Source organism: Nitrobacter sp. 62-23 (assembly GCF_001897285.1).
GTDB lineage: Bacteria > Pseudomonadota > Alphaproteobacteria > Rhizobiales > Xanthobacteraceae > Nitrobacter.
Genome location: NZ_MKSM01000098.1, coordinates 1 through 57,671, shown reverse-complemented (window position 1 = coordinate 57,671; position 57,671 = coordinate 1). Strand labels below are relative to the sequence as shown.

Annotated in this window: 49 protein-coding genes and 1 pseudogene (1 of these 50 running past the window's edge); 24 read left to right on the top strand and 26 right to left on the bottom strand. The window is 63.7% G+C overall.

Annotated elements, in window-relative coordinates; translation table 11 throughout:
• The 4 genes in view from BGO16_RS09515 to fliL are tightly spaced (at most 24 nt apart) and all read right to left on the bottom strand, a layout consistent with a single transcriptional unit that may run on beyond the window.
• Window positions 1–825 carry the 5' portion of a flagellar protein FlbB gene (locus BGO16_RS09515; protein ID WP_292618439.1) on the bottom strand. 6 nt of this gene lie to the left of the window's left edge, so the window shows 825 of its 831 coding nt (coding positions 1–825); it begins with the start codon at window positions 823–825; the stop codon falls past the left edge of the window.
• On the bottom strand, window positions 822–1,256 hold the full coding sequence (locus tag BGO16_RS09510) for a DUF6468 domain-containing protein (protein ID WP_292618438.1): 435 nt from the start codon (window positions 1,254–1,256) through the stop codon (window positions 822–824). Before BGO16_RS09510 ends, BGO16_RS09515 begins: the two co-directional genes overlap by 4 nt.
• Window positions 1,253–2,458 (bottom strand): flagellar motor switch protein FliM, encoded by a 1,206-nt coding sequence (gene fliM / locus BGO16_RS09505; protein WP_292618436.1) that lies wholly within the window; start codon window positions 2,456–2,458, stop codon window positions 1,253–1,255. The genes BGO16_RS09510 and fliM overlap by 4 nt, the downstream gene beginning before the upstream one ends.
• 24 nt (window positions 2,459–2,482) lie before the next feature.
• Window positions 2,483–2,980, bottom strand: a complete 498-nt coding sequence (gene fliL, locus BGO16_RS09500; RefSeq protein ID WP_292618435.1) for a flagellar basal body-associated protein FliL — start codon at window positions 2,978–2,980, stop codon at window positions 2,483–2,485.
• 371 nt (window positions 2,981–3,351) lie between these two features.
• Here fliL and flgF point away from each other — a divergent pair, with 371 nt between their 5' ends.
• From flgF to BGO16_RS09460, 8 genes and pseudogenes are all read left to right on the top strand, one after another.
• Entirely contained in the window at window positions 3,352–4,119 is a 768-nt protein-coding gene (gene flgF, locus BGO16_RS09495; protein WP_292618434.1) for a flagellar basal-body rod protein FlgF, read from the top strand.
• Between the two features lie 12 nt (window positions 4,120–4,131).
• The gene (gene flgG / locus BGO16_RS09490) at window positions 4,132–4,920 is read left to right on the top strand and encodes a flagellar basal-body rod protein FlgG (protein ID WP_292618433.1); all 789 of its coding nucleotides are present in this window, start codon (window positions 4,132–4,134) and stop codon (window positions 4,918–4,920) included.
• 11 nt (window positions 4,921–4,931) lie between these two features.
• Complete coding sequence (flgA, locus tag BGO16_RS09485) at window positions 4,932–6,038, top strand: flagellar basal body P-ring formation chaperone FlgA (protein WP_292618432.1); 1,107 nt, start codon at window positions 4,932–4,934, stop codon at window positions 6,036–6,038.
• Between the two features lie 5 nt (window positions 6,039–6,043).
• Window positions 6,044–6,802: a flagellar basal body L-ring protein FlgH gene (gene flgH / locus BGO16_RS09480; RefSeq protein ID WP_292618431.1), complete on the top strand. Its 759-nt coding sequence runs from the start codon at window positions 6,044–6,046 to the stop codon at window positions 6,800–6,802.
• A 224-nt stretch (window positions 6,803–7,026) separates the two neighbouring features.
• Window positions 7,027–7,317, top strand: coding sequence for a hypothetical protein (locus BGO16_RS09475; protein WP_292618430.1), 291 nt, complete (start codon window positions 7,027–7,029; stop codon window positions 7,315–7,317).
• Window positions 7,318–7,651: 334 nt separating this feature from the next.
• Window positions 7,652–9,526 carry a patatin-like phospholipase family protein gene (locus BGO16_RS09470; RefSeq protein ID WP_292618429.1) on the top strand — a complete coding sequence of 625 codons (1,875 nt, stop codon included), beginning with the start codon at window positions 7,652–7,654 and terminating at the stop codon, window positions 9,524–9,526.
• A 195-nt stretch (window positions 9,527–9,721) separates the two neighbouring features.
• Window positions 9,722–9,910: pseudogene (locus BGO16_RS09465) on the top strand (heat-shock protein); the annotation flags it as partial.
• Window positions 9,911–9,989: 79 nt separating this feature from the next.
• Window positions 9,990–10,487, top strand: coding sequence for an Hsp20/alpha crystallin family protein (locus BGO16_RS09460; protein WP_292618428.1), 498 nt, complete (start codon window positions 9,990–9,992; stop codon window positions 10,485–10,487).
• Window positions 10,488–10,722: 235 nt separating this feature from the next.
• Here the strand turns inward: BGO16_RS09460 and dksA are convergent, their stop codons facing one another.
• Window positions 10,723–11,088 carry an RNA polymerase-binding protein DksA gene (gene dksA, locus BGO16_RS09455; RefSeq protein WP_292618427.1) on the bottom strand — a complete coding sequence of 122 codons (366 nt, stop codon included), beginning with the start codon at window positions 11,086–11,088 and terminating at the stop codon, window positions 10,723–10,725.
• Between the two features lie 287 nt (window positions 11,089–11,375).
• Window positions 11,376–11,789, bottom strand: coding sequence for a flagellar assembly protein FliX (locus tag BGO16_RS09450; protein WP_292618426.1), 414 nt, complete (start codon window positions 11,787–11,789; stop codon window positions 11,376–11,378).
• Between the two features lie 337 nt (window positions 11,790–12,126).
• On the opposite strand from BGO16_RS09450, the gene BGO16_RS09445 reads away from it, so the two are divergent.
• The 4 genes from BGO16_RS09445 to BGO16_RS09430 all read left to right on the top strand — a co-directional run bounded on the left by BGO16_RS09445 (window position 12,127) and on the right by BGO16_RS09430 (window position 14,971).
• Window positions 12,127–13,251, top strand: coding sequence for a flagellar basal body P-ring protein FlgI (locus tag BGO16_RS09445; RefSeq protein WP_292618425.1), 1,125 nt, complete (start codon window positions 12,127–12,129; stop codon window positions 13,249–13,251).
• Window positions 13,251–13,646, top strand: coding sequence for a flagellar assembly peptidoglycan hydrolase FlgJ (gene flgJ / locus BGO16_RS09440; RefSeq protein WP_292618424.1), 396 nt, complete (start codon window positions 13,251–13,253; stop codon window positions 13,644–13,646). Before BGO16_RS09445 ends, flgJ begins: the two co-directional genes overlap by 1 nt.
• Window positions 13,643–14,134, top strand: coding sequence for a hypothetical protein (locus tag BGO16_RS09435; RefSeq protein WP_292618423.1), 492 nt, complete (start codon window positions 13,643–13,645; stop codon window positions 14,132–14,134). The genes flgJ and BGO16_RS09435 overlap by 4 nt, the downstream gene beginning before the upstream one ends.
• Window positions 14,135–14,605: 471 nt before the next feature.
• Window positions 14,606–14,971: a hypothetical protein gene (locus BGO16_RS09430; RefSeq protein WP_292618422.1), complete on the top strand. Its 366-nt coding sequence runs from the start codon at window positions 14,606–14,608 to the stop codon at window positions 14,969–14,971.
• Window positions 14,972–14,980: 9 nt separating this feature from the next.
• Here BGO16_RS09430 and BGO16_RS09425 read toward each other — a convergent pair whose 3' ends face one another.
• From BGO16_RS09425 to BGO16_RS09410, 4 genes are all read right to left on the bottom strand, one after another.
• Window positions 14,981–15,346, bottom strand: a complete 366-nt coding sequence (locus BGO16_RS09425) for a hypothetical protein (protein WP_292618421.1) — start codon at window positions 15,344–15,346, stop codon at window positions 14,981–14,983.
• A gap of 28 nt (window positions 15,347–15,374) precedes the next feature.
• Window positions 15,375–15,740 (bottom strand): flagellar biosynthesis regulator FlaF, encoded by a 366-nt coding sequence (flaF, locus tag BGO16_RS09420; RefSeq protein ID WP_292618420.1) that lies wholly within the window; start codon window positions 15,738–15,740, stop codon window positions 15,375–15,377.
• A 197-nt stretch (window positions 15,741–15,937) separates the two neighbouring features.
• Window positions 15,938–17,548 (bottom strand): flagellin, encoded by a 1,611-nt coding sequence (locus BGO16_RS09415; protein WP_292618419.1) that lies wholly within the window; start codon window positions 17,546–17,548, stop codon window positions 15,938–15,940.
• A 383-nt stretch (window positions 17,549–17,931) separates the two neighbouring features.
• Complete coding sequence (locus BGO16_RS09410) at window positions 17,932–19,182, bottom strand: flagellin (RefSeq protein WP_292618418.1); 1,251 nt, start codon at window positions 19,180–19,182, stop codon at window positions 17,932–17,934.
• Window positions 19,183–19,524: 342 nt separating this feature from the next.
• On the opposite strand from BGO16_RS09410, the gene flbT reads away from it, so the two are divergent.
• Complete coding sequence (gene flbT, locus BGO16_RS09405) at window positions 19,525–19,956, top strand: flagellar biosynthesis repressor FlbT (protein ID WP_292618417.1); 432 nt, start codon at window positions 19,525–19,527, stop codon at window positions 19,954–19,956.
• Between the two features lie 289 nt (window positions 19,957–20,245).
• Here flbT and BGO16_RS09400 read toward each other — a convergent pair whose 3' ends face one another.
• From BGO16_RS09400 to BGO16_RS09375, 6 genes are all read right to left on the bottom strand, one after another.
• The gene (locus BGO16_RS09400) at window positions 20,246–21,724 is read right to left on the bottom strand and encodes a pyridoxal-dependent decarboxylase (protein ID WP_292618416.1); all 1,479 of its coding nucleotides are present in this window, start codon (window positions 21,722–21,724) and stop codon (window positions 20,246–20,248) included.
• A 354-nt stretch (window positions 21,725–22,078) separates the two neighbouring features.
• Complete coding sequence (locus tag BGO16_RS09395; RefSeq protein ID WP_292618415.1) at window positions 22,079–23,584, bottom strand: flagellar biosynthesis protein FlgL; 1,506 nt, start codon at window positions 23,582–23,584, stop codon at window positions 22,079–22,081.
• Between the two features lie 21 nt (window positions 23,585–23,605).
• Entirely contained in the window at window positions 23,606–25,465 is a 1,860-nt protein-coding gene (gene flgK, locus BGO16_RS09390; protein WP_292618414.1) for a flagellar hook-associated protein FlgK, read from the bottom strand.
• Between the two features lie 45 nt (window positions 25,466–25,510).
• Window positions 25,511–27,352, bottom strand: coding sequence for a flagellar hook-basal body complex protein (locus BGO16_RS09385; protein WP_292618413.1), 1,842 nt, complete (start codon window positions 27,350–27,352; stop codon window positions 25,511–25,513).
• A gap of 381 nt (window positions 27,353–27,733) precedes the next feature.
• On the bottom strand, window positions 27,734–28,246 hold the full coding sequence (gene msrB, locus BGO16_RS09380; protein WP_292618412.1) for a peptide-methionine (R)-S-oxide reductase MsrB: 513 nt from the start codon (window positions 28,244–28,246) through the stop codon (window positions 27,734–27,736).
• A gap of 285 nt (window positions 28,247–28,531) precedes the next feature.
• Window positions 28,532–29,950 carry an FAD-binding oxidoreductase gene (locus BGO16_RS09375; protein WP_292618411.1) on the bottom strand — a complete coding sequence of 473 codons (1,419 nt, stop codon included), beginning with the start codon at window positions 29,948–29,950 and terminating at the stop codon, window positions 28,532–28,534.
• Window positions 29,951–30,303: 353 nt separating this feature from the next.
• Between BGO16_RS09375 and BGO16_RS09370 the strand changes: the two genes are divergently transcribed.
• The gene (locus tag BGO16_RS09370) at window positions 30,304–30,840 is read left to right on the top strand and encodes a histidine phosphatase family protein (RefSeq protein WP_292618410.1); all 537 of its coding nucleotides are present in this window, start codon (window positions 30,304–30,306) and stop codon (window positions 30,838–30,840) included.
• Between the two features lie 9 nt (window positions 30,841–30,849).
• Here the strand turns inward: BGO16_RS09370 and BGO16_RS09365 are convergent, their stop codons facing one another.
• A complete protein-coding gene (locus BGO16_RS09365; RefSeq protein ID WP_292618443.1) occupies window positions 30,850–31,443 on the bottom strand; it encodes a hypothetical protein in 594 nt (197 codons plus the stop codon).
• Window positions 31,444–31,551: 108 nt separating this feature from the next.
• Here BGO16_RS09365 and BGO16_RS09360 point away from each other — a divergent pair, with 108 nt between their 5' ends.
• The 5 genes from BGO16_RS09360 to BGO16_RS09340 all read left to right on the top strand — a co-directional run bounded on the left by BGO16_RS09360 (window position 31,552) and on the right by BGO16_RS09340 (window position 38,900).
• Window positions 31,552–31,992, top strand: a complete 441-nt coding sequence (locus tag BGO16_RS09360; protein WP_292618409.1) for a hypothetical protein — start codon at window positions 31,552–31,554, stop codon at window positions 31,990–31,992.
• Window positions 31,993–32,395: 403 nt separating this feature from the next.
• Window positions 32,396–33,520, top strand: coding sequence for a YbhN family protein (locus BGO16_RS09355; protein WP_292618408.1), 1,125 nt, complete (start codon window positions 32,396–32,398; stop codon window positions 33,518–33,520).
• A 218-nt stretch (window positions 33,521–33,738) separates the two neighbouring features.
• A complete protein-coding gene (locus BGO16_RS09350; RefSeq protein WP_292618407.1) occupies window positions 33,739–34,668 on the top strand; it encodes a GH25 family lysozyme in 930 nt (309 codons plus the stop codon).
• Window positions 34,669–34,764: 96 nt separating this feature from the next.
• The gene (locus tag BGO16_RS09345) at window positions 34,765–36,705 is read left to right on the top strand and encodes a GH25 family lysozyme (RefSeq protein WP_292618442.1); all 1,941 of its coding nucleotides are present in this window, start codon (window positions 34,765–34,767) and stop codon (window positions 36,703–36,705) included.
• Between the two features lie 167 nt (window positions 36,706–36,872).
• Window positions 36,873–38,900, top strand: coding sequence for a hypothetical protein (locus tag BGO16_RS09340; protein WP_292618406.1), 2,028 nt, complete (start codon window positions 36,873–36,875; stop codon window positions 38,898–38,900).
• A 138-nt stretch (window positions 38,901–39,038) separates the two neighbouring features.
• Here the strand turns inward: BGO16_RS09340 and BGO16_RS09335 are convergent, their stop codons facing one another.
• From BGO16_RS09335 to BGO16_RS09325, 3 genes are all read right to left on the bottom strand, one after another.
• Window positions 39,039–40,067 carry an NAD(P)/FAD-dependent oxidoreductase gene (locus BGO16_RS09335; RefSeq protein ID WP_292618405.1) on the bottom strand — a complete coding sequence of 343 codons (1,029 nt, stop codon included), beginning with the start codon at window positions 40,065–40,067 and terminating at the stop codon, window positions 39,039–39,041.
• A 78-nt stretch (window positions 40,068–40,145) separates the two neighbouring features.
• Window positions 40,146–40,466, bottom strand: coding sequence for a 2Fe-2S iron-sulfur cluster-binding protein (locus BGO16_RS09330; RefSeq protein ID WP_292618404.1), 321 nt, complete (start codon window positions 40,464–40,466; stop codon window positions 40,146–40,148).
• Window positions 40,467–40,591: 125 nt separating this feature from the next.
• Window positions 40,592–40,969, bottom strand: a complete 378-nt coding sequence (locus BGO16_RS09325; RefSeq protein WP_292618403.1) for an Hpt domain-containing protein — start codon at window positions 40,967–40,969, stop codon at window positions 40,592–40,594.
• 384 nt (window positions 40,970–41,353) lie between these two features.
• Between BGO16_RS09325 and BGO16_RS09320 the strand changes: the two genes are divergently transcribed.
• Complete coding sequence (locus BGO16_RS09320; protein WP_292618402.1) at window positions 41,354–46,606, top strand: methyl-accepting chemotaxis protein; 5,253 nt, start codon at window positions 41,354–41,356, stop codon at window positions 46,604–46,606.
• Between the two features lie 118 nt (window positions 46,607–46,724).
• On the opposite strand, the gene BGO16_RS09315 is transcribed toward BGO16_RS09320, so the two are convergent.
• Genes BGO16_RS09315 through BGO16_RS09305 form a run of 3 tightly spaced genes read right to left on the bottom strand, consistent with a single transcriptional unit; the run spans window position 46,725 to window position 49,550 of the window.
• A complete protein-coding gene (locus BGO16_RS09315) occupies window positions 46,725–47,621 on the bottom strand; it encodes an MlaD family protein (protein ID WP_292618401.1) in 897 nt (298 codons plus the stop codon).
• Window positions 47,622–47,640: 19 nt separating this feature from the next.
• Entirely contained in the window at window positions 47,641–48,411 is a 771-nt protein-coding gene (locus tag BGO16_RS09310) for an ABC transporter ATP-binding protein (RefSeq protein WP_292618400.1), read from the bottom strand.
• 2 nt (window positions 48,412–48,413) lie between these two features.
• Complete coding sequence (locus tag BGO16_RS09305; protein ID WP_292618399.1) at window positions 48,414–49,550, bottom strand: ABC transporter permease; 1,137 nt, start codon at window positions 49,548–49,550, stop codon at window positions 48,414–48,416.
• Window positions 49,551–49,772: 222 nt separating this feature from the next.
• Between BGO16_RS09305 and dgcA the strand changes: the two genes are divergently transcribed.
• Complete coding sequence (dgcA, locus tag BGO16_RS09300) at window positions 49,773–50,774, top strand: N-acetyl-D-Glu racemase DgcA (protein WP_292618398.1); 1,002 nt, start codon at window positions 49,773–49,775, stop codon at window positions 50,772–50,774.
• Between the two features lie 195 nt (window positions 50,775–50,969).
• Window positions 50,970–52,160: a hypothetical protein gene (locus BGO16_RS09295; protein WP_292618397.1), complete on the top strand. Its 1,191-nt coding sequence runs from the start codon at window positions 50,970–50,972 to the stop codon at window positions 52,158–52,160.
• Window positions 52,161–52,176: 16 nt separating this feature from the next.
• Here the strand turns inward: BGO16_RS09295 and thiD are convergent, their stop codons facing one another.
• Window positions 52,177–52,983, bottom strand: coding sequence for a bifunctional hydroxymethylpyrimidine kinase/phosphomethylpyrimidine kinase (gene thiD, locus BGO16_RS09290; protein ID WP_292618396.1), 807 nt, complete (start codon window positions 52,981–52,983; stop codon window positions 52,177–52,179).
• Window positions 52,984–53,167: 184 nt separating this feature from the next.
• Here thiD and BGO16_RS09285 point away from each other — a divergent pair, with 184 nt between their 5' ends.
• Together BGO16_RS09285 and BGO16_RS09280 are read left to right on the top strand one after the other, a co-directional pair.
• Window positions 53,168–53,413 carry an Lrp/AsnC ligand binding domain-containing protein gene (locus BGO16_RS09285; protein WP_292618395.1) on the top strand — a complete coding sequence of 82 codons (246 nt, stop codon included), beginning with the start codon at window positions 53,168–53,170 and terminating at the stop codon, window positions 53,411–53,413.
• 240 nt (window positions 53,414–53,653) lie between these two features.
• A complete protein-coding gene (locus BGO16_RS09280; protein ID WP_292618394.1) occupies window positions 53,654–54,079 on the top strand; it encodes a CHRD domain-containing protein in 426 nt (141 codons plus the stop codon).
• Between the two features lie 85 nt (window positions 54,080–54,164).
• Here the strand turns inward: BGO16_RS09280 and BGO16_RS09275 are convergent, their stop codons facing one another.
• Both BGO16_RS09275 and murJ read right to left on the bottom strand, forming a co-directional pair.
• Window positions 54,165–56,462, bottom strand: a complete 2,298-nt coding sequence (locus BGO16_RS09275; protein ID WP_292618392.1) for a xanthine dehydrogenase family protein molybdopterin-binding subunit — start codon at window positions 56,460–56,462, stop codon at window positions 54,165–54,167.
• Window positions 56,463–56,512: 50 nt separating this feature from the next.
• Window positions 56,513–57,671: murein biosynthesis integral membrane protein MurJ (gene murJ, locus BGO16_RS09270; protein ID WP_292618391.1), on the bottom strand; the 1,159-nt coding region annotated here is incomplete at its 5' end.

Here is a 57,671-nt window from a genome sequence, read left to right as displayed (position 1 = left end):
GCGGCTCGGCGGTGTCGGCTTGCCCTCGATCTTCGGAAGATCGGCAGTTGCGGTGATGGCGTCGCCGCCGGAGGCGCGACGCGCCAGCTCGACCGTCAACCGTTCGGCCGCCTCGGGCGACATCTGGCCGAGAATGTCCGACATCTTGCGCGGCGCGATCTTCGAGGCGAGATCGAACAGCACCGACATCTCCAGCCGGTCGAACACCTTGGCGGCGTCCTTGGGCTTCATGTTCTCGTACATCGTCACGAGTCCCTTGAAGCGGGCCGCCTCGGCCTCGTTCTTCTGATCGGTCGCGGTCGCGATCCGCGACTCGATGCCCTTCATCTCCTCGACGCGGCCCTCGATGCGCTTTTCAGCGGATTTCAAAAGGCTCTCGCGAATGTCGATTTCCCGAGCGCGCGCTTCGAGTTCCTGGCGCCGGCTCTGAAGCCGCTCGAGGATCGCGCGCTCGGAGGGCGACACCGATTGCTCGGACTCCGGTATTGTGACAGCGCCCGCCCTCGCCGTTCCCGGCGCGCCGACCGCCGGCTTGGAGTCCTCGTTCTTCGGCTCATTCTTTCCGGCCTCGTCCTTCTTTCCGGCCTCGTCCTTGCCGGCGTCCTCTTTTTTCTTCGCCTCGACCGACCCGGTGACGTCACCGTCATAGGACGTCGCGCCGGGAAAGGTCAGGGTCCCTCGCGCCCAGGACGATCGGGTCGAATCCGGCTGGTCATCGAAGACGTAACCGCCGTCGATCACCAGACCCGCGACCTTAAGCACCGCGAGGCCAAAGATCGCGACCACGACGACGGGGATGACCCGGATGTCCCTGAAAGCGCTCATGCCGCGAGGCCGCTTGCCCTTCTGCGTTCGGAAAATGCCCGCGCCGCGGCTGCGACCGAGCGGGCGTCACTGACCGCAACCTCCGGTTCGGGGGCCGTCGCTGGGCGTGCCGCGAGCGCGATCCTGCTCAGCCGCCGCATGAGCGCATCACCCTCCGCCAGTTGCTTCGCCAATTGTCGCGACAATTCGGTGGCCGAGACAATCTGGTTGCCGAGATTGTCGTTGACATCGCGCACGGTGTGCTTGAGCCCGCCGATGGCGCGCTCCGCGATTTCCGTCGCCGTGATCAGTTCGCCGATGGTCGCCTTCAGCGACTGTTCGTCGGCCCTCAGCCGCTTCAGCCGCTTGTTCAGCAGCATACAATAAGCGATTGTCAGGACGAGAAGAACCGCGACAAGGCTCTCGATCGCTAATCCGAAAGAGTGGTTCATTGGGCCTCCATCATCCTGGTCTGTTCGTCCGCTCTCTCGAACATGGCGAAGGTCGTGTTCGGTTTGCGCAAATGCCTCGATACGCGAATGGCCACGCGGTCGCCGACGCGTCCCATGCGGCCTTCGGTCAGCGTGACGCTGCCGCACCGTACCGCCACCGACGCATCGGGGCGCAGGTCCAGCGGCAGCGTGTCGCCGACCTTCAGCGTCATGAGTTGCTTGAGCGGGATCTCGGCCTCATACAGCACCGCGTCGACGGCGATCTGCGCCTGCGCGATCTCGGTGGCGAGGTGGCTCTCCCAGATCGGATCGCGGCCAAACTTTTCACCCATGAACATCTGCAACAGCACGTTGCGGATCGGCTCGATGGTGGCATAGGGCAGCAGCAGTTCGATGTAGCCGCCGCGGTCTTCCATATCGATGCGCAGGCGGACCAGGATCGCGGCGTTGGCCGGACGGGTAATCGTCGCGAAACGCGGATTGGTTTCGAGCCGGTCGATCGTGAATGACACCGGGGACAGCGGCCGGAACGCCTGTTCGGCATCAGCCAGAACGACCTCGACCAGCCGCTTCACCAGATTGGTCTCGATCGTCGTATAGGGCCGGCCTTCGATCCGGAGCGAAGTCTGGCCGCGACGGCCTCCCAGCAGCACGTCGATCATGGAGTAGATCAGGCTGGAATCGACCATCGCCAGCCCGAAGTTCTCCCACTCCTCCGCCTTGAACACGCTGAGCACCGCCGGCAGGGGAATCGAGTTCATGTAGTCGCCGAAGCGGACCGAGGTGATGCGGTCGAGCGAGACCTCCACGTTGTCGGAGGTGAAATTGCGCAGGGATGTCGTCATCAGCCGCACCAGGCGGTCGAACACGATCTCCAGCATCGGCAGGCGCTCATAAGACACCATCGCCGAGTCGATGATGGCCCGGATGCCGGAATTGTCATCGACGTTGATCTCGCCGACGCTGAAGCCGAGCAGGCTGTCGATTTCCTCCTGCGACAGAACCCGTTCGCCGCCGTTCTTGGCGGTGCCGAAATCGCGGCTGCCGTCGTCGACCATGGCGGCCCACTGCTCCGCCATCGCTTCCGTAAGCTCATTGGCGGCGGCCGACTTCGCGGCCTCCTCGGGATCCTCCGAGCCGAGCGAAGCCTCCCACTGCGCCGCGATCGCATCCTGGTCCAACTGATCGTTATCGCCCGCCATGACCCCGTCCCCGTCCCCGTCCCGTCACTGGATGACGACTTCCTTGAACAGCACCGCATTGACATGACCGGGCGAGATCGCCGTGTTGACCCGCCTGGTCAGTTCTTCCTTCAGGCGAAACAGTCCGGCCGAACCGTTGAGATCGCTGGGGCGCAGCTCCCTCATGTAGGTCTGAAAAAGATCGGTGACCCGCGGCAGCGCCGGCTTGATCTTCTCGACCTGCGGCTCGTCCTTGACTTCAAGAACAACCTTCACCTTGAGGTATTGCACGCGCTCGCCCGGCGCCCCGACCAGGTTGACCAGCATATCGGGGACTTCGACGAAGGCCGGCGGCTTCGGCGGCGGCGCCTCCGCGTGCTGTTCGTCGCCATGACCGTGAAAGAGGAAGAACCAGGCGCCGGCGCCGCCCCCAACGCAAAGCAGCAGGACGGCCGCGACGATCAGGATCAGTTTCTTCTTCCCCGAAGCGGGCGGTGCGTCGCCTTCGGCTGCCGCTTTCTCGGCCTGATCTTTCTCTGCCATCGTCAGTCCGCCCGTTGGAGGGGTTCAGTCCGATGCCGCCGAGCAGGCTAGCGACGCGACACAGACGTCCCCGGCGCATGGCGCGCCCCACAGGCGTTAACACTAGGTTCGCAATGGTTAATGGATCCTTTCTTTTAACCATGCGGTAGGAAGATTTTGCCGGGCCATTATGGTCAACAAGACCTTATTGCCGCCCTGCCCGCGCCCGCTCATTTCCACAACGAATTGAAAAAGCATAATTTTCAGACCTGGCACGGCTTTCGCTACATCCTTCGGCGAACCGCAAGGCTTGGGAGAGCCTGAAGGTTCGACAACGATCCGCCGACGACCTGGGAGGGTCTGGCGCGGATCCCTCGAGGGGAGAACCACTGATGGAGAACACACTCCTCATCGGACTGTCGCGACAGATGATGCTCGAACGGCAGATGGATGTCGTTGCGAACAACGTCGCGAACATCAACACCAACGGATACAAGGCCGACCGCTCGCTGTTCGAGGAATACCTGATGCCGGTCGCCCACGAAGACAATTTCGTCGGCCGCGACCGTCGCCTCAGCTTCGTGGAGGATCGCGCCACCTTCCACGACTTCGCCGGCGGACCGACCGAGCAGACCAAGAGCCCGCTCGATGTCGCCATCGACGGCAAGGCGTTCCTGGTCGTGCAGACGCCGGGCGGCGAACGCTATACCCGCGACGGCGGGTTACAGGTCAATCCACAGGGGCAACTGGTGACGGCCTCCGGCAGTCCGGTGCTCGGCACCAACGGGCCGATCACGTTCCAGCAGACCGACCACGACATCACAATATCCGACGACGGCACCGTGACCGTGATCGAGGGCACCAACAACGCGGCCGACTCGATCCGCGGCAAGCTGCGGCTGGTCTCCTTCGCGCAGGCGCAGAAGCTGCTCAAGGAAGGCTCCAACCTCTACGCCGCGGGCGAAGGCAACATCGCCCAGCCCGACACTACGGCGCGGGTCCGCCAGGGCTTCATCGAACGCTCCAACGTCAGCGCGGTGAGCGAGATGAGCCGCATGGTCGAGGTGTCGCGCGCCTACACGCAGATGGCGACGCTGCTGCAGCAGCAAAGCGATCTGCAGCGATCGGCGATCGAAAAGCTCGCCGACGTTCCGGCATAGGGAAACTGAATCATGCGCGCGCTCTATACCGCAGCGACCGGAATGGCGGCTCAGGAGCTGAACGTTCAGGTCATCTCCAACAACATCGCGAACCTTCGCACCACCGGCTACAAGAAACAGCGGGCCGCGTTTCAGGACCTGATCTACGACCATGTCCGCCGCGTCGGCGCGCAGGCCTCCGATCAAGGCACCATCCTGCCGGTGGGCATCGATCTCGGCGGCGGCGTCAAGACCGTCGGTACGCCACGGCTGATGAGCCAGGGCACGCTGTCCATGACCGGCAACGATCTCGACATCGCCATCCGCGGCGAAGGTTTCTTCAAGATCCAGATGCCGGACGGCACCTATCAATACACCCGTGACGGCACGTTCCAGATGGACAACCAGGGCCGCGTCGTCAACGCGCAGGGCAATCCGGTGCAGCCGACGATCACAATCCCGCAGAACTCGTCGGGCATCACCATCAACGCGCAAGGCCAGGTCTCGGTGACGCTGCCGGGCTCGACGACGCCAACGGTGCTCGGCCAGATCGGCCTGACCCGCTTCGTCAACAAGGCCGGGCTGCAACCGGTCGGCGACAACAACTTCACCGAAACGCCCGCCTCCGGTCCGCCGCAGGACGGCGTCGCCAACATCGACGGCTACGGCGACATGCAGCAGAGCAACCTCGAACAGGCCAACGTCGAGGTGGTCTCCGAAATCTCCGACCTGATCGCCGCGCAGCGCGCCTACGAGATGAACGCCAAGGTCATCAGCGCCGCCGATCAGATGCTGCAGTCCGCAGCCGCGCTGTTCCGCTAGGGAGGCTGACCGTGGCCATCCGCTCGTCTCTCCTCGCCGCCGCTCTAATGGCGGCAGCCGCTCCGGCACTCGCCGCGAACGACGCTCCGCCGCGCATCGCGCTGGCGAGCGCGGCCGCCGTTCCCCTGCCCTTGCTGCGCGCCGACGTCAGGGTCGCGGCGGAGGTGGTGCGCATCGGCGACGTCGTCGACAACGCCGGCGATGCCGCGCAAATCGCGATCTACCGCGCGCCCGATCCCGGCACCACCGGCACCCTGCCGGCAACGCAGGTCCTCGACGTTCTCCGCGCGCATCGGGTGATCGGCGTCGATGCTCACGGCATCCGCAACGTCTCGGTGACGCGGCTGGCGCGCACCCTCGATGCCGACGACATCGAACTGCAAATCGCTGTCGCGCTCGAACACCGCAATGGACTCGGCGACGCAAAAAACCTGTCGCTGACTTTTGATAGGGACCTTCGGACAATCCATCTTGATGCCGCGAACGACGGTGACATCACCCCAGTCGTGACGCGGTTCGACCCGCACAACGGTCGTTTCGACGTCACCCTCGAAGTGGGCAACCGCTCCGGCGTCGCGCCGGCCCGCCTCCGCTTCACCGGCAACGCCGTCGAGACCGTCGAGGCCGCCGTGCTGGCCCGCAACGTCGATCGCAACACGCTGCTGAAATCCTCCGATATTGTGGTGGAGCGCCGTCCCAAGGCCGAGGTCGGCAACGATGCCGCGAACCGCGACCACATCGTCGGGATGCAGATACGTAAGCAGATGCGCGCGGGTCAGGCGCTGCACGGCGCCGACCTGACCAAGCCCGACCTGGTGCAGCGCGACGAGGCGGTGACGCTGATCTACCAGGCCGCGGGCATCTACCTCACCGTGCGCGGCAAGGCGACCGAGGCCGGCACCGAAGGCGACGTCGTCAGCGTCCTCAACCTGCAATCGAAACGCACCGTATCCGGCGTCGTGGTCGGACGCGGCCAGGTGTCGGTTTCTCCCGCCGCGCCGGTCATCCCGCGCAGGCTCGCAAGCGCCGCGCCGGTCGCCGAAGAAGCACCGGCGATGGCCGCCGCCTCTCCCGACTCCACCCGCGACAGCGCGTCTGTATCTCCAGGATCCGAGTAACGTTCATGTTGAAGTCCGCGAACATCAACCGCCTCGCCCTCGCCGGCACGCTGCTGGCCGCCGCCGGCCTTGCCAGCGGGTGTTCGTCAATTGACCGGCTTTCGCAGATCGGCGAGTCACCCAAACTGACCGCGATCGACAATCCGACGACGCAGCCCGGCTACAAGCCGGTGCAGATGCCGATGCCGAAGCCCGAGACCGCGTCCTACAACGCCAACTCGCTGTGGCGGAACGGCTCGCGCGCATTCTTCAGGGATCAGCGCGCCGCTCGCGTCGGCGACCTCCTGACCGTCACCGTGAATTTCACCGACAAGGCGAACATCGCCAACGAGACCCAGCGCAGCCGCAGCAGCAAGGAGGATTCCGGCATCACCGACTTCATCGGCAGCAAGACCATCGGCAATCCGGCAACCGCGATACTGCCGGGCCGCATTTTGACCACGGATTCCACCGCGTCCAGCGACGGCAAGGGCTCGGTGCAGCGCCAGGAGAATTTGCAGACCAGCGTCGCCGCCGTCGTGACGCAGGTGCTGCCGAACGGCAATCTCGTGGTCGAGGGCAAGCAGGAGATTCGCGTCAACTTTGAGATCCGCGAACTGATCGTGGCCGGCATTGTCCGCCCCGAGGATATCCAGAGCGACAACACCATCGACTCCAGCAAGATCGCGCAGGCCCGCATCTCCTATGGCGGACGCGGCCAGATCAGCGACGTGCAACAGCCGCGCTACGGCCAGCAGGTGATGGACGTGCTGCTGCCGTTCTAAACCCGCAGAACTCCCCGCCGTCTCGCAGCATCAGACGCGCGACGGTGACTACGCGGCCTCCGGTGGCTCCCCTGCCGGAGGCCGCGATCGTTCTGGGCGCGGACGCCCACCGGAGTTTTTGCTGGAATCAAAAAATTCATGAAACCGGCCTGCCCGGAGGCATTGGCAATACCTATGTCGATGACATCACGTGCCCATGACGTCGCGCGACGCCGGAGCCTTCCATGTCACTGCTCGTTCGTATCCTCATCATCCTTGCCGTTTCCCTGAGCGCGGTTTCGGACGCGGCGCAGGCGCGCCACCGCAAAGGCCATATCCATATGTATGGACAGATGCCGTCGGCGCCGGGCATAACGCCGGCGCCCTCACCGCGCCTCAACACCAGCGTGGTCAATCAGCCGGGCGTGCCGAACACGTCGCGCCCCGGAACCATCGGCACCGGCGCCGTGCCGAGCGGCCTGAGCGGCGACAGCCCCACCGCGCCGGGATTTCCCGGCAGGGTCGGACGTGACTAGAGCCTTTCCGCTTCTGATGGTATCAGAAGCGAGGCTATGATTTTGATTTGACGCGTTTGCTTCACGCAAACCGGTCCCCCACTTCGCTCGAAAACCCTTCAGGGAATGTAGCTGAAGTTCCATCCGTTCGGCTCCCTCTCGAGCGTCTTCGCTGCGCGCCGTCTGTCGATCACTCTTTGGCGGGGAGAAGAGATAAGCATCATCGTTCGATTACGACAATCAAACCCTATTACGTCACCACGCGCTGTACCCTGCTGCGACAAGAATCCGGTTCAACTGCCGGCATTCTGAATTATGCTCGATCGCATGGAACTCGCGTCAAGGAGTTTGCGGTTTGACGCCGAAACCCGATCCCGATCTTCAGCAACGCGAGACGCTGCTCCAGACCGTGCTTCGCAACTACTTCGGGTCTGGTAACGCCGGGATCCTGCGAACCATTCAGTCCGAGGCCATCTATGTCGATCTCGCCTCCGGCGCGACGCTGCTGCGCCAGGGCGACGTCAGCGACGACGTCTACTTCGTCCTGTCGGGACGGCTGCACGCCTTTTCCGAAACCGAATCCGGCGCGCGGAGAATCCTGGGCGAGATCGGGCGCGGTGAAACCATCGGCGAACTCGCATTGTTCACCCGCGAGCCGCGTTCGGCGACCATCGTGGCGGTGCGCGATACCCTGCTTGTGAAGGTGACGCGCGCGATGATCGAACACGCGATCACGCAGGCCCCCGATATCGAAATGTCGATGATGCGGATCGTGATCCGGCGATTCCGCCGCCAAGAGCGCGAGCGCCAGCCGCCCCTGGTTCCGGTGAACGTCTGCATCCTGCCGATCACGCCGGGGCTGGATGCCGCCGATTTCGCGCGACGTCTGCGCGACGTGCAAACCGCACAAGCGAAGCCGGTGACGGTGGTCAGCGCCAATGAGGTCGCCGAACGCTTCGGCGCTGCCCCCGATCACCCGGTCGGACGGCGTCACGATGCGCTGGCCGATTATATCGACGAGATCGAGGCGCGAAGCCGTGCAGTCTATCTTGCGGCCGACGGTGGGGACACTGCATGGACCCGGTTCTGCCTGCGCCATGCCGACGAGATCCTGCTGCTTGCAGCTGCCGAGCGCGATCCTGGCCTGTCCGAAGTCGAGCGGACCTGCCTGTCGCCCGTTGCCCCGATCTCGATCGCGCGACAGACGCTGATCCTGCTGCACGAAGCGGATGCCAGAATTCCGACCGGCACGGCGCGATGGCTGGATGCGCGGCCGGCTGCGCGGCACTTCCATCTCCGCCCGCAGTCACCCCGCGACATGGCGCGCATCGCCCGCATCATCTCGGGGCGCGGCATCGGACTGGTGCTGTCGGGCGGCGGCGCGCGCGGCTTTGCCCATGTCGGCGTCATCAAGGCACTCGAAGAGGCCGGCATTCCCGTCGACATGCTCGGCGGCAGTTCGATCGGCGCGGTCATGGGTCTGGTGCTCGCGCTCGGCCGCAGCGCGGACGAGGTCGCAGCCGCCGTCCGCAAGGCGTTCCTCGAACATCCAAGGGGCAACGTAACGGGCGACTACAACTTCATCCCCCTCGTCTCGCTGATCAAGGGCGCGCGGACGCGCAGCGCGATGACGCAAGCCGTGAGCGACGCCACCGGCCGTGACGCGATCGACAACGAGGATAGCTGGATCACCTTCTTCACGATGGCGTCGGATTTTTCCATCGGCCGCGAAGCGGTGCTGTCGCGCGGCGACCTCACCCGCAATGTCGGCGCGAGCTATGCGATTCCGGGCGCGTTGCCGCCGGTCTTCGTCGGCGGACACATGATGTATGACGGCAGCACGTTCAACAATTTCCCGGTGGATGTGATGGCCCGGTTCGGCGCCGGCCGCATCATCGGCGTCGACCTCTCGGTCGACCGCGAGCAGGTGTTTGACATCGACTGCATGCCGGGAACGCTCGCGCTGCTGCGCGACAGGCTGAGGCCGCGCGCGAAGCGGCGCTACCGCCTGCCGAGCGTGCCGGAGACGATGCTGCGATCGTCCTTCATCACCTCGGTTTCGAAGCAGAAGGAAATGGGAAAGTTCACCGACCTGCTGTTCCGGCCACGTGTGCCTGACGGCCGCCTGCTGGACTGGAGCCGCTTCGAGGAGATGGTCGCGGCGGGCTACAGCCACGCCAGCGAGGTGCTGGCGGGGTTGACCGACGCACAGCGCAGGATGTTCCGATAGATCCGATTCAGATCGGGCGCCGCGACACTGGAGAACATCCCGCCTCCGGCTGGGGGATTCCAGTTTCTTGGCGCCGGGCGAACCGCGACGCCGCAGAAAATTTTTTATCCGTCGCCCTCTTGAAACAGGTTTTGGTTTTTCTAAGTCGTTTTCACCGCTGTGGCGGTGTGCCGGACGCCTTGACGCACGGGCCCGGCCGCGCGTCCGTTCCGGCGCGTCTTCAACCTGGCCGATTACGTGCAGGTGAAGGAGGCTTCGTTCCGCGACGGCTTGCTGGTCATCGATCTCCTTCGCGAGGTGACCGAAGCAATGAAGCCGCGCAGGATCAACATCGCCACCGGAGCGTTTCCCTTATCGCAGATCGAGCAGAAGAAAGCGGCCTGACGCCCGATCGAGGTTCAGCGGAACGTGGCCACGCAGAAGCGGTCCGCGTTCCCATTCCACATGAGGAAGGAGAAAAACCATGGCAATCCGTGACATTATTCCCTGGTCGAGAAGTCAGGAGCTTGCCTCGCCACGCGGCAGCTTCGACCCGTTCCTGACATTGCATCGCGAGATGAACCGCCTGTTCGACGACGTCTTTCACGGCTTCGAGTCCGGTCAGACCCCGCTCTTGGAAGGGCGTTTCGGCTGGCCCAAGATCGAGTTCAGCGACACGGACAAAACGCTGACGGTCTCGGCCGAACTGCCGGGCATGACGGAGAAGGACGTGCAGATCGAAATCGCCAACGGCGTGCTGACCATTCGCGGCGAGAAGAAGAGCGAGCACAAAGAGGATAAAGACGGAGGCAAGTACTTCACGGAGCGATACTACGGTTCCTTCGAGCGGCAGGTCCCGCTCGATAATGTCGATGAGGACAAGGCCGAGGCTTCTTTCAAGAACGGGGTCCTGACCGTCTCGCTGCCGAAGTCCGAAAACGCGCGCGCAGGCGTCAAGCGCATTGCGATCAACAATCAATGACGATTACGGGCGGCGGTCCGCTCCGCCGCCTGAACATCCTGGAAAAGTTCGACTGATATTTAAGCTGGTATTTAAGCTGGCCATTCTGACGGTGGTGCCGACAGGAATGCAGCCGTGACCCGAGCCATTCCCTTGTCGTGCCGTTCCTGAAGCTATTCCAGCTTTGATCGCATCAAAACCGGGCTTCAGCCTGTTTTCAGGCTTCCGGGATCAAGTCCGACGCACCCCCTGGGCCCTACTCGTCCCGATAAATCTTTTCGCGCTTCTCATGGCGCTCTTGCGCCTCGACCGAGAGCGTCGCGATCGGTCGCGCCTCGAGCCGTTTCAGCGAAATCGGCTCGCCGGTTTCCTCGCAATAGCCGTAGGTGTTGTCCTCGATCCGCTGCAAGGCGGCGTCGATCTTGGAAATCAGCTTGCGCTGCCGGTCACGGGCCCGCAGTTCGATGGCCCGGTCGGTTTCCGACGACGCGCGATCGGCAAGGTCGGGATGATTGACGTTCTCTTCCTGAAGCGTCTGCAGCGTAACCTTCGATTCACGGAGAATCTCGTCCTTCCATGCCAGCAGCTTGGCGCGGAAATACTCGCGCTGGCGCTCGTTCATGAACGGCTCTTTGTCGGATGGCCTGTAATTTTTCAGCTTTTCCAAATGCATTCCATAGTCGTGCAATGTGCCGGACGACTCGGCGGCGGCCAGACGACCCGGCTGCGGCCGAGCTTATATAGCGGCCCTTTGTGACAGACAATATCGCCACGTCGAAAGACAGTCGCTCCTGAAAAGGAATCCCGGCCTTTTATAACCATCCTACATCTGAAGCCGGCGCAGGTCTGGAACCGGAACCTGCGGGGAACCAACTGCGGTATTGCTGTTACCTCCAAACATTGCCGCTCTCAGCTCTGGCCGGCCTTTGCGAGTTCGACCTCGACGCGCAGTTCGATCTCCGACAATACCGCGTCGAGACCCGCGTCGCCCGAGGATGATTTCAGATCGACGGCGGCAGCGCGCAGCCGCGTCACTGTCGAAGGATCAAAATTACCGGATAAAAGCGCGATCTTGAGATCGTCGAGGATGTCGAGCGCGCTCCTGCCCCGCTGAACCGAACGCTTGCGCCGCTCCGCCGGATCCTCCTCGACGCCCTGCAAGGCCAGCAGCGCGTCAATGGTTGTGGCAGGTTTGGGCGCCGTGGCGGGCCGGTTTTCCGTGGTCGCGGTCGAGTCCGGCAAGGAAAATTCGCTGCCGCCGCTCCGCCGCGCGGTCGTGCCTTGTGTCGATGGCGTCGTTCCGTTCGGTCCATAAATTCGCATGGCGCGCTCACAGAGTTGTGATGGTAACGAATGGCTTTGAGCCGGCGCGCGAAAGCCTGACTGCCGCCGGACGCAGTGTCACGCCACAAATCACGCCGACGGCGGAACCGTGGACCGTTATGGTTAACGAAGCATGAACACCCGGCAGAAACTGCCGATGACGGCAACTTCGCCACCGCCTTCCCTTTGCGCACTCCCGTCCCGCGGCGCCGATCACCTAACGATATCAGTATTATAGAGACCAGCGGCGCGGTGGCACGGACTTCGCATGGTTAACTGCGGATGGTGGCCATGGGAGTGGCGGCCAGCCGCACCGAACCCTCAGCGGGAGCAGAGGATGCCTGGCGTCAGTATTTCGGGGATTGTCCGGGTCGTCATCGCGGCGTTTGTCGCGCTGGCGCCGCTGGGGGCGCCTGCACATGCGACCTCGCGGGTGAAGGATCTCGCGAACATCGAAGGCGTGCGACAGAACCAGTTGATCGGCTACGGCCTCGTGGTCGGCCTCAACGGTACCGGCGACACCCTCAACAATATTCCCTTCACCAAGCAGTCGCTGCAGGCGATGCTGGAGCGCATGGGCGTCAATATCCGCGGCGCCACCATCCGCACCGGCAACGTCGCCGCCGTGATGGTGACCGGCAACCTGCCGGCCTTCGCCACCCAGGGCACGCGGATGGACGTCACCGTCTCCGCGCTCGGCGACGCCAAGAGCCTGCAAGGTGGCACGCTCCTGGTGACCCCGCTGTTGGGCGCCGACGGCAATGTCTATGCGGTAGCACAGGGCTCGCTCGCCATCGGCGGCTTTCAGGCCGAAGGCGCAGCCGCAAGCGTCACGCGCGGCGTGCCGACCAACGGCCGCATCGTCAACGGCGCCATCATCGAGCGCGAGATCGAATTTGCATTGAACCGCCTGCCCAACGTTCGCCTCGCGCTGCGCAATGCCGACTTCACTACCGCCAAACGCATCGCCGCCGCGGTCAACGATTTTCTCGGCACCAAGACCGCGGAGCCGATCGATCCTTCCACCGTGCAATTGTCGCTTCCGAAAGAGTTCAAGGGCAACGTGGTGGCGCTGTTGACCGAGATCGAGCAGTTGCAGGTCGAGCCCGACGTCGTGGCCAAGATCGTCATCGACGAGCGCTCCGGCATCATCGTGATGGGACGCGACGTCCGCGTCGCCACCGTTGCCGTTGCACAAGGCAACCTCACCGTGTCGATCTCCGAAACTCCGCAGGTCAGCCAGCCGAATCCGCTGGCGCGCGGACGCACGGTGGTGACGCCGCGCAGCTCCGTCAGCGTTAGCGAGGACGGCAAGAAACTCGCCCTGGTCAAGAACGGCGTTTCGCTTCAGGAACTGGTCGACGGCCTCAACGGACTCGGCATCGGTCCGCGCGACCTGATCGGCATTTTGCAGGCTATCAAGGCCGCCGGCGCGATCGAAGCCGATATCGAGGTGATGTGATGGACACCCACACTGCCGGCAGCCTGATCGCAAGCGCCTATCACAGCATGCCGCGCAAGGCGATGATGCCGATGCTGAACGGCCGCCCTGACCCGCAGCTCCAGCAAGCGCTGGAAAAAGTTTCCCCGCAGGCCATTCAAAAGGCGACGGCGACCTCGCAGGATTTCGAGGCGATGTTCCTCAATTCGATGTTCTCGCAGATGACCGCCGGCCTGAAGGGCGAAGGTCCGTTCGGCGACACGCCGGGCACCGGAGTGTGGCGCTCGATGCTGACCGAGCAGTACTCCAGATCATTCGCCAAGGCCGGCGGCGTCGGCGTGTCCGACGCCGTCTTCCGCACGCTCATCATGCAACAGGCGAGCCAGACCATGCCGGCGCCGAAGGAGGTTCCATGACGCCGAGATCCCGGGAACCGCAGGCGTCGCCTGCTCCGCCGCCCGTCACGACCCCGGCCGACGCCCGTAGGCTTGCCGACAGCATGCTCGACACCATGAATGCGCTGCTCGCCGTCATCGAGCGCGAAACGGAACTGGTGCGCGCCGGCAAGATTCGCGAGGGCATGTCGCTCGAAAAGCAGAAGAGCGAGTTGTCGCGCCGCTATGCCGGCGCCATCAATCATTTCAAGAACAGCAAAACCTATATGACGCAATCGACACCGGAACTGCTCGCTGCCCTGCAACGCCATCACGATGTGTTCCGCGCGATGCTGCAGGTGAACCTGACAGTGCTGGCGACCGCGCATGCGGTGTCCGAAGGCATCGTGCGTGGCGTCAACGCCGAGGCGCAGCGCCGCTCCGTGCCGCAGACCTATACAGCCAGCGGACAGCGCAGCGCGCCGCCGCGCCAGCACACCAGTCCGATCGCGGTCAGCCGCTCGCTGTAGAGAGATTCAAGCTCGCATTGAGTAGCGGCGACCGACTCGTCCCCCTCTCACGCTTGCGGAAGAGGTCGACCGACGAAGTCGGTTTGGCGTAGAGACCTGAAGTGCCCTTGCCTCAAGCGGCAGAGGAAAGCGCGCGCCAGAGTCTGCTGCAACTGCGATCAATCAGACTAGTTGCTTTTTTTTGTTCGAGCATGATCTTTTCCGAAGACCGGTTTCCACTTCTCGGGATCACGCTCTATTGCGCAGCCAACGTCTTCACCAAAATTGAAAATGCTCTGTACGCGGCTTCGGGAATGACGACGCGTGCTGCGCCCTGCCCGCGCGCTATCGAATTCGGTTTGATTCAAATTGCCGGATTTGCATCAGCAAACCATCGACCATGTTCTCTAACGCGGCGTTGAGACATGGACGCTAGCCTTGCTATCAAAGGGGGACGGGATTTGACTCGAGGGGAGCCCTGAGGAGGCGACCATGGGTACGGATTTTAGTATCAAGCCGATCGGCGCGCCTGTCGCCGCGGCTGCTGTTCAGCCGGCGTCCAGCGCATCTGTCGATGCGGTGGCGACTCAGCTTCCGCCGAGCCAGAGCGTCACGGCGGTAGAGGTGAGCGCGCGCGTGCGTAACGAGCCGCATGCCTCAAGCGATACGCTGTCGCGTCAGGTGATCGTCGATCGCGATGCCGCCTCGATGGTCTATCAGGTCGTCGACAACCGGACGAGTCTGGTCGTGAAGCAATTCCCCGACGAGGCGATGCTGCGGCGGCGCGCCTATTTCCGCGCGCTCGATATGGTGAATGCAGAGCGCGGACAGCCCATCGTAACCGACCGGCGAGCGTAGCCTCGAAGATCAGTTCTGGTGAACATAAGCCTTCTCCAGCGTGCTCGCGCCTGTCGCCGGATCGCTCATGACCGTGCTGACCTGCGCTGTGCCAGCTTTTGTGAGCACGAATTTTGAATCGCCGACCCGGAACGAGTTGTTCTTGATCAGAACGTCCTGATACTTGATCGTGGTGCCATACTGATACTTGGCCTTGGCGCGGAAACCGTTGACGTTCGAAATCGTCACCGAGAACGGCTTCTGGTTGGCGTATTTACCGCTCCAGGTGCCCTCGAAAGCCTCAGGATCGACGTCCACATACTTGCCGGTGGTCAGATTGACGTTCTGTCCTACCGTCGTGTAGTTCGCAGCCAGGATGCTCAAGACATCAGCCATGATCCGGCTCTTTCGATAACGCCCGGCGTCACGCCCGCCCGGACAGACCGGCTGCGAGATTGCAGTTGATGTCGATCAGCGGCTTCAACTTCGCGGGGTCCGGATTGACCTGCATGTCCACCGTCTGCTTCATCACGAAGACGCCGATATTGGCGATGTTCTGACGAACCTCCAGCGGTTGCTGGTTGTTGTCGCTGTCCGCCGCGCTCATGAAGATCGACCACAGGCGGCGGTTGAACAGCAGCGCGTTGTGCATGTTCTTGTCCGGCCCATTCCAGTTGTCGTGGATCTCCTGGAGCTGTCGCGCCGCTTTGAGTAGTGCCTGAGCTTCGATTTCGCGGGGAGAAGACGAGGCCTGAGCCGTCCGGGCGTAGGCTTGAGCAGCATTCGACATTCAAAACCTCGGGGAAAACAGCGGGCGCGCGGACTTCGGCGCTGCTGATATCTCTACCAGAGCCGCCTTTAAAATAAGTTACCCGGTGTTTTCACATGCGTCTAAAAAATGGCAGGTGGATGCTTCCTCCCTTTGTTACCTTCGCGACGGGCGCCACGCCGTCTTGTCGTCCCTTGCGGCTGCCGCGCTCTCCGCGGTCAGCGCAGCAATTGCAATACGCTCTGCTGCGACTGGTTCGCCAGCGCCAGCGCGGACACCGCGATCGACTGCCGGGTCGCCAGCGCCTGACTGTTCGCCGCTTCCTCGTTAGTGTCGGCGAGCGTCAGGTTCGACGATCCGGTCTGCAGCACGTTGATCAGGTTCTTCGAGAAGTCCTGGCGGATCTGCACGATCGACAGGTTGGAGCCGAGCGTCGAGGCCTGCGTGCGCAGCATGTTCGAAGCCTTGTCGAGGCTCGCGATCACGTTGTTGGCCGAGCCGTTGTCCAGGAAATCGGCGCCTACCATCAGGGGCGACAGTCCGAGACCGGCTGCATTGGAGTTGGTGCCGTTGATGGTAAGCACAGACTTTCCGGTTTCGTTGAAGATCAGCTTGAGCTGGTCGCCGTTGAGAAGGTTGATGCCGTTGAACGATGAGTCCGCCGCCGTCGTGTTGATCTGCTCAATAATGTTATTGTACTGATTGACGAGACCCGCGCGCGACGCCTGGACCCCGGGGTCCAGAACAGGCGCGGTGGCGACGAGGCCGTTGAAGGCATAGCCGGCGGCGGCCGCGGTCCCGCCGATCGCGCCGATGGTCGCGGCGGCGGCCTCGTTGCTGGTCGAGATCGTGATGACGCCCGCCGCATTCATCGTGGCCTGAAGATGGTTGGTCGCGAGCTGCGCGTTCAGGTCGTTCAGCGTCTTGACCGTCCCGTTGGTGCCGTCGCCGAACGTAATGCTGGTCGCCACGCCGCCACCGGTTGAACCAATCGTCAACGTCTTGCCGTCGAGGTTCCCCGCACCGCCGCCGCGCGCCGTCGTCCCCGCGGCCAGGCCGAGCTTTGCGAGCACGCCTGCCGGCGTGGAGTCCGTCAGCGTCAGATCCTGCGCGGTGCCGGTGTTGAGCGCTATGCCGCCGCTGCCGTCGACCGACGATGCCGTCACGGTATTGCCGTGCAGCGTATCGATCACGCCCAACAGCGCGCTCAGCGTCTGGTCGATGCCGATGGTGACGTTGCCGGAAGCGTCCGTGGTCGCCGCGCCGGAGGCGGCAAACGTGATGGTCTTGCCATTGACGGAAAAGCTGTCGCCCGCCACCGGGCCGGTCGGCGTCGCGACCGCGCCGTCGGTCAATGCGCTGATCAGCGTCGCGCCGGTTGCGAGAGCGCCCGAGGTGCCGGTCTTCAGGGCGGCACCGGGCGTCGCCGCGGCATTCGAAAATGCCGCCGTGCCTCGCAGGTCCAGCGCGGTGGCACCCGTCACGGGAAGGCTCTCGACCGACGATTTCTGCGAATAGCCGATCTGGGATTGCAGAACCTGATTGGCAACCGACTTCGCCGCATCCACCAGCTTCTGCAGTGAGGTCAGGCCGGTATTGGCGGCCTGCAGCACCTGCACCCCGTTGCCGATGCCGTCAAGCAGGTTGTTGATGTCGTTGGCGCGGTTATCGAGCGCTGCGGCGGTGAAAAAATTGGTCGGGTTGTCGAGCGCCGTGTTCACCTTCCTGCCGGTGGAGAGACGGTTCTGCGTTCTCGCCAGCAGGTCGGCGGTTGACTGCAGCGAGAGCAGATTCTGGCGAACGGATGCCGAAAGGACGATGTCGGTCATGTCTGGCCTTTCCATACCGTGGACGGTCGCCGACAGGCGGCGAAAGCCGGTTCTGGCCGGAAAGGTGAACGAGACGTTTTAATTTATGGTTAACCGGAGATTAATCCGCAGGTTGCCGCGTCCCTCGCCTCGGCTCGCGGCATCCTGATAGAGCATCTGAATCCAAGCGATAAAACGGCAAGGATCCAAAGGGTTTAGCGTAGTGAGCCAAACCGCGGAGCACGGACATGCAAATCGCATCTCGCAAAGCTTCCAGCCCGCTTTCTCAATGGGTTGCCGGACGCTGCTGACACTCCGGCTCAGGATGATGTTTGGCTCGCCCGCACAAAAAAAAAACGGGGGGGTTTCCCCCGCCGTTTCCGTCGTCTGATGAGGTTGCTGGATCAGCGGAGCAGCTGCAGCACGCTCTGCTGCGACTGGTTCGCCAGCGCCAGCGCGGACACCGCGATCGACTGGCGGGTGGCCAGCGCCTGGCTGTTCGCCGCTTCCTCGTTGGTATCGGCAAGCGTCAGATTAGCCGAGCCGGTCTGCAGCACGTTGATCAGGTTCTTCGAGAAGTCCTGACGGATCTGCACCACCGACAGGTTGGAGCCGAACGCCGACGCCTGCGAGCGCAGTGTGCTGGAGGCGTTGTTCAGCTTGTCGAGGATGGTGTTGGCGTTGGCGTTGTCGAGGAAGTCGGTGCCGGCGGTGAGCGACGCTAGCCCGAGCCCCGCGGGGTCGAACACCACGCCTTCGATGGTCAAGGTGGACTTGCCGGTCTCGTTGAACACCAGCTTGAGCTGATCGCCGTTGAGCAGGTTGACGCCGTTGAACGAAGCGTCCTGCGCCGTCGTCTTGATCTGCTCGACCACCTTGTTGTACTGCGCGATCAGGCCTGCGCGGGTGTTCTGCGAGTTGACGTCAGCGACGGGCGTTCCCTTGGTGACATCGACCGTGCCGCCGGTCGCAGTAAAGCCGATCGTATTGTCGGCGCTGGCGGCCGCGACCGACTGCGAAGCATGGTCGTTGGTAGACGTAAAGGTGAGAGTCTTACCGTCGGTCAGCGACGCAACGACACTGACTCCCGCGTCCGACAATGCCTTGTTCAGATCGGCTAGGCTCTTGACCGTGGCTGTGCCGGCAGCCGGATCATACGCAACGGCGGTCCCGCCGATCGTGATTGCGGCCGTGCTGCCATCGGTCTTGGTGAAGGTCATGACGGCGCCGTCAAGCAGGCTCGGCGTTGTGGCCCCACCGGTCAGATCATCGATGGTCGAAGTTGCCGCGGCTCCAGTGGCAGCCGAAGTCCCGACGATCGTCGCAGTGGCCTTGGTGGTGTAGCCCGACGGCGTCTGCAACGCCTGGTTGGCGATCGACTTCGCGGTATCGACCAGCTTTTGCAGCGAGGTGATGCCGGTGTTAGCGGCCTGCAGCACCTGCACGCCGTTGCCGATCGAGTCGAGCAGGTTGTTGATATCGTTGGCGCGGGAGTCGAGGCCCGCGGCGGTGAAGAAATTGGTCGGATTGTCGAGCGCCGAGTTGACCTTCTTGCCGGTGGCAAGGCGGGTCTGGGTCGTCGAGAGCAGATCGGCGGTGGACTGGAGGGAGAGCAGATTCTGGCGAACCGATGCGGAGAGAACGATATCGGACATCTTTCATACCTTTCTGGTGTGAATACACTGACGCTCATAACGCCGAAGTTATTCCTTCGGACGAGGCGCAACAGTGATGTGAAGACTCTAAGAAAGCATGAAACGGATCGTGGACTCGCACGCATGGGCCCGGCCCGAATTACGACGTTGCGGCCGTGGCTTAGAAGGATTTGACGGCAAAGATCGCGGGTGCCGTTTACCAATCGTTAACCTCGATGGGAAAGGATCGCGGCAAGAGCGTACCGCGACGCTCGCAGCGGGCCGCGTCCGCCCGCCACATTTTGCGCGGCGAACGACGCTACCATCCGTTCCGAGCACGCCCCATTTCGCAGGACAACCACCATGGCGCTGAAAGTCGAACTGAAGCCGCATGAACGCATCATCATCGGCGCCTGCGTCGTCACCAACACCGATCAGCGCGCGCGGCTGCTGATCGAGGGCGAAAAGATTCCGATCCTTCGCGAGAAGGACATCCTGACGCCCGAGACGGCGGATACGCCGGCCAAGCTGATCTACCTCGCGGTTCAGCTGATGTACCTGTCGCCGGAGCCGCAGATCAACCACGGCACCTATTTCAGCCTGTTGCGTGATGTCATCACGACGATGCCGGGCGCGTGGCCGATCATCGAAGGCATCAACAACGACATCCTCAACGGCGACCTCTACAAGGCGCTGAAGGAAGTCAAAAAGCTGATCGCCTACGAAAAGAAGCTGATGGAGATGAGTGAGGCCACGGCGGTCCGCACGGAGGCGAGGCAGAAGCGCTCGGCCTGATATCGCGCGCTGCAAAATATTCAGCCGTCATGTCCGCGATCGTCGCGGGCACCCACGCCTTAAAACTCCTGCGAGTTCGGACGTGGATGGCCGGTCCCATAGGCGAGCGAAGCGACGCCGTTCTTCGAACGGCTATAGGCGAGCGAAGCGACGCCGTTCTTCGAACGGCTATGGGCGAGCGAAGCGACGCCGTTCTTCGAACGGCTATAGGCGAGCGAAGCGACGCCGTTCTTCGAACGGCTATGGGCGAGCGAAGCGACGCCGTTCTTCGAACGGCTATGGGCGAGCCTCAGCTTCCGGATACGCGAGCTTCGGTTTCGCGCGCGCCGAATTCAAGCACCGCCGTCACCAGGGCGTCGATATCGCGCATTCCCGTGCGATGGTTGACGATCGCCGCACGGATCGCCAGCCGGCCGTCGAGCGTGGTGGTGGACGGCGCCGCTAAACCTGACTCGTGCAGCGATGCGACGATCTCCGCGTTGACCCGGTCGGCGTCATTGGCGCGATAGCGGAAACACACGATGTTGAGTTGCACCGGCGCGAGCAATTCGAGCTTCGGCTCGGCGGCGATCTTCGTTTCCAGATAGCGCGCCAGCGCGCAGGTGCGGGCGATCATCTCGCCAAGCTTTTCAGTGCCGTAGGCCTTCAATGTGAACCAAGTCTTCAGCGCGCGGAAGCCGCGCGACATGTCGGGTCCGTAATCGCAGGGCCAGGGCGAACCGGCCGCAAGGCCCCGCGTCTCCCGGCGCAGATAGGCCGCCGGCGCCGCAAACGTCCGGCGGTGCTGCTCGCCGTCGCGAACGAGGAGAAAGCCAGCGTCATAAGGTACTTGTCCCCATTTGTGAAAGTCGAAAGCGATGGAGTCGGCGCTTTCGAGCCCGGCCAGCCGCGGCGCAATCTCCGGCGACAGCACGCCAAGCGCGCCGTATGCGCCGTCGACATGCAGCCACAGACTCTCCGCGCGACACAGCGCATGCAGCGCCGCCAGATCATCGATCGCGCCGACGTCGACCGTCCCGGCCGAGCCAATCACCAGAAACGGCGCAAGGCCTGCCGCGCGATCGGCCCTGACCTGCGCGCGCAGCGCATCGATCCCGATGCGATGGCGCCGATCGACAGGAATTCGCCGCAGCGCGTCGGTGCCGAATCCGGCGAGGTCCATGGCCTGCGCGACGCAGCCATGCGTCACAACCGACGTATAAGCGGTGAGACCGCCACCGCGGTCAGGCAGTCCCCGCTCGCGCACCGAGGGTCCGAGCCGTGCCGAGCGCGCCACCAGGATCCCCATCAGGTTCGCCATCGACGTTCCCGTGACGAAGATGCCGCTCGCCGTGTCGGGAAATCCGAACAGCTGCCGCATCCACAGAACGATCTGGCGCTCGACCTCGACCGGAATGTGATCGCGGCCGCCGAGATTGGCGTTCAGGCCCGCAGCCAGCATTTCGGCAAGCATTCCAACAGCGGTGCCTCCCCCGTTCACCCATCCCATGAAGCCGGGGTGAATATTGCCGGGGGCGTAGGGCGCGATGTAGTCGGAAAATTCCCGATAGATTTCGTCGAGATCGCCGCGTGCCCGCGGCAACTCCTCGCGAAAACGCGCGCGCACGTCCGCGGGAATCGGCCGCCACACCGGGCGCTCGCGAACGCCGGCGATGTAATCGAACATATCGTCGAGCATCCGGTGCCCCTGCGCACGCAGTGCGTCCCAGTCGTCCGGATCGAGCGTCTCGCCGGCGTCCGGTGTCGTGTCGGGCCGCGTCTTGGTCATGTCGAGAACGTCCGACGGCTGCACGCGCGCGGCTGCGGCACGCCTTCGAGCGCGCCGCGCCTCACCCACGACGCAGCGCGGCGACGGGGCGCGCACGAAATTTCGAAACTGAGCATGAAATGGTCTTCCTCGCCGCACGCGGCGATCGCCGGCGTCCCGCATCCCGGCCGGCTGATGGATATGGTTGGCGGTATCCTGCCCCGCCAGCCCGAGAGCCAGGCGCGAGAACGCAGCCGAATTCCCCGCTCATCGCGGGCGAACCCTGATTAGCGTAACGCAGCCGGTTTTGGAACGATTATTGGCGGCCCGTCGCGACCGGGCATCGCCGCTTGGGGCTAGCAGAGACTGACGCTGTCAGAGGAATTTCACCAGGCTGAGTTGCGACAGCATCGCGGTGGTCTGGTAGGAGGCTTGCAGATCGGTTTGCAGCGCCAGCAATTGGCTCGCGACCTCGTCGGTGGAAACATTCTCGGCCTGATCGACGAGGTTCTGCATCGTCGCCTGAGTCAGTTTCTGCCGCGCGGTGGCGTCCTTCATCACCGTCTGGGCGTTGGCGAGATCGGACTGGATGTCCTGGATGTTCTGCTGGCCGGGCGTGACCGTCAAATTCTGCGCCACGCGCGAATTGAGCGCCGAGATCTGCCCCGCGCCGTTCGGATCGGTCGGTGACGTCGTCACCGCCGCGAAAAGAGCTACCGATTCCATCACCGAGCGGATGGCATCCTCGTTGGCGCGGATGCCGTATTGAACCGTCACCGACGGATCGACCCGCACCGTCGAGGTCGCGCGCGCCGAGCCGGTGCCCGCATCGCCGGTGTACCACTGCACGGTGTCCGCAGCCGTGCCGTTCACCGCGGCAGTGGCTGTGGCGAGCGTCGCGGGCGGCGTGACATCGACGCGCTGCGGCGGCTTGTCGAAGAAATCGTGCGTCGCGCGGATGGCGGAGGCCGCAACCAGCGACGTCTTTGCCAGCGTTCCGATCGAGCTTGTCAGCGCGGCATTGAGATTGGCTGCGGTCGCCGTCGGCGTGGCCCCGATCGCGAAGCTGCCGGCAGGCGTCGGCACCGCGCTTGACGCCGTCAGTTGCACGGTTTCGCTGGTGCCGTCCGGAAGATCGAAGGTGAAGCTGATCGTGTCGCCGTCAGCCGGATTGCTCGCGCCGAGATCGACCGAAATGGCGGGCGGTGTTCCGGCCGGACCTGTGACGGTAGCTCCCGTCAATGACGATGCCACCGATTGCAGCTTCATGCCGTAGACCGAAGGCGATGCATCCTCCGCAACCGATACCGACGTCGCGGTCGGCGAGGAAATCGCGACGCGGCCGAGGCCGTCGGCGCCGAGATCGGCCTGGTTGCGTTCGGAGATGACCTGCTTCAACCCCGCCTGCCCTGCTCCGTTGCCGTTCAGGATCAGATCGGACGAAGCGACCGGCTGGGTGTAGATCGTGCTGCCGGAAAAGATATAGCGGTCGCCGGCTTGCGTATTGAGAATGCCGACCACCGACGAGAATTCGGCGACCGCGGTCTGCTGGCCCGCGGTCTGACCGGCGCTGTTCAGCGCCTGCGATCCGCTGTTTGCCGCGTTCTGCAATTGCTTTCCGATATCGGACAAAGCCTGCAACGCGGTGTTGGCGACCCCGATGTTGGTGTTGATCTTGGTCATCGTATCGGTGTAGGCGGCGATGTTCGACAGTTGCGCGCGCGCCGCGATGGCGAATCCTTCATTGGCGCCCATGCCCGAATAGGTCGTCGACCTTTTGCCGCTCGTGAGCTGGTTTTGCAGATCGGCCATCTGCGCCTTGAGATTCCGGACCGAACTGCTGAGGATGGTATTGCCGAAGCTGATGCCGTTGATCGCCATGCGAAACGCCCTACACTTGTTTTACAGTTGCGCCTGAAGCAGCGTCTGCATCATGCTCTGAACCACCGACATCACGTGCGCGTTCGCCGCATAGGAATTCTGCAGCGCGATCAGGTTCGTCATCTCGGTGTCGATGTTCACCCCTGCCCTGGCGTTGAACTTCTCCTGCAGCGTGTTGACGACGATGTCCTGGCCCTGCGCCACCTGTTTCGCCGTCGTCGCGGCATTGCTCTGCACGCTGACGAACTGCTGCAGGAACGACGGCAGCGTGCCGGTGAACGGCGCTGCCGTGGACCCGAGGCCGGTATTCGGCGCGTAGCTGAACGTGGCCGAGGTGAGCTGGTCGAAGAGGAAGTCGGAGCGCGTGGTGTCGCCGGCCGGCGTCATCGGCGAGGTGGTGTAGACCGTCAACTTGGAGGGATCGGCGAGCAGCGCGGCGTTGACCTGGATGCGGCCGGCCAGTCCCGTGATTTGCGACGCGGTGCCCGTGATCGCGCCGGTATAGAGCGAGGCGCGGTCGGTGAAAAACGGCAATTGCGGATTGCCCGAGGCGAGCGAGGGCGTGGTCGTGGTGGTCGAGGTCTCGTTCACGGTGGCCAAGCCCGAACTCGTCACCGTCAACGACGAACCCGATGCTGAAAAAGTCAGACGCGACGAGCCGAGCGCCGCGCTCAACTGCGTCGCGACAGACGCAGCGCCGCCCGAGAAGTCGATGCCGATCACCTGATCGTTGGGATTGGATGCGGTGTTCGGAATCGGTCGCGCGCCTGCGTCGTCGACCCGCACGACCGTGATGGTGTGCGAAACGTTGCTGGAGTCGGTGTAGGTGATGTTGAGGCTGTTGCCCGGAAGCACGTTCGAGAGGTCGGACGTGTAGTTTGACGGCGGTCCGGCCGCCGGCGTGCCGCCGGTCGTGACATCGGAGAGCGCGCTCGCGAGCGTCGCCGCCATCTGGTCGACCTGGTTCTGCGCCTGCACCAGCGTCTTGTCGCGCAACTGCACGTCGGCGGCGATCTGGCCGGAGTTGATGCCTTGCGAGGCGATCATGTCGATCTTGGCGCCGTTCGGGAGCTGGCAGATGATGGTGCCGACGCTCGATTTGCTTGGATCGGCATTCCACTGCGAATTCGCGGTAAGCGAGGACTGTGCGTTGAATGTCAGCGTCGACGCCTGCACGCCGCCGACGAGCTGGATCCCCGACGTCGTGAACACCGAGGTCTGGTTGGCGCCGTCGGTGACGGCGCGGATGTCCATCAGCTTCGACAGCCGGTCGATGGCGGCGTCGCGCTGATCCATCAGCGTCGCCGCCGCCGGGTCGTGGGTACTCAGGCTTTGCAGCTTCTGATTGAGCTGCGTGATCTGTTGCATCGCAGCGTTCGCCTGCGACACCGACATCGAGAGGTCCTGTTCGGCGTTGGAGCGCAGCGTCTGGATGCCGTTGGTGGTGGCGTTGAGCTGCTGCGCCAGCGCCTGCGCAGCGTTCAGCACCGAAGACTGCGCCGCCGTGTTGCCCGAACTTGCAGACAGCGCCTGCAACGCGGAGGTGAACCTGTTATAGGCCGCTTCCAGCGTTCCGTCGTTGCCGGGCGTGCCGTAGACGTTCTGCAACTGGCCGAGCACGTTGGCGACCTGGTCGGCGTAGGCGCCGCCGGCGTTCTCCGTGCGCAACTGCGACTGCACATAGGTGTCGAGCGAGCGCTCGACCCCGATGACACGAACGCCGGAGCCGGTGTCGCCGGTCGCCGTCTGGTGCTGGATAAGGGTCTGCGCGACGTAGCCGGGCGTATTGGCATTGGCGACGTTGCCGGAGACGATTGACAGCGCCGCCTGATTGGCGCGCAGGCCTGACATCGCGATGGAGAGGGCCGAACTCAAACTCATCTTTTTGCCCGCTTCAAAACCGGATCAATCCGTTTTAATAATGCTTTATCGCAGGACGTTCAGAAGATCCTGAACCATGCTGTTCGCAGTGGTGATGACCTTGGTGTTCGCCGAGTAAGCCTGCTGGGTCACGATCAGCTTGGTGAACTCGTCGGCGATGTCGGTGTTGGAACCTTCGAGCGACGATCCGCTGATGTGTCCCGCCGCGCCGGCGATCGCGGGTCCGGACTCGTCGGTCACGGCGTAAGCGCCGCCGTCCAGCGCCTTGAGGTAGTTGGTGCCGTTGAAGTGCGACAGCGACACCTGCGCCAGCGAAAGGTTCTGCCCGTTCGAGAAGGTGCCGACCACGATGCCGTCATTGTTGACGGCGACCGACTGCAACTGGCCGGCGGCGTAGCCGTTCTGGTTGATGGTGTTGATGGTGGCGTTGCCGGCGGTGCTGGCATATTGGGTCAGGCCGCCGCTACCGAGATTCAGCGTGAGGTTGCCGAGCGACTGGGTGCCGACGGTGACGCTCGGAATGGTGACGGACGATCCGACCGGGCTCGAAAGCTGGCCGTTGGTGCCGAAGGTGAAGTTGGTGCCGACGTTGATCCACGCCGCCTGCGTGCCGGTGGCATTGGGATCGGCCTGATAGAACAGGTTCCAGGTATCGGTGTGGCCGGCGCCCAGCGAGGCGCTGTCGGTCTTGGCCCAACGCAGTTGCAGGTTTACCGCAGTGCCGGTCGCGTCGTAGACGGTGACCGCGCCGCCGCTGATCGATTGCTGCTGGAAAATTGTCTGGTCGTTGGCGATGACCACGCCGGCGCCCGGCGTGCCGCCGCCGCCGCGCGCGATATTCGTGGTCGCGCCGAAGCCCATCGCGGTCCAACCGGCGGAGGAACTCGTCACCGCCAGATCCTGCGCCGTGCCGGTGTGCAGCGTGATCGCGCCGGTGCTGGCGTCGATGGTCGGCGCCTGGCCCGTGATCGTGCCGATCTTGCCAAGCAGGTCACCGACGGTATCGTCGATACGAACGTGGGTCGCATCCTGCGCGCCAGGCGGCAAGGCGGTGCTGGCGTCGGTGAAGGTGATGGTAGTGCCGTTCACGGTGATGGTGTCGCCGACCGCGAAACCGGTAGGCAGCGAGTCGCTCGGCGCGGTGCCCGACAACAGCGTCGCACTGGTGATCGCGACCTGCGGCGTCTGCTGGTTGGTTGCCGCCGAACCGGTGGTAGGGGTGTCGACATAGGCCGGCGCCGGCGTGCCGACGACCCGCGGATTGAAGCCGCTGGTGAAGTCGGAGGGGTTCAACCCGCCGGCGGCGGTGATGGTCCCGGCGGTCGCTGTCGGGCTCGACGGCGTTTTCGGCACGGAGGGAAGATTGGCGGCGTATTGAACGGTGGTCGTGGCCTGCGCCGGAATGAAGTTGTTCTGGAACTGCAACACCTGCGGCACATTGCCGAGCGGGTTGCCGGTCTTGGGATCGACCGGCACGCCCATCAGGTAATAGCCGGCGCTGTTGACAAGGTTGCCGTTGGCGTTGACCTGGAAATCGCCGCGCCGCGTGTAATAGGTGACGCCGGAAAATACCGGCTGGTTGTCGACCATGCCGGCCGGCGACTGGACATTGAAGAAGCCGTCGCCGGTGATCGCCATGTAAGTGCCGACCGTCGAGGCCGACACCGCGCCCTGGCTGCTGATGGTCGCGACCGAATAGGCGGTCACGCCTCCGGCAGCCTGGCGATTGGGGGTCGTGGAGTCGGGGATCAGATCGCTGAAAGCAGTGGCGATGCCCTTGTAGCCGGTGGTCTGGGCATTGGCGATGTTGCCGGAAATGTTTTGCAGGGCAAAGGACTGCGCCTGCAATCCTCCGACCGAAGTATTCAGTGCGTCGAAAATACCCATGACTCGTCTCCCAACTCGATCCGGACGGCCCGCCGGCAATCAGCCAGACCACGACCGCGGCCGGGAACCACGTCGCAAGCTCCGTGCCAACTGTAAAAAGTGAGTTGTTTCAGCGCGGTGAGATGAAGGTCCCGACTCCGGAGCCGGAGCATTCTTGCCCGACGAGGCAACTCTTGCCGGGCGGATTGCTTCCGAGGAGGTGACGGAAGCAGGATCGCCGGCGCCCGTTTTCAGGGCGCAAGGCGGCATTCTTCATGACGCCTCACATAAGCGGGACCGTCACGACCGGATCGTCTCAAGCGCCGCCTGCCGTGACGGCCCCGGCTCTGCGACGCATCGCTCGCCCGCTGCACCGCGTCCGGGACACGGCAAATGCCGACGCTACGTCGCCGACGGTGCCGCCGGATGGAAGACAAGCGCCAATCCGTCCATGCAGTAGCGCAAACCGGTCGGCTTCGGACCATCGTCGAAAACATGGCCGAGATGGCCACCGCAACGACGACAATGGATTTCGGTGCGGGCCATGCCGAACGTGCTGTCGGTGGATTCGCCGACCGCATTGGGAAGCGGCTTCCAGAAGCTCGGCCAGCCGGTGCCGCTCTCGAATTTCGTCTCGGACGAATAGAGTGGCAGATCGCAGCCGGCGCAGGCGAATGTGCCCTTGCGATGCTCCTTGAGCAGCGGGCTGGTGAAAGGCGGCTCAGTGCCGTGCTCACGCAGGATGTGGTACTGCTGTGGCGTGAGCTGCGCCCGCCATTGGGCGTCGGTCTTTTCGATCTCGAAGGTCTGGGCGGTTTTTGTGTCGGCCCGGGCCGGCTCCCCGCGCAGCCAGCGCAAGCCGAACAGGCCGGCGAGAGCGGCGGCGGATGCGAGCAGGACACGGCGGTCGATCATGGCTGTCTCCCTGGCTATCGGGAACCGGTTCAACTGCATCAATATGGGCTCGCCCGCCGCGAAGCCATACGAACGCGCCTGGCATTTTCTCACTTTCCTGCGAGGCAAGACCTCCGGAGTTTGTTCCCTCACCCCACGACGTCCGACCTCTCCCGATGGGGAGAGGTGAAGAAGATCGACGACTCCCGGCCTTGAACGATTCCAGAGCATTCCCGCTTTGGATGTAATCCACGCGACCGGTATCCGCTTCGCTCGAAAACGCCAGCTCCCGTCTGCGTGCAGAGATCAAGTACCGCTCTCATTTGGCGGCACCCGATGCATCGACGGTCGCGGCGGCCGCGTTCCCCCCTGGCGACTGGCCTCGGCGAGTTTGATCTCGCGTGCCCGCGCCCTGATGCGCGAGCGTTCGCGATAGCGCGCAAGCCCGCCGGCAGCAGTGGAACGCGCCCGCTCCGCCAGGCCGATGGCATAGCCGGCGGCGCGTCCGATGTTTCCGCCGGCCCATACCAGTTCGAACGGCGAGAACAGCCGCCAGCGGTCGTCGCCTTCCAGCATGCCGCCGGCGACCAGTTGCCCGGCCATGGCGGACGTATTCAATCCCTGCCGGCCGAAACCACTCGCGACCCACAATCCGGGCAACAGCCGGCCGATCTGCGGCATGCCATGCACGGTCTGTCCGATGGCGCCGGAGAAGACCTTCGCGATCTCGACCTCTCCGAGCTGCGGAAAGATCGTGCGGATGCGCCGGCGGATCGCCCCGGTCTGGCGCTCGGATTGCGCGTCCCAGGTGGTTTCCGGGCTGGCCCACATCAGCCTGTCGCCGCCGACGATCCGGAAATGATCGATGCCGTCGGTATCGATGACGGAGCCCTGAAACGTCACAGCCTCGGCCAGCCCCGCGCCCAGCGGCGCGGTGACGGCGGCATGGCGCCAGACCGGCACCAGCGTATCGGATAATCGCCGCAACGCATCTCCAAGATGGATATTGCCGGCAAGCACGAGGTGGGATGCCCGCAGACGCGCCCTCGGCGTGACGATGCGCTTCCGAATCCCGAACGGATCGATGCTGACCACTGGCGTGTCCTCGAAGATGCGCGCGCCGGCGTTGCGCGCGAGGTCGGCCAGTCCGTGAACGTACCTGCGCCCGTCGATCTGGAAGGCTCGCGGATAATGGATCGCATGAAAATACCGGCCCGTGCGCAAGGTGTCGCGGACGCGATCGACCTGCCATCCCTCCACCTCGGTCGCGAAATCCTCAGCCAGCATTTGCAGGCGGCTGATCAGCCGTTCACCCGTATCGACATTGGAGACTTCGAGCGCGCCTTCGCTCAAGCCGAGCCCGGGAATGACGTGTTCGGCGGCATGGGCGCGAACGTAGTCGGAGCCCGCTCGCGAGAGCGACCAGAGTTCGCAGGCGTCATCGAAACCCACACGCGCGATCAGATCGGAAAGCGGAAGCGCAAAGCCCGGCATCACCGTGCCGAGATGGTGGCCGGACGCGCTCCATCCGACATGGCGTCCCTCGAGGACGATGACGTCCGCGCCCGCCCGCGCCGCCTCCAGCGCCACGGTAAGTCCGGCGAGACCTGCCCCCACGACACAGACCTCGACGTCGAGATCGACGGTCAGGCCGACACGGTGCGGCGCAGCGACGGTGGAAGCCGCGTCGGGACCATCGGCCGCACCTCCGCTCCCCGAAGTCATCGCATTTCCCTGTGGAGTTCTGGATTTGACATTCGCGTCCGTGCTTACGGCGAAGCGGGCCCCCCTCCACTACCCCCGTCACCTTGTCGCGCGCAAGGTTGTGGATTAAGCCGCAGGACCAGTACCCCTATCCAGCGTTCCCCGTCGATGTATAGGATGTTGAAAAAGCTTTTGCCGTCATGCCCGCAGCCGCGCCAGCGGCTGTCGGGAAACCGGTAACACGAAGGCTATGAAGACTGGCTTTCCGGGTTGGTCGCGGAGCCATCGGGCCGCACTTGGCGCGAACCCGTTGGCGACGGCTCGAAAATGACGCGGGAAGGAACTTCCCGCAAACGCCGAATCGAGGCCACATCATGCGCCGCCTGTTGCTGCTTCGTCACGCCAAAACCGAAAGCGACGCACCCAGCGGCAGCGACCGAGACCGTCGGCTCAGCCCGCGCGGCCTCAAGGACGCCGCCGAACTCGGGGCCTGGCTTGCCGGTCAACGATCTCTCCTTCCCGATCTGGTTTTCATTTCAACCGCAGTGCGGGCGTGCGCGACCTGGGATATCGTCCAGCAACAGATCTCGGACGAGGTGTCTCAGGAGCTTGCCGCGCGTCTGCCGGACCTGTACGGCGCCGCGCCGACGCAACTGTTGGCGCTCATTCGTTCGGCCGCCGCACGAAACTCCAGACGCCTGATGATCGTCGGACACAATCCCGGCCTGCATGAACTCGCGCTCGGCCTGACCGGCGGCGGCGACGCGGCCGGGCGCGCGGCGCTGGCCCGCAACCTGCCGACCTCGGGACTGGTGGTGATCGACTTCGCCATCGAGAGGTGGGACGATGTTGCATTTGGAGGCGGACGGCTCGCGCAGTTCATCAGCCCGAAACTTCTGAAGGAGGCTTAGCGCCGGCGCTCATGGCAGCAAATCCTGCGGCAGCGCATCGAAGGTGTAGGCGCGCGGCCTGTTGCGACGCATGAAGCCGCCGATCTGCCAGCCGAACAACGCCGACAGCCCGACAATAAACAGCGCGCCCGCCCATTCACCCGTGACCAGCGCCCGCACCAGCAATGCGGCCATCGCCGCCGCCAGTAACGCCAGCGCGCCCGCGCCGGCAAAATAAAGGACGGGATTGAGACCGGCCACGAGTGAAGCTCGCCCGCCGTGTTCGGCGAGCCGCCGGTGCAGTTCGACGATGAAGGCGCGATAACCGTCGTCCTGCGCGGCCATCAGCGCCAGCGTCTGCCAGGTGGTGGACATCACAGTGATGCAGCCACCGCCGCGATGCTGCATGTCAGTGCGGAACCGTCGCGACTGCATCGACATCGGCCGGTACGACATCCGCACAACGGCGATGTCCGTATAACGCCATGTCCCCGACCTGCGGCCGGCCTGCCAGGATATCTCGTTATCCTCCAGCGCAAACCGATGCGCCGATCCGATCAGCGACGCCCGGTAGGCGTAACCAAGAGCTGGCGACGACGTTTCGGGCGGCGGCACGATCGGGATCCTTCGTTCAAGGTCCTGCGTTCAATGTCCTGCGCAAAATTCTTTGCGCACAATTTCTTGCTCACAATTTCTTGCTCGCAATGCGCATTCTATTCTACAAATCCTCCGATGGCTGAAACGGCTTATTTTCCGCGTCACCTGATTCTCGGCAGCGCGATGGTGTCGGGCATCTTGCTCGCGCTTGCCGTGCATATGCTGGGCGCACAAATCGGCCTCGACCTCGGCGGCCTCTGGCGCACTGATGCAAATTCGAGAGAGTTCATACCGGCGGGCGCTGCGATCGCATGGTGGCTGGTGGCAACGGCCGGCTTCTCCGGCAGCTATTTTGTCGCGACACTGATGCACAGTGCGCCGTCCGGCCGCATTCAGCAACGGCTGCGACAGTTCCTGATCGCCATCGCCGTGCTGTTTCTGGCGGGTGCGGGACAGGCCGCCTCTGCGCCGGGCGCAGTACCGACGCTCGCAAGCCTCATTGCAGGACTCACCGTGCTCGGCCTCGGCACGGCGATGGCTTTCTGCGGCGCGTATTTCGCCCTCCGCAAGAGCTGACGACGCGCGCGGCTTGTCGCTGACCCCGGCAGCGGACCTGTCACGCAGAATCTACACGGATTGTTTCCAGGCGCAACAAGCTGACGCCATGCGACCGACGCACCAATCCGGCCGGCTTTGTATATCCCCCATGGAACGACGCTCAAATAGTCCATGGAACCGGAGAAATTTTATGCCTATATGCATGCGATGATTGTTGCGCGGACCGCAGCAGCAGGTGCATGTCGTGATGATTTTTTCGATCGATGCCGACACATGGCCGCATTCGGACCGTGAAGAGGCCTCGTCGAGCCAGCACACCGTTTTATCTTGTGGATTTTTCGCGTATGAGTGACCGAACAGCCGCTTGCCCTCTTTCTCTCCAATCGGCTCCCAACATATTGCCGGCCTGCCGGGAGGACGAATGCATCGGCTGCTGAGCGCGCTTCAACGCGGCTTCAAGGAACGGATCGGCTGGAAGCGGCTTGGTATTGTTGCGAGCATCGTCATTATCGCATTCGCGATCACGACTCTCGTCCGCACTCTCAAAGGCGTCGACACCGGCGCCATCCTTACCGCCCTGACCAAGAAGTCACCGCACGAGATCACCCTGGCCGCGCTTTGCGTGGTCGGCGCGTTCTGTACGCTGACATTCTATGATTTTTTCGCGTTACGGACGATCGGCAAGGATCACATCCCCTACCGCGTCGCCGCGCTCTCGGCCTTCACGAGCTACACGATCGGCCACAACATCGGCGCCACTGTCTTTACCGGCGGCGCGATCCGCTTCCGCATCTATTCGGATTACGGACTCAGCGCGCTCGATGTCGCCAAGGTTTGCTTCATCTCCGGGTTGACGTTCTGGCTCGGCAACCTGTTCGTGCTCGGCATCGGCATGGCCTGGCACCCCTCCGCCGCAAGCGCGATGGACCTGCTGCCGCCATCCGTCAATCGCCTGATCGCGCTCGGCTGCCTCGCCGGCATCGCGATCTATCTCGTCTGGATCGCCACCGGCCGCAACCGCCGCGAACTCGGGCAGAACGGCTGGAAAGTCGTGATGCCTTCGGCGCCGCTGACGCTGGTGCAGATCCTGATCGGCGTCGTCGATCTGGGTTTTTGCGCTTCGGCGATGTACCTGCTGATGCCCGCGCAGCCGCCGATCGACTTCGTGTCGGTGGCGGTCGTCTTCATTCTGGCAACCCTGCTCGGCTTTGCCAGCCACGCCCCCGGAAGTCTCGGCGTGTTCGATGCAGCGATGCTGGTCGCCTTGCCGCAGTTCGGCAAGGAGGAGTTGCTGGCGACGCTCCTGGTTTACCGCATGCTCTACTTCATGATTCCCTTCGCCCTCGCCATCGCCATCATGGGCGCACGCGAGCTCTGGCTCAACGTCGTGCAGCCCTGGCAACAGCGCCGCTTGACCCACGCCAATGGCGGCGATGACCACGGCGCCGATAAACACAGCGCCGATGCCTGTCCCGGTCACGGCGTCGTCGATGACGCGGCCCCGCAGCAACCGAACGCGGTCAAGTCACGGGTCTCGCAGGACTGAGCGCGCGCGAACGCGTAGCCGGTCACCGATCTTTATCCATGCCCATAAGATTCTTGCCGACTGGAGCGCGCCGCCCGACTCTCCGTTCGGAAGAATGCGATATCTCTTGCCGGGCACCTTAAGTCGGGTAAGGTGCTCGAGCGTTTCGGACTGTTGTCTTTTTCGGAGAATTTCGAATGAGCATGTTGACGCGATCAGCGTTCATCCGATTGGGTTTGATGGCTCCCCTCGCTCTTCCTTTCATGACACGAACAACGCGCGCGCGAGCCGACGACGGCGAAGCAAGCTGGCAATCTCTCACGGACGACGCATCGCGCGCCGACCTCTTTGCGAAGGAGGTCATTCCGTTCGGACTGCGCGAAGAGCAGACCGGGGGGCCCGTCACGCTGGCCATTCCCCCGACGTTCAATTTCCCCGACGACGCGAAATTCGACCGGATTGAAAACAAGCCGAGAGTGAACTCGATCTTCGGCATCGATATCAGCCATCATCTGCGGACCGGAATGGATTTTTCGCTGCTCAAATCGCAACGCGTCGGATTCGTCTACTGCAAGGCAACCCAGGGCGTGGGCTTCAAGGACAGCAAATTCGGCGACTTCTGGAAAACGCTCGGCGCGCTTCCGACCGGCGACCGCGTTCCGCGCGGCGCCTATCATTTCCTGTCGTCCGACAGTCCGGGGAAGGATCAGGCCGATCGATTCCTCGCCTATCTACGTCTGCACGGCGACATCCGGCCGGGCGATCTGCCGCCGGTGCTTGATCTCGAGTGGGACGTCGTTGCCGGCAACCCCGACAAATGGCGGGGGCGCGGCAAGCAATACATTCTCGACATGACGCTCGGCTGTCTCCAACGTCTCAAGCAAAGCACGGGGCGGACGCCAATCATCTATACCGCCAAGGCGTGGTTCGGCGACACCACGATCCCGCTGTCGGAGTTTTCAAAATTCGCCGGCTACCCGATCTGGATCGCGGACTATAACAACAGCCGCAAGCTCAGCGAAAAACCCGCGGTCCCTGCCGGCGTGAAACCCCTGATCTGGCAGTTCAGCGACCGCGCATTGCTGGCTGCCGGGTACAACAGCGGTCTCGACGCCAGCATCTTCTACGGCACAGACCAGGAATTTCGCGCGGCTTTCGGCATTTCATAACGGCCGGAAAGACAACGGGGTGTGACGTTGCGCGGGCTGAAGACATGGTTGCGGCGCCGGAGGAGACCGAGCGCGACGGCGATCGCCTCATTGGCAATGGCGGCGGCGCTGGTCCATGCCGATGCGAGCATGGCCGCGCCCTGCGCCAGCGGCGCCTCGCCTCCGAAGTCCGAATGGTGCGATTACTTCGTCGAATACGTTCCGCGCGGGCAGCGGGCCGTCGATCCGCGCATCAGCTCGCGGTTTGGCGACGCCGCTCCGGGCGATCCGGATATACGAAGCTTTGCTTTCGTGATCAGCATATCGAAATACGACAATCTGATCGACCCGAAGGACAGGAACCTCACCGGCGTCCGCAACGACCTGCCGAATATCATTTCCTTTCTGAAAGAGCAGCAGTTCGACGAGATCATCGTTCTCAAGGACGACCAGGTCACGCCGGAGACAATCCGTGATGTTTTCGACCTCTATCTGATCAAGCAGATCCGGGCCAATCAGGGGCGTGCGCGTTTCCTGTTTGCGTATGACGGGCACGGCGCGCCGCCGTCCGACCCCAGCCTTCCAGGCGGGCTCGCCCTGTCGTCCATTATCGGCGCGCAGGACTCAAACCCGGACCACAGCTTCCCGCTGGACGAACTGGCGCTGAAACTCAAGACCATCGCGACATTTTCGCTGCAGTCGCTGGCCCTGCTGGGATCGTGCTATTCCGGCGGCGTATTGTTTCCCTATCGCAGCAGCAACTACGACACCACCTATTCGCTGAGGCCAGGCGCGCACGTGGTCGCGGCGGCGCGCAAGGATGAACTCGCCATTTCATACCCGGACGGGCGCGCCACGTTCTTTTTCGATTCGATCATCAGCGCGGTGCGCCAGTCGAAGCAGCCCGAATACACCTTCAGCTTCGACACAACGGCCGACACCGTGGTTCTCAACAATGCGATCGTCCGGCTTGGAGACGTCGTGAACGCCATCAACGACGCGCTGGAGAAACTGCAAGGCCAACCCTATCCGCGGCTTCGCATCGCCGAAATGGCTCCAAACAAGAATTTCGAGGGCGCGTTCTTTTTTCTGATCAATCAGGCGCCGACCATCGCCCGCGTGGCCAATCAACTCGACACCGCGCATGGCGGTTTCCGGAGCGGCTACCGCGGGCGCGCCAATGGCAACAGCGCCGGCGGCGCTTTCGGAAAATACCTCAAGTCCGACCTCGACTCGAGGTCGATGGCCGCGATCGAAAAAACCCGATCGGAGCTTGTCAGAAGCGCCATCGTCAAACCGGCGTCGATCGACGGCAACACCGGCAGTTCGATCAAGGGCAAGCCCGCGATCGTGATCTTCAACGTCCCCGAAACCTACCGAATCCGCGGCGTGGACCTGAGCCAAGACAACGGCAAGGTCGACTTCAGGAAGCTGCGCGATAACGATATCCGCTTCGTCTATCTCCACGCCACGCAGGGCGCCGGGCTGGTCGATCCGGCCTTCCGGTCCTATCGCGAACAGGCGGCCAAAGCCGGCCTGCTCACCGGTGCGTATCACGTCTTCAGCTTTTGCCAGCCGGTTGCGGATCAGATGGCCAACCTGAAAGAGGTAATTCCGGCCGATCCCGCCGCACTTCCCGTCGCGATCGATGTCGAATGGGTCGGCAGGCCCGCTCTCAAGAGCGAGGAAACGTGCAACGCCCCCGGCGACATTCGCGCCCGGCTGCACGATCTCGCCGACGAGATCCAGCGCTACACCGGCAAGCTCCCGATCTTTTACGCCGCGCCCCAGGCGATCCGCGGGTTGTTCGACGCCTCGTTCGATCGCTATTCGCTGTGGATCGCATCGTATTCGGCGGACGTGGCCAACAAGGCCGTTCCCTCCAGAAGCAGCAATCCGTGGACGCTCTGGCAGTTCACCGACAGGGCGCAATTCCCGGGCACCAAGAAGCCGGTCGACCTCAACGCATTCTTCGGCAATGAGGCCCAGTTCGAGGCATTCAGGGAAGGCAGGAGCAACGCCGCTCTCGCGGCGACCCGGACCAGACCAAGAAGGTAAGGTTGCCGGACGCGGGGAATCACGACAGGGATGTCCGGCGTCGCGGATCCGCCCCCGGGGCCAGCCACCGCATCGCGCCGCCTATCCGGCAACATTGACGAGGCACGAACTCCGCGATCCACGCCGAGCCTCTTATTTCCGCCAAAACTATCGCGTCAAAACTGCTCATGACCCGCACGTCCTCCTTCGCCCGGATCGCTTTGATTTTGCTCGGCATGCTCGCCGTGCAACAGGCGGTCGCACAGCCCGCGCCCGATGAGCCCGATCCATACCGTCCCGCCGCATCGGCCCAGAGCCAGCCTGCCGGCGGAATGGAGATTTCGTGGGAGGTCCGTAACCGTTTCCGGCTGTTCCGCGAGGAGCGCGACTTTCAGATCCACGTCGCCGCCGAACGCAATCAGAGCATCCTCGCAGCCGAGCAGGCGCTGGAATTGCAAAGCGACGGCCGCGGCTGGGCCCGCAACGCCGTGAACCGGCTTTGCATCGATCTCGGCGGCCATATCAGCGAACCCTGCACCCGAGACAAGATCAAGGAAAGCTACCTCACGCCGACGGAGCATCCGGTCACCGTGCGCCTGACCGGCGCGATTCCGGTCGGCGCGGTGTGCGCCTGGTCGTTCGACGACGGCGACGGCCCGCGCACCACGACGCAGGACTGCGCCGAGCCAATCGACTTCCGCGCTCGCTATGGCCGCGCCACTAATGCCACCGTCGATGTGACGAGCGGGAGCGACGCACCGCAGCGCCTGATGACCCAGATCAAGGTGCGCGACATCCTCATCGCCGGTCTTGGCGATTCCATCGCCTCGGGCGAAGGCAATCCGGACCGCGCCATCGCGCTGTCGGACGAGGGCTTCTGCTTCCGTTCCTATCTCGGCGGCGCGGCGGACGAGTATTACCGGCCGAGCCGCGCCGGATACAAGGGCGGGCGCGCCTGCGGTACCGCCGGCCCGCTCCAGACCTGGCAGCACTATGGCGCGCTGTGGCTGAACGCGGCCTGCCATCGCTCGCTCTACAGCTACCAGACCCGCACCGCGCTTGCGCTGGCGGTGCGGTATCCGCACATTGCCGTGACCTACCTGCCGCTCGCCTGCACCGGCGCCAGTATTCCCGACGGCCTGCTCGGCTCGCAGCGCGCACGCGAATGCCTGTCCTCGGCGAAGTGTCAGGGCACCGTCAACGGCCAGGTCGCCGAACTGCGCGACGCGCTTGCGGCCGCGAAGCGTCGCCAGCCGGACCGCAAGCTCGATCTCGTGCTGCTCACCATCGGCGCCAACGACATCAATTTCTCCGGCCTCGTCTCCGACGTCATCGTCGACGCGCCGACCGAGCGCGCGCTGTTCAAGCGCGGCGGCCTGATCGAGTCGGTCGACGATTCACGATCTGGCCTGGTGCGCGACCTGCCGCAATCCTTCGGCAAGCTCCGCGCCGCGTTGAAGCCTCTGGTGGGCAACGACCTGTCGCGCGTGGTGTTCGTCTCCTACGCCAACCCGGCGCTGGCCAACGGCGGCGCGCCCTGCTCCGGCGGCAAGGCCGGCTTCGACGTGCATCCCTCGTTCAACGCCGACCCGCGGCGGCTTGCCGAGGTCACAGGCTACGTCCAAAACGAATTCCTGCCGCGGCTGAAGGCGATCGCGCTCTGCCAGTCCGGCGTAATCTGCCGCGATCCCGACAGCGACCGCATGACGTTCGTCGCAGCGCATCAGGCTGACTTCGCCGATCACGGGTTTTGCGCGCGCTCCGCCAACGATCCCGAATTCGACCGCGCCTGTTTCTCGGCCAGGGGCGACAGCTTCGTCAGCGACATCGTAGCGGCGCCGCAGCAGCCCATGACCTGCGGGCAGCCGGCGAGCGACTTCCGCGCCTATCTGCCGCGCGCACGCTGGATCCGCGACGCCAACGACAGCTACTTCACGGCGATGACGTATCCGCAGGCGCTGCCCGCATCGATGCAACCCTCCGACATCCACGACGCGACATGGGGCCTGCTCTCCGCGGTGTATGGCGGCGCGATCCACCCGACCGCCGAGGGTCATGCCGCGATGGCTGACGCGGCAATGCCGGCAGTGGAGGCCGAACTGCATCTCAATGCAGCCGACGGGAGCACCGTGACAGGCGAGCCGCTGCCGCCGCTCGCGCTGCCTCCTGCACTGATGGCTCCGGCCCCGCCTGCCCCGATACAGCCGCAGCAATAGCGGTCATCTGAGCATTCAGGAATTCCCGAGAGTCTTTCTGCTTCTGACAGAATCAGAAGCGGAGCTCTATGTTTTTGATTTGACGCGTTTTCCTCACGCGAACCGGTATCCACTTCGCTCGAAAACGCTGCAGGGGCCTCAATTCACCCCGAGCTTCTTCTGCAGGCTCGATGACGAGGTGGTGTACTGGAACACCAGTCGCTTATCCGGATAGACGTAGCGATGCGCCTTCTGCGCCATCAGCGCGCCCTCATGGAAGCCGGAGAGGATCAGTTTCAGCTTGCCGGGATAGGTGTTGATGTCGCCGATCGCGAAAATACCCGGCACGTTGGTCTCGAACGACGCCGTCTCCACCGGGACCAGGTTGTTCTCAAGCTGAAGCCCCCAGTTCGCGACGGGCCCGAGCTTCATCGTCAGCCCGAAGAACGGCAGCATGGTATCGCAACTGATCGTCGACATCGCGTTGTCGCTGCCCTTCACCTGCGCGGCGGAGAGTTGTCCGTCCGCGCCCTCCAGCGCGGTGACCTGACCGATCTTCAGATCCATCTTGCCGTCGGCGACCAGCTTGCGCATCTGCTCGACGCTATGGGGCGCGGCGCGAAAATCGTCACGGCGGTGCAAAAGCGTGATGCGCTTCGCGAGCGGATGCAGGTTGAGCGTCCAGTCGAGCGCGGAATCGCCGCCGCCGACGATCAGGATATCCCGGTCGCGAAACTGCTCCATCTTGCGCACGGCGTAGAACACCGAGGTGTTTTCATAAGCCTCGATGCCGGGCACCGGCGGGCGCTTCGGCTGGAACGAGCCGCCGCCTGCCGAGACTACGACGACCTTGCACTCGAATACCTTGCCGGCGTCGGTGGTGACGCGGAATCCCGGGTCGCCGATCTTCTCGATGCTTTCCACCATCTCGTTGAGATGGAATGTCGGGTCGAACGGCTTGATCTGCTCCAAAAGCGCCTCGGTGAGGCCCTGGCCGGTCACCAGCGGAATGCCGGGAATGTCGTAGATCGGCTTCTCCGGATAAAGCTCGGCGCACTGTCCGCCGATTTTGTCCAGGATGTCGACAAGATGCACTTTCATATCGAGCAGACCCAGTTCGAACACCGCGAACAGTCCGCAAGGGCCCGCACCGATAATCAACACATCCGTCTTGATCGCTTCGCTCATATCGAAATTCTTTTCCGTTCAAATATTTCAGACCGCGCCAGACGATGCCGGCGGCGGTTGTCTGCTGGTGAGAGGTGTCTAGGCCTGCCGTTCCGGCGTCATGACCACGAGGCCATCGAGTTCATCGCTCACCTTGATCTGGCACGACAGTCGCGAATTCGGCCGCACATCGTAGCCGAAGTCGAGCATGTCCTCTTCCATCGGCGTCGGCTTGCCGACCTTGTCGGTCCAGGCCTCGTCGACATAGACGTGACAGGTGGCGCAGGCGCAGGCGCCGCCGCATTCGGCCTCGATGCCCGGAACGGCATTGCGAATCGCCGCCTCCATGACGGTCGCGCCGTTCTCGACGTCAACGGTACGGGTTTCGCCGGAATGGTCGACAAAATTGATCTTGGTCATGGGTGCAGTGCTGCCGAACGTAGATCTCATGAGGAACGGTTCGGCTGTCCTATAACGAAACGATCCGGCCAGCGCCAGCGTTCGGCGCAAAAAGGCAGGCTATTCGTCAGGGATCGCCGGCGGCCTCAGGAGCGGCGCAGGATCGTGTCGATCGCTTCGCGGGCCCGGCTGATGGCATGATCCAGCGCCGCCCGTGGCTCCTGCGTATCGGCGCCGTTGCGCAAAGCAGTCTCCAGATCGGCGGCCGCGGCCGCGACGTGAACCGCGCCGATCGCCCGCGCCGAGCCCTTCAGCTTGTGCGCAAGGGCCACGGAGTCCGCCGGGGTTTGCGCCAGGGCGGCGGCGAGCGACGCTGCCTGGCCTGCGAACATGGCCAAAACCTCGCGCTCCAGACCGCTATCGCCAAGCGTCATGCGGCGGAGATGGTCGAAATCGATCGGGCCATCGTCAGGAACCAGTGGCGGCGACGGCATCCAGGCAACCTGCTCAAGAAAATACGGCATTGCTGCAATCCGGGGCCGCTGTCAGAATAAGCTGCCGCGCGGCCTGCCGCCCAGCCAATCACGGTACTGGTTAACGGAACGTTTCGCGTACGGATCGCGGGGGTCGGCGAGACTCCGGCGAAATCCGACCTGCCATCAATTATTTCGGAGTTCGAAGCGGTTCGCAGCCCGCCGTTAACGATGATTAAGAATGATTAAAATTGTATTAATCACTCCCATTTCATTCGAGACGCCAAGCCAATAGGATGTTGGAGGGAAGTGACCGACAAGACGGGCGATGGCGGCGGCCGCGTCCGGAAAACCGGCTTGGGGCTCGGCGTCGGCGACCGGACTTGCAGCGCGACGCGAACTTGCGGGTTGCTAAACACGAGGGCGTGGACTGACATGGCGAACAATCCCAAGAAGATCAAAGATCCAACGGAGGTCGCTCTTTCTGCCATTCAGGAGGCGCTGAACGTCGGTGAGGCGTCAGCGGGCAATCCGGACCAGACCCGCACCGACCTCAGCCCCTTCGCCCCCGCGATCCACGGTGAGGACGGATTTGACCCCCGCGCCACCACGGACCGGCCGCCGTTCGGCGCCTCTGAATTCGGCGCTGCCGAAGACGAGGCACCACTCTTCACGCGGCGGCCCGCCAACGACGACCGCGAAACGATCGGACAGATTCTCCAGGCGATCCAGCAGGGCCGCCCCGCCCGCAATATCTATACGCTCGCCTCGCTTTTCGCGGGCATCTGGATTCTCGGCGCCGGCTTTCTGACCATCAGCTTCCTGCCTTCGCTGCAGGCCGCGATGGGCCAGGGCAGCGGCGGCATGCTCGCCCTCGCCGGCCTGATCGCCCTGTTTTTTGCTCCCGTGCTGCTGTTCTACTTTTTAGCAAGCCTGGCCTGGCGCGGTCAGGAACTCCGCATGATCGCGCAGTCAATGGCGCAGGTGGCCATCCGGTTCTCCGAGCCGGAGGGCCTCGCCAGCGACTCGGTGGTGACGGTTGGACAGGCGATCCGGCGCGAAGTCGCCGCGATGGGCGACGGCGTCGAGCGCGCCATTGCGCGCGCCGGCGAACTGGAAGCCCTGGTCGCCAACGAGGTCGCCGCACTGGAACGCGCCTATTCCGACAACGAAGTGCGGATTCGCGCATTGCTTCAGGATATCGCGCTCCAGCGCGACAATCTCGTCGGCCAGGCCGAGCAGGTCCGCAGCGCCATTTCGGGGGTCCAGATCGACCTGCGACACGATATCGCACTGATCAGCGATGCCATCGCCGCACGCGTCGACGAGGTTGCAAAAGGCATTACCGGTGCGCTGGAAGAGCGCGGCGAGCACATCACGACGGCGCTCAGCAATGCCGGCGACAATATGATCCTCGCCCTCGGCGAACGCGGCGGCGACCTGCTCGATCGGCTTGAGGAAGCCAGCGCCGAGACAGCGCGCGCGGTACTCGACGCGAGCGAGCGCCTGACCAGCAGCCTCAACTTCAAGACCGGGCACGTCCACGACGAGTTCTCCGATCTCGCCGACCGCGTCCAGGAGATGCTCACTGAACGGGTCGACCGGATCACAAACGACTTCGAGCAAAAGTCGGCGTCCATTGTCGAAGGAATTTCCGACCGCACCGAACAGGTTCATGACTCGCTGAAGAGTTCCAGCGACTCCCTGCTGGTGGAGCTTGAGCTACGCGGCGTCGACCTCGCCGGCAAGATCGACGAGGCCGGCAATCGGCTGGCGACGCGGATTCTGTCATGCGGCGACAAGGCGGGCGAAGCCCTCGACGTCACGGTCAATACGCTGGTGGCCAAGGTCGCCACCCAGACCGAAACCGCGCACGATACGCTCAGCCTCCAGATGAGCGCGTTCGACCAGCTCATGAAAGACCAGGGCGCTGAACTCGCGGAGAAGTTCGCACGCGACAGCGGCACGCTCGGCGCGCTCATTACCCGCCACATCTCGGAATTCGACCGCACGGTGAAAACGTTCGGCGGCGAGATCGTCGATCGGCTGGGCCAGCGCACCGAGGATATCACCCGGAGCATGAAGGCCTATGTCGAGACCTTCGATTCGCGCCTGACGTCCAGCGGAGGCGAGATCAGCGCCGTGCTGGATCAGCGTCTGGCGCAGTTCGAAACCGCGCTCCAGTCGCGCGTCACCAGCCTCGACGCTTCGTTCGATGCCAAAATCAGCTCGTTCGACGAATCCGTCAGCGGCCGCATGGCGATGCTCGAGCAAACACTCGACTCGCGCGCAAGATCGGTCACGGAAACGATCGACAGCCGGCTCGGCACGCTGACCTCCTCGCTGTCCGATGGCACCGCCCACGCGATCGACTCGATCGAAAGCCGCCTCGTCCACTTCGCAGCATCGTTGAACGACGGCGCAACGCAGGCCGTCGTAGCGCTCGAGGATCGCATCTCGGAAGTGACCAAAACCATCGACGATCGCAGCGAATTGCTCGCGGATACGATCGTGGCGAGATTCCAGCAAATCCATCATGGCCTCGACGAGCGTGTCGGCTTTGTCGCGACCACGATCGAAACACGCGTCGCCCAGTTCGAGGACCTGCTCGGATCGCGGATCGAAGCCGTGGCCGGTCGCTTTGAGACGAGCGGACGGCAGGCCAGCGAGGTTCTGCTGACGCGGGCCGAGGAGCTGTCGCATGGCATCAAGTCTCATGTCGACGACGCGGAGCGCTCGCTGACCAATCTGGTGGTCAATACCAGCGAAACCATTCAGACCGGCGCGCGCGCCGCCCAGCAGTCCCTGCTTTCGGTTTCGACCGAGGTGGGCGCCCAACTGCAATTGACCTCGACCGAGGTGGAGCGCGCGCTGACCTCCGCCGGAACCGCCGCCGCCGACGCCATCCTCCACAGCGCCCGCGGCGCGCAGATGACGCTGATCAACTCATCCGCCGAGACAGCGACCCAGGTCAAATCCCTGTCGGCGGAGATCGAGCAGATGCTGTCCACCGCCGGCACCGGCACCGTGGATTCAGTTCTCGCCGGCGCACGCGCGGCGCAGACCACGCTGGTCGAAGCGTCCTCGGACGCCGCGACGCATGTCAAATCGCTCGCGAGCGACATCGAGCGGACCATGACGGCGGTGGGTACCAACACGGCCGCCGCCATTCTCGGCAGCGCGCGCGAAGCGCAGAGCACACTCTCCGCCGCCTCCGCCGATGCCACAAGCCACGTCAAGTCGCTGGCGAGCGAGGTCGAGCAGACGTTGACGACGGTAAGCGCCGACTCCGCCGCCGCCATCCTCAACAGCGCGCGCGAGGCCCAGAGCACGCTCACCACCGCCTCCACCGATGCCGCAAGCCAGGTCAAATCGCTGGCGGGCGAGATCGAGCGGATGTTGACGACGGCGAGCACCGACTCCGCCGCAACCATCCTGAGCAGCGCGCGCGAGGCCCAGAACACGCTCACCACCGCCTCCACCGATGCCGCAAGTCACGTCAAGTCGCTAGCTGGCGACGTCGAGCGGACGTTGACGGCGGCGGGCGCCAACACCGCCGCCACGATCCTCGGCAGCGCGCGTGAGGCCCAGAGCACGCTCACCACGAGCTCCGCCGATTCCGCCAGCCAGATCAAGGCGATCTCTCTGGACATCGAACGTACCCTCCACGCAGCCGCGGCGAATACCACGGAGATCATCCAGGCAAGCGCGCAGAACGCGCAGACCTCCCTCGTCTCCGCGTCGAATGAAGTCAGCGACAAGGTCAAGTCGGTATCGGCCGATGCCGAGCGCCTGATTTTCGCCGCCAGCGGCAGCTTCGGCACGGCGATCACGGATAAAACCGACGAAATCGTCAACTATGTCCAGCAGCAGACGGATCGTCTTTCGGAGATCATCGACAGCAAGCGGGGAGCGCTGGTCGAAGCTCTCGGCGGCAAGGCCGATCAACTCAACTCCGATATCGATCGGGTCACCGCCGACGCTCTCAAGTCGATCGAGGTCAAGGGCCAGACATTGTCGCAGTCGATCATTGCGAACGGCTCCGAAGTCGTCCGCACCATCACCAACGCAGGCGAGCTGGCGACCGGCGCGATCACCAAGTCGATGAAGGATCTCGAGCAGGCGTCGCGCTCCGCTATCGAGCAGTCGCGGCAGGCATCCATCACGGCCGTCACCGATATGCAGGAAACCGGAAAGATACTGCGCACCGATACGGTCGCGTTGTTCGAGCGGCTGCGCGAGGGCAACATCCTTCTTCAGGAAGTCCTTACCGGCGCGCACGAAAATCTCAATTCGCTGGAACGCGCGCTCGTCACGCGCGTCGCCGACTTCGTATCGACCATGAAGGACGTGACCTCGCAAAACGGCCTTGCGACGCAGACGCTGGAGGAGCAACTGGCGGTGTTCAACGCCAAGGCTTCCCACGCTCTTGACGACCTGGGCTCGCTGTCCAGCCAGTTCGAGACCCACGGAAACATTCTGGTCGAAGCTGCCGCGCGGGTCGAGCAGAGCAACCGAAGCGCCGCATTGTCGGTCGAAGAACGCAAATCCGTGCTCGAATCGCTCGTGGCGACAATTGACTCGCGGACGACCGATTTCGATCAGCGGCTGACGCGGTTTACGAGCCTGCTTGACGAGTCGCTTGCCGCCGCCGAAGAGCGCGCACGCGATATCGCACGGGTGGTGGCCGAGACCTCCGGCGTCGGATCGGCTGCGATCAGCCGTCAGTTTGAGGCCGTTCGCGCGACAGCCGAGGAAGAGCGCCGCCTGACATCCGAATCCATGAGCGAGATCTGCCAGCGGGCGACCGAGGAAGCCAACGCGATGTTCCGGCGGTCCGCCGACAAGTTCGCGGCCCTGATTCAGGACATGAAGCAGATGACCGCGGAGATGCACACGGAGCTGGAAGCAACGCGCAACGACCTTCGTCGCGGCGTGCTTGAGATGCCGAAGGAAGCAGCCGAGAGCACATCCCAGATTCGCAAGGTGATCGTCGATCAGATCGAAGCGCTTGCCGAACTCAACCGGATCGTCGCACGCCATGGTCACGGGTTCGACGTGGTCGGCAACGGGCGATCGGCTTCGCAGCGAGAGGAAGAACCGGTAGCCGCGACGGCCGGCAGCCGCGGCGCGACGACGGCGCGCCCTGCGCCCCGCACGCGTGACAGCGGCAGCGCGTCGAACCTGCCGCCGCCCGATCTCGGTACTCCGTCACCCCGTCGCACGGACCCCCTTCCGGCCAGCCCGGCGAACGCCGGCCACGGAGACGACGACTGGCTGTCCGATCTGCTGAATCGCGCCGATACCGCCGGCAACGACCCGCGCGGACGCGCTGCGCAACAAGCGGCGGCGAACCCGCTGGACTCGTTGTCGCTCGATATCGGCCGCCTGATGGATAGCGATCTTGCCGGAGAGATGTGGGATCGCTACCAGCGCGGCGAGCGCAAGGCTTTCACCAAGCGTCTCTATACGCCCGCAGGCCAAAAGGCCTTTGACGAGGTCGCCCGCAAATACCGGACCGACCGCACGTTCAAGCACACGGCGGATCGCTACATCGCCGAATTCGAGCGCCTTCTGGACGAGGTCGCGCGCGACGAGCGCGAGCCCGCATTGATACGCGACCATCTGATGTCGGAGACCGGGCTGGTCTATACCCTGCTCGCCCATGCGGCGGGACGGCTCGGATAGCGGCTCCGCTTTACGGTTACGAAGCGGTGCGGCGGCGGGCCGGCGGTCCAAGGATCGTGCGCTATAGCGTTTCGAGCGTACCGGATTCCACTTCGCTCGAAAACGCTCTGGGCAGCCCTTACGGCCGCCTCGGAGGGCGGGCCGCCGACGACGAAGCCGGCGGGCTGCCGCTGGCCGCATTGCTGGCGGCATTCGGGCCAAACAGCAGGCGAGTGGGATTGCGATCCAGATTGTTGACGGCGCGGCTGATGTCGCCAAGGGTGCGGCGGCCGTCAGCCATCAGCGCGCCGGATCGCTTGTTGAAGTCGTCGGCAAGCTCGCGAATCGACTTCACCGCCGGAAGCAATTCGCCGCCCCCCTTGCCGCCGGCGATGGCGTTGAGGCCGAGCATCAGGTCATCGGTTTTGGTCATGACGCTGTCGGCCTTGCTCATGACGTCGTTGATTTTTTGCACCAGGTCGCCGATTTTCCCTGCGTTGTGAGCGAGTGAGGCGGTGAAGGTCTCGACGTTCTGCAACGTGTTCTTCATCGCCGTCTGGTTTTCCGCGACAACACGATTGACGTTTTGCAAGGTCGCGCGGATCGACTCGGTCACGTCCTGCAAGCCGGCCGGGTCGGCGGTCAAGACCGGAACGCCATCCTGATCGAGTGGCACGGGCGGTGCCGCAACCTCGCCGCCCCTGAGTGAAATCGCAGCAACGCCGGTCAGTCCCTGGAATTCGAGCCCGACCCGGGTGTCCTTCCGGATCGGAGCAGCGTTTTCGACCATCGTAAGCGCAACGACGCGGCGAGGGTCGTCGAGCTTGACCGACACCACCTCGCCAACGCGAATGCCGTTGAAATTCACGCTGCCGCCGTTGCGCAGGCCCGAAGCCGAGCCCTCGAACACGATACGAAGCGCGCTGCGCGCCTTGGTGGTGTGGAGACTCTGAAACCAGAGAACGAAACCAAACGCGGCCGCGATCACTGCAAGCGTGAACGACCCGATCAGGACGAAGTTCGCCCGCGTTTCCATCAATCCGCTCCGGTACCGCTCAGCCCACGACGGCGCGGGCGCGCTTGCCGTGAAAATAGGCTTTCAGCCAGGGATGCTGCGAGGCCAGCATATCGGCCATCGATCCTGCCGCAATGATCTTACCGTTCCCTAAAACGGCAATGCGGTCGCAAGCTGTATGAAGGCTGTCCAGGTCATGGGTTACCATGAAAACCGTCAACCCCAAAGTTCGCTGCAGCGTCCGCACCAGATCATCAAAATCCCCCGCCCCGATCGGATCGAGGCCCGACGTCGGCTCGTCAAGAAAGACCAGTTCTGGGTCGAGCGCCAGCGCGCGCGCCAACGCCACCCGCTTGATCATCCCGCCGGACAACTCAGAAGGAAAGCGGCCCGCAACCTCAGGCCCCAGTCCCACCATGCCGAGCTTGGCGATCGTGATCTCGTCGAGCAGGGCTTGCGAAACATCGAGATATTCCCGCATCGGAAACTGGATGTTCTGACGGACGTTCAGTGACGAAAACAGCGCCCCCTGCTGAAACAACACGCCCCAACGGCGCTCGACCGCCCGCCGCGCCGTCACGTCAGCGGTTTCCAGATCGACCCCGAACACTTCGATGCAACCGCCGATCTTCGGCACAAGCCCGATGATCGTGCGCGTGAGCACCGACTTGCCTGCACCCGATGGGCCGACGAAGCCGAGGATCTCGCCGCGCTTCACATCCAGGCTCAAGCCGTCAAGGACCTTCGTGGTGCCGAACCGGACCGAGACGTCGCGGACGCGGATGACGGAATCGGCTATCTCACCAGCCATTCCTACATCCCGATCGTGGCGAAGAAGATCGCAAACAGGCCATCCATCACGATGACAAAGAATATCCCCTTCACGACCGACGACGTGGTGCGACGTCCGAGCGATTCAGCGCTGCCTTCCACGGCGAACCCCTCGACACAGGCGACGATCCCGATCACGGCCGCCATCACCGGCGCCTTGATCATGCCGACGATGAAGTGATCGATCGAGATCGCATCGCGCAACCTGATGAGAAATGCCTCGGGCTGAACACCCCCGTAAAGCCACGCCACCAGGCCACCCCCATAGAGCGCGGCGATCGCGCCGAGAAACGCCAGGATCGGCAGCGCGATCACCAGCGCAAGCATCCGCGGCAGAACCAGCACCTCGATCGGATCGAAGCCCATGGTGCGCAGCGCATCGATTTCCTCGCGCATCTTCATGGAGCCGAGTTCGGCGGTGTAGGCGCTGCCGGAGCGGCCGGCCACCATGATCGCAACAAGCAGCACGCCGATCTCGCGCAGCACCAGGACGCCAAGCATGTCGACCACGAAGATGTCCGCGCCGAATTTGCGGAAATGAAAAATGCCCTGCTGCGAGATGATGCAGCCAATCAGGAAGGTGATGAGGACAATGATCGGAACCGCGCGCCAGCAAACCTGTTCGAGATGATGAACCGTCGAGGTCAGGCGAAACGATCGCGGATGACGCACGACCCGGCCCCAGGCCGTCAACACCGCGCCCAGCATGGCGATGAGGCCGGTCAGCGTCGTTCCGAACCCGACGACGTTGCGCCCGACGTCCTCGATCAGGCCGGTCAACGCGCTTTGGCGAGCCGCCGCCAGAGCCGCAGAGGCCGGAACGCGGCGGACCTCGTCGACCAGGCTTGAATAATTCACCGAAAGCCCCGCAATCGTTGCCTCGATGCCGCCTTGCGTCAGATTGCGGCGCAGGCGTTCGATCAGCCATGCGCCAAACGTGTCGAGTCCCGAGATTTGCGAAACGTCGATGAAGACACCGGGCCGGCTGCCGGCCAGTTTTTCCGCATCCGCAACCATCCGCTCCAGAGCAGGCGCGAAGCGCGCCGTCCAGGGGCCGGCCGCACAGAGCGCCAGACCATCGCCTCGCGCGATCTGCTGCAGTGTAGGGCTGTTACCCAAAACCAGCTCCCGGCCCGAATCTCTGCCACTATCAAAATAAAGTTTTTGACATGACGTCCTTTTAACATGACGTCAGCGACTCGTGGTGCGATATCTCTCTCTATCACAGCCGGCCGCGATGCATTCGGACTTGCCTGGTTTCGCGCTTGCCTGGTTTCGCGCTCGCCTCATTCAGATTTGCTCATTTCGAACTTGCCAATCCCCATTTCGGACTTGCCCAATTTGAAAACGACGCAGAACGACGCAACCACATTGCGATGCGGCATCGAGCGCTGGCCGATCGCGGGCCGTTTCACGATCAGCCGCGGGGCAAAGACCGAAGCCATCGTGGTCGTCGCCGAGATCAGCCGGAACGGACACACCGGACGCGGAGAATGCGTTCCATACGCCCGCTATGGTGAAACTCCGGAAGGCGTTGTTGCCAGCCTTCTCGCAATGCAGGAGCCTGTCGCCGCGGGTCTGGATCGCCAATCCCTGGCCTCCCTCATGCCGGCAGGCGCGGCCCGCAATGCGCTGGACTGCGCACTGTGCGACCTTGAAGCCAAATGCCGCGACCAGCGGATCTGGACGCTGCTGGATCGCCCGGCCCCTACCCCTCGCTCCACCGCCTACACGATCTCGCTCGGCTCGCCTGAGGCCATGGCGGCCGCAACCGCAAAGGCCGCCCGCCGCCCGCTCCTCAAGATCAAGCTCGGCGGCTACGGCGATCCCGAACGCATCGCAGCCGTGCGCAAACATGCGCCGGAATCGGAGCTGATCGTCGACGCCAACGAGGCATGGACGCTTGAGAACCTGGAGCGGAACCTGGCGGCCTGCGAAGCTGCAGGCGTCACGCTTGTCGAGCAACCGCTTCCCGCAGGCAAAGACGCGGCGCTGGCGCAAATGCGCAGGGTCATCAGCATCTGCGCCGATGAAAGCGTCCATGACCGCGCCTCGCTCGACGGTCTTCGCGAACGCTACGACGCCATCAACATCAAGCTCGACAAGACCGGTGGTCTGACCGAGGCCCTCGCCATGGCTGATGCGGCGCAAGCGCTGGGTTTCGAGATCATGGTCGGCTGCATGGTCGCGACCTCACTGTCGATGGCGCCCGCCATGCTGCTCGCTCAGCAGGCCCGTTTCGTCGATCTTGACGGTCCGCTGTTGCTGGCCAGGGATCGCAGCGGCGGTCTCCGCTACGAGGGCAGCACCATCTATCCGCCCGACGCCGCGCTCTGGGGCTGATCCGCCGGCCGGCACAAGCGTCCAGAAGGTTGCGCGCCCGCCGGCTCATAAAGCCTCCACACAGCGAATCACTTGCCGTTCCGGATGCGACGGGATGGGGATTTCTGATTCGGACGGCGTCAATTCAATTGCGATTCGCGGCGGATCATGGTGATCGTTACAGTTGCGCACAATGATTTGCGCGACGAGTTTGCCATGGCCGATGAAGCTTTTGCCCTGTCGCCGATGTCCGCAAGCGCTGCACCGCCCAGCGCTGCGGACTTCGACGCCATTCGTGAAGCCTTCATGGAAACGTCGCGGGGCCGATGGTTTCTGACCGAATACGCCAGGCGTAACCGCAACGCGGATACCGCCATGGTGCTCGATGCCGTTGCACGCATCGAGCAGACCGTCGCCGCCCAGCAGCAGGCATCAACCAGCGACGCGCTGCCCAAGGCGCTCGCCGCGATCAAGGCTAGCGTCGCCGAAGCGAAAGCCACCGCAGCCGCGTCATTCGACAAGCGGATCATGGACGATACGCTGGTCCCGATCGAGAAGGGCGTTCGCATCATCCGCGAAATCTCGTGGCGGTGGCGCGAGATCGGCGGCGACAGCCGGATTTGCGACATCCTCGATTCGCAGGCCGGCGTGATCAACGCCGTTTACGAACAACTCGCCGCCAGAGACGATTCCGCGGCGCTGCAAGTTGTGTTCGGGTTGATCGAGTCGGCGCTCCACGAATTGTCGGACCCACCTGGTGAGACGCCCTCACCTCCCCGCGCGGAAACTGTGTCCTCGCCTGCGGCAACCGTTGACGAAGGTCCCGCCCCGCCTGAGGACGTCGCGCTGCCGCAGCAAGCGACAGCCGATGCCGGCATAGCAGCGTATTCGGGCGACGTGGAATCCGGTTCACGTGAAGAAAACGTATCGAATCAAGAATCTGGAGTTCCTCCCCATTTCTGTGAAACGGTGACGGACTCCGGTGTTGAACCGGAAACCGCGGCTTCCGCATCCGAAGCGGGGGTCGATGCAGCAAGAGCGGAAATCCATAGCGAACAATTGTCGGCCGCTAGCGTGAGCGAGCAGGACACGGCGCATGACGATGCCGTGCTCGACATGATCGCTCTTGAAATGGGCGCGCCCGATTTCGACGAACCGGAAACCGTGGATGCCGCCATCGGCGATCCGGCGATTGCCGAAACGCAGCAAGCTCCCGAGCCCGCCGCGGGCGGCTCTGACGCAAGTCCTGTCCCGGCGTCCGAAGCCATTCCCGAGATTGACGCGTCGCCCTCGCTCGGCGCGTCGCTGCTGGAGAGCGGCATTGTCCCGCGCGCCACGACCCGGTCCGATCCGCTGGCGCCGATCCGGCGCATGACCCAGGCCGAGAAGATCGCATTCTTTTCCTGACGGATAGCGACGTCCGTCAGTCGTGATCCAGCCTGTGGAGATGGTGGATCGGTCCATGACCGTGACCGACGCCGAGCCGGTCCGCCGCCGCGATCGCTTCGGTGATGTAAGTCTTCGCGACGCGCACGGCGGGTTCAGTGTCGTCGCCTTTCGCAAGGCCGGCTGCGATGGCCGACGACAGCGAACAGCCCGTGCCATGGGTGTTTTTCGTCGCGATGCGCGGAGCAGCAAGAGCCAGCATCCCGTCGTGGGTGACGAGATAGTCGATGCTCTCCGCGCCACGGCCGTGCCCGCCCTTGATCAGGACCGCCGCACAGCCGAGCGCCAGCAGGCGATGCCCCTGCCGCGAGATGTCGCTCTCGCTTTCGGCGACGGCTTCGTCAAGCAGCACCGCGGCTTCCGGCAGGTTCGGCGTTATCAATTGCGCACGCGGAACAAGTTTGCTCCGTAACGCCTCCACCGCATCGCGCTCCAGCAGGCACGCCCCCGACGTCGCGACCATCACCGGATCGAGCACCACATGCGCGGGCGACCAGCGCGAGAGGCCGCCGGCGATGGCGCCGATCACGGCGGTATCCGCGACCATGCCAATCTTGACGGCTCCGACGTCGAGATCGCCGAACACCGCATCGATCTGCGCGGTCACGAAATCCGCCGGCACATGATGAATCCCCGACACCCCTCGCGTGTTCTGCGCCGTCAGAGCCGTGATAACGGACGCGCCATAGATTCCGAACGCCGCGAATGTCTTGAGGTCGGCCTGGATTCCCGCCCCCCCGCTGGAGTCGGATCCGGCGATGGTCAAGGCAATCGGAACTGTCATTCGTATTCTCGCGCCAGGGTCGTCGGATTGCACAGCATAGTTATTCATTCACGGCAGGCATAGGCGCGCGCCGGACGCCGGATGTCTCTTCTCAGTCGACGGTCGGTTGGATTTTTCGGCTGGCTCGGTATTCACGCGGCCCGAAAGCGTTATATTGCAAGTTGACGTCTTCCGGAGATACGCGATGGTTCCTTTCTTCGTCCAGTTCAAGTGCAAGCTCGGCCAATCCTATGCCGTCGCCAACGCTCTCGCGGAGGCCGAGATCGCCTCGGAGATCTATTCCACCGCCGGCGACTACGATCTGCTGGCGAAATTCTACGTCGATAACGACACCGATATCGGGCACTTCGTGAATGAGAAGGTGCAGGTCATTCCGGGCATTCAGGACACCCACACCATCATCACTTTCAAGGCGTTCGGAACCAGCTAGTGTCCCGATTGCGAAGTTCGCATACCCTTGCAGCACTCTTTGATGCGAACTTCGGAATCAAAGGGACACTAGTAACTTTATGATTCTAGTGTGGTTTAGGTTCGGAAGTTCGCTTGACGGACCCGATTGGGCAATGAAGCAAACTTCTGAACCATCACACTAGCCGCTCCTGCATCTGGAACAAACCGTGGTACGCGCGGTTAAAGCTCGCGCCTGCCCGAACATGATCAGGAGAAACCGATGAAAGCCGCCAAGATTTCTCTCATCACACTCGCTTTCGCTGCCGCCGTCGGGTTGGCGAGCCAGGCGTCTGCTGAAACGCTGAAAGCAACCCTGAACGGCGCATCCGAAGTACCGGCCAATACCAGCAAGGGCACGGGGACGGTCGAGGCAAATTACGATCCCGCGACCAAAAAACTGACCTGGAAGCTGACCTATTCGGGTCTGACCGGCCCGGCGACGGCCGCCCATTTTCATGGTCCGGCAGCCGTCGGCCACAACGCGGGCATTGCGGTTACAATCCCGAATGCGACGTCCAGCCCCGCCGAAGGCAGCGCCACGCTGACCGACGCGCAAGCCGCCGACCTTTTGGCCGGCAAATATTACGTCAACGTCCATACAGCGGCCCATCCGGGCGGCGAAATCCGCGGGCAGGTCACGAAGTAGCCGCTCTACGCTTTTTAACGGACCTACTGGTCGAAATCGTCCAGATGTCGGTCGTCCCCACGCAAGCAGGGACGTCGTCGTGTTGCTAAATCTGGCGCTGGCGCGTGTGGATAGCCGTCCAGACCCGCTCCGGCGTGGCCGGCATGTCGATGTGGTCGATTCCATATTCGCGCGACAGGCCGTCGATGATGGCATTGACCACCGCCGGGCAGGAGCCGATGGCGCCGGCTTCGCCCGCTCCCTTCACCCCGAGAGGATTGGTGGTGCAGGGAACGTTGCGGGTCTCAAACGTGATCGAGGCGCCGTCGGCCGCGCGTGGCAGCGCATAATCCATGAACGTACCGGTGATGAGCTGCCCGTCCGCGGCATCGTAGACCGCCTGCTCCATCAGAGCCTGGCCGATGCCCTGCATGGCGCCGCCATGGATCTGTCCCGCCAGCAGAAGCGGATTCAACGTCATGCCGAAATCGTCGACGACGACATAGTTGATCAACCCGATCTTTCCGGTCGCCGGGTCGATCTCGACTTCCACGACGTGGGTGCCGTTCGGATAGGTGCCGTCGGCGCTGCTGAAACTCTCGTTGGCTGTCAGCTTCGAGGGATCGGCAGCGTGCTTTGCGAGATCGGCGAAGGAAATGGAACGGTCGGTGCCCGCGATACGAACCGAGCCGTCGCTGATTTCGAGATCGGCCGAGCTGGTTTCGAGCGCCTCGGACGCGATCTCGCAGAGCTGGGAGCCGAGCTTGCGGGTTGCCCGCTCGACGCTGACGCCGCCGGAGGGAATCGAACTCGATCCGCCGGTGCCGAGACCGGAGACGACCACGTCGGTGTCGCCCTGGATCATATGAATTCGTTCCGGCGGCAGTCCAAACTGATCGGCGATGATCTGCGCATAGGCGGTGGCATGGCCCTGCCCGCTCGACTGCGTGCCAATCAGCACGGTAACGTCACCGGCTGCGTCGAGCCGCACGTCGGCCCGCTCCCGCCCCATCGTGCCGCAAACCTCGACATAGGTTGCAAGCCCGATGCCGCGAACCAGACCCCGCTTTTTCGCAGCCTTCGCCCGCTTCGGAAATTCCTTCCAGTTTGCGATCTCCATGGCGCGTTTCATATGCGCTGCGAAATCGCCGGAGTCATAGACCTTGCCGGTCGCCGTCTTGTACGGCATCGCTTTCGGCGAAATGAAATTCCTGCGTCGGATGGCGTCCGGCGTCATGCCGAGCTTGCGCGCCGCGGCATCGACAAGACGCTCCACCACATAGGCCGCTTCGGGACGGCCCGCGCCGCGATAGGCATCCACCGGCACGGTGTTGGTGAACACGGCGCGGACGCGGCAATGAAACGCCTGGATATCGTAAAGGCCCGGCAGCATCCCCGCTCCGCCATAGGGAATGTAGGGACCGAAGGTGGAGAGATAGGCTCCCATGTCGCCCATCAGGTCGACATCCATGCCGAGGAACCTGCCGTCTTGCGCAAGCGCCATGCGCGCGGTCGTGACATTGTCGCGACCTTGCGAGTCACCAACGAAATGATCCGATCTCTCGGCCGTCCATTTGATCGCCTTGCGAAGTTTTTTCGAGGCCACCGCGATCAGGGCGTATTCGCGATAGGGAAACAGCTTGGTGCCGAATCCGCCGCCGACATCGGGGCAGATCACGCGCATCTTTTCGGTCGGAATCTTCAGCACGGAGCGGCAAAGAATCTCGCGCAGCCGATGGCTGCCCTGACTGCCGACCGTCAGCGCCAGGCGATCGCGCCTCGCGTCGTATTCGCAGACGGCGGCGCGCGTCTCCATGTAGTTGGTGACGACGCGCGGATTGACGATCGAGATTTCCGCCACCGCATGCGCACCGGCGAATGCGGCGTCAGTCGCATTCTTGTCACCGATCGAAACGTCGAACAGAAGATTGCCCGCGTGATCGGGCCAGACCTGAGGCGCTTCCTTCTTCACGGCATTGGCGACACCCACCACCGAGGCGAGCGGCCTCCACTCCACCTCGATCGCCTCGAGCGCATCGCGCGCGTGCTCGACGGTGTCGGCCACCACGAAAGCAACGGCGTCGCCGACGTGCCGCACCTCGTCGCGGGGAAGGATCGGATATGGCGGCGCGGTGAAGGGCTGGTCCGGAAGGTTGAACTGGCAGGGCAAGCCGCCGAGGTCTGCGACGTCGGCCGCGGTGAGGATCAGGGCAACGCCCGGCAGGCCACGGGCGCGCGACGCATCGATCCTGTAGGTCGCATGGGCGTGCGGCGAGCGCAGCATCAACGCATGCAACGCACCGGGCGGCGCATGGTCGTCGGTATAGCGGCCTTTGCCGCGAATAAGCGCGTCGTCTTCCTTGCGCCGGACGCTCTGGCCGATGCCGAATTTCACGGGAGCCATATGATCTCCGCCGTTGCAGGGTCGTTATACTGCAGGGCAGCCCCACGAGGCTAGCCCCGCACCAGCGACCTCAGCCAGCGCGGGCCGAACAGCAGCAGGATCACGCCCGCATAGACGAGCGCGCCGACGACGATCAGTAATCCAAGAGCCGCTTCGTCGCGCATCGTGCTCCACTGCGCAAACTGCGCATAGGCGACGTGCGCGGTCAGCCCCAACGCCGCCGCGAGCACCAGGCCCGCAACAAGGAATTTTCCGAGCGAGACTCGCAACGAACGGTCAATCTCGAAGTATCCTGCCCGCACCGCAAATCCGATCACGAGCAGAAGATTGACCCAGGCGCCGACGGCGGTGGCCAATGCGAGACCGACCTGCGCCAGCGAGCCCATCAAGGCGACCTTGAGCGCGAGATTAACCCCGATCCCGGTGAGCGAGGCTTTCACGGGCGTCGCGGTGTTCTTGCGCGCGTAGAACGTGGCGACCGCGCTGCGGATCAGCACGAAAGGGATGAGGCCGACGGCGTAGGCGGACAGCGTCGCTCCCGCGGCAGCGGCATCGGCTGCGGAAAACGCGCCGCGCGCAAACATCGCTCGCATGATGACATCCGGCACGGTGAGGAACGCCGCGACGAACGGCATCGAAAACAACAGCGTGAACTCGAACGCCCGGCGCTGCGACGCCGTCGCACCCTCATGATCGCCGCCCGTGATCCGCCGCGACATTTCCGGCAGCAGCACGGTGCCGATGGCGATGCCGATCACTCCAATCGGCAGTTGGTTGAGCCGATCGGCGTAATACAGCGCCGACAGCGCCCCGGTCGGGAGAAAGGTCGCGATGATGGTGTCGGCGAACATCGCCAGTTGCGTGCCCATCGAGCCCACGGTCGCGGGCCCAAGCGCGCGAAAAAACGATCTGATGTCGTCGCTCAGTTCGAGCGGCGAGAACCGCGGCAATCCGCCATGCTGGCCGAGATCGCCGGCCAGCAGAAAAACCTGAAGGAAGCCGGAGATCAGCACGCCCCACGCCGCCGCATGGCCGGCGCTCGGGAAAAAGGCGGCGAGCGCCAGCGTCATGATCATCGACAGGTTGAGGAAGATCGGGGCCGCCGCCGCGCTCGCAAAGCGATGCATGACGTTCAGCATGCCGCCGTACAGCGTCACCAGCGTGATCAGCAGCAGATAGGGAAAGGTGATCCGCGTCAGTTCGATCGCC

What these genes read in the sequence shown, in the direction of transcription:
- BGO16_RS09450 (WP_292618426.1), bottom strand. Translation starts at nt 11,789, where the DNA reads ATGCGAATTTATGGACCGAACGGAACGACGCCATCGACACAAGGCACG.
- fliL (WP_292618435.1), bottom strand. Translation starts at nt 2,980, where the DNA reads ATGGCAGAGAAAGATCAGGCCGAGAAAGCGGCAGCCGAAGGCGACGCA.
- flgG (WP_292618433.1), top strand. Translation starts at nt 4,132, where the DNA reads ATGCGCGCGCTCTATACCGCAGCGACCGGAATGGCGGCTCAGGAGCTG.
- BGO16_RS09425 (WP_292618421.1), bottom strand. Translation starts at nt 15,346, where the DNA reads ATGGCTGATGTCTTGAGCATCCTGGCTGCGAACTACACGACGGTAGGA.
- dksA (WP_292618427.1), bottom strand. Translation starts at nt 11,088, where the DNA reads ATGAACGAGCGCCAGCGCGAGTATTTCCGCGCCAAGCTGCTGGCATGG.
- BGO16_RS09280 (WP_292618394.1), top strand. Translation starts at nt 53,654, where the DNA reads ATGAAAGCCGCCAAGATTTCTCTCATCACACTCGCTTTCGCTGCCGCC.
- flgK (WP_292618414.1), bottom strand. Translation starts at nt 25,465, where the DNA reads ATGAGTTTGAGTTCGGCCCTCTCCATCGCGATGTCAGGCCTGCGCGCC.
- flgF (WP_292618434.1), top strand. Translation starts at nt 3,352, where the DNA reads ATGGAGAACACACTCCTCATCGGACTGTCGCGACAGATGATGCTCGAA.
- BGO16_RS09430 (WP_292618422.1), top strand. Translation starts at nt 14,606, where the DNA reads ATGGGTACGGATTTTAGTATCAAGCCGATCGGCGCGCCTGTCGCCGCG.
- fliM (WP_292618436.1), bottom strand. Translation starts at nt 2,458, where the DNA reads ATGGCGGGCGATAACGATCAGTTGGACCAGGATGCGATCGCGGCGCAG.
- BGO16_RS09325 (WP_292618403.1), bottom strand. Translation starts at nt 40,969, where the DNA reads ATGCCGTATTTTCTTGAGCAGGTTGCCTGGATGCCGTCGCCGCCACTG.
- BGO16_RS09285 (WP_292618395.1), top strand. Translation starts at nt 53,168, where the DNA reads ATGGTTCCTTTCTTCGTCCAGTTCAAGTGCAAGCTCGGCCAATCCTAT.
- BGO16_RS09475 (WP_292618430.1), top strand. Translation starts at nt 7,027, where the DNA reads ATGTCACTGCTCGTTCGTATCCTCATCATCCTTGCCGTTTCCCTGAGC.
- BGO16_RS09435 (WP_292618423.1), top strand. Translation starts at nt 13,643, where the DNA reads ATGACGCCGAGATCCCGGGAACCGCAGGCGTCGCCTGCTCCGCCGCCC.
- BGO16_RS09370 (WP_292618410.1), top strand. Translation starts at nt 30,304, where the DNA reads ATGCGCCGCCTGTTGCTGCTTCGTCACGCCAAAACCGAAAGCGACGCA.
- BGO16_RS09310 (WP_292618400.1), bottom strand. Translation starts at nt 48,411, where the DNA reads ATGGCTGGTGAGATAGCCGATTCCGTCATCCGCGTCCGCGACGTCTCG.
- BGO16_RS09410 (WP_292618418.1), bottom strand. Translation starts at nt 19,182, where the DNA reads ATGTCCGATATCGTTCTCTCCGCATCGGTTCGCCAGAATCTGCTCTCC.
- BGO16_RS09395 (WP_292618415.1), bottom strand. Translation starts at nt 23,584, where the DNA reads ATGGCGATCAACGGCATCAGCTTCGGCAATACCATCCTCAGCAGTTCG.
- BGO16_RS09355 (WP_292618408.1), top strand. Translation starts at nt 32,396, where the DNA reads ATGCATCGGCTGCTGAGCGCGCTTCAACGCGGCTTCAAGGAACGGATC.
- flgH (WP_292618431.1), top strand. Translation starts at nt 6,044, where the DNA reads ATGTTGAAGTCCGCGAACATCAACCGCCTCGCCCTCGCCGGCACGCTG.
- BGO16_RS09375 (WP_292618411.1), bottom strand. Translation starts at nt 29,950, where the DNA reads ATGACTTCGGGGAGCGGAGGTGCGGCCGATGGTCCCGACGCGGCTTCC.
- BGO16_RS09315 (WP_292618401.1), bottom strand. Translation starts at nt 47,621, where the DNA reads ATGGAAACGCGGGCGAACTTCGTCCTGATCGGGTCGTTCACGCTTGCA.
- BGO16_RS09275 (WP_292618392.1), bottom strand. Translation starts at nt 56,462, where the DNA reads ATGGCTCCCGTGAAATTCGGCATCGGCCAGAGCGTCCGGCGCAAGGAA.
- flbT (WP_292618417.1), top strand. Translation starts at nt 19,525, where the DNA reads ATGGCGCTGAAAGTCGAACTGAAGCCGCATGAACGCATCATCATCGGC.
- BGO16_RS09335 (WP_292618405.1), bottom strand. Translation starts at nt 40,067, where the DNA reads ATGAGCGAAGCGATCAAGACGGATGTGTTGATTATCGGTGCGGGCCCT.
- BGO16_RS09295 (WP_292618397.1), top strand. Translation starts at nt 50,970, where the DNA reads ATGGCCGATGAAGCTTTTGCCCTGTCGCCGATGTCCGCAAGCGCTGCA.
- BGO16_RS09330 (WP_292618404.1), bottom strand. Translation starts at nt 40,466, where the DNA reads ATGACCAAGATCAATTTTGTCGACCATTCCGGCGAAACCCGTACCGTT.
- BGO16_RS09445 (WP_292618425.1), top strand. Translation starts at nt 12,127, where the DNA reads ATGCCTGGCGTCAGTATTTCGGGGATTGTCCGGGTCGTCATCGCGGCG.
- BGO16_RS09350 (WP_292618407.1), top strand. Translation starts at nt 33,739, where the DNA reads ATGGCTCCCCTCGCTCTTCCTTTCATGACACGAACAACGCGCGCGCGA.
- BGO16_RS09415 (WP_292618419.1), bottom strand. Translation starts at nt 17,548, where the DNA reads ATGACCGACATCGTCCTTTCGGCATCCGTTCGCCAGAATCTGCTCTCG.
- flaF (WP_292618420.1), bottom strand. Translation starts at nt 15,740, where the DNA reads ATGTCGAATGCTGCTCAAGCCTACGCCCGGACGGCTCAGGCCTCGTCT.
- BGO16_RS09385 (WP_292618413.1), bottom strand. Translation starts at nt 27,352, where the DNA reads ATGGGTATTTTCGACGCACTGAATACTTCGGTCGGAGGATTGCAGGCG.
- thiD (WP_292618396.1), bottom strand. Translation starts at nt 52,983, where the DNA reads ATGACAGTTCCGATTGCCTTGACCATCGCCGGATCCGACTCCAGCGGG.
- BGO16_RS09400 (WP_292618416.1), bottom strand. Translation starts at nt 21,724, where the DNA reads ATGACCAAGACGCGGCCCGACACGACACCGGACGCCGGCGAGACGCTC.
- BGO16_RS09345 (WP_292618442.1), top strand. Translation starts at nt 34,765, where the DNA reads ATGGCGGCGGCGCTGGTCCATGCCGATGCGAGCATGGCCGCGCCCTGC.
- msrB (WP_292618412.1), bottom strand. Translation starts at nt 28,246, where the DNA reads ATGATCGACCGCCGTGTCCTGCTCGCATCCGCCGCCGCTCTCGCCGGC.
- BGO16_RS09460 (WP_292618428.1), top strand. Translation starts at nt 9,990, where the DNA reads ATGGCAATCCGTGACATTATTCCCTGGTCGAGAAGTCAGGAGCTTGCC.
- BGO16_RS09340 (WP_292618406.1), top strand. Translation starts at nt 36,873, where the DNA reads ATGACCCGCACGTCCTCCTTCGCCCGGATCGCTTTGATTTTGCTCGGC.
- BGO16_RS09360 (WP_292618409.1), top strand. Translation starts at nt 31,552, where the DNA reads ATGGCTGAAACGGCTTATTTTCCGCGTCACCTGATTCTCGGCAGCGCG.
- BGO16_RS09510 (WP_292618438.1), bottom strand. Translation starts at nt 1,256, where the DNA reads ATGAACCACTCTTTCGGATTAGCGATCGAGAGCCTTGTCGCGGTTCTT.
- flgJ (WP_292618424.1), top strand. Translation starts at nt 13,251, where the DNA reads ATGGACACCCACACTGCCGGCAGCCTGATCGCAAGCGCCTATCACAGC.
- BGO16_RS09320 (WP_292618402.1), top strand. Translation starts at nt 41,354, where the DNA reads ATGGCGAACAATCCCAAGAAGATCAAAGATCCAACGGAGGTCGCTCTT.